General features: G+C 72.1%; 42 protein-coding genes. 15 read left to right on the top strand and 27 right to left on the bottom strand.

From position 1 onward, the window contains the following. Both K4G64_RS04285 and K4G64_RS04280 read right to left on the bottom strand, forming a co-directional pair. The coding region (locus K4G64_RS04285) for a maltotransferase domain-containing protein (RefSeq protein ID WP_221754656.1) at positions 1–670 on the bottom strand (670 nt) is incomplete at its 3' end. A 74-nt stretch (positions 671–744) separates the two neighbouring features. Beyond that, entirely contained in the window at positions 745–1113 is a 369-nt protein-coding gene (locus K4G64_RS04280) for a DUF5133 domain-containing protein (protein ID WP_221754655.1), read from the bottom strand. 361 nt (positions 1114–1474) lie between these two features. Between K4G64_RS04280 and K4G64_RS04275 the strand changes: the two genes are divergently transcribed. After that, positions 1475–1987 carry a pep a2 gene (locus K4G64_RS04275; protein WP_221754654.1) on the top strand — a complete coding sequence of 171 codons (513 nt, stop codon included), beginning with the start codon at positions 1475–1477 and terminating at the stop codon, positions 1985–1987. Next, complete coding sequence (glgX, locus tag K4G64_RS04270; protein ID WP_221754653.1) at positions 1984–4137, top strand: glycogen debranching protein GlgX; 2154 nt, start codon at positions 1984–1986, stop codon at positions 4135–4137. Before K4G64_RS04275 ends, glgX begins: the two co-directional genes overlap by 4 nt. 39 nt (positions 4138–4176) lie before the next feature. Here the strand turns inward: glgX and K4G64_RS04265 are convergent, their stop codons facing one another. Continuing rightward, positions 4177–4980 (bottom strand): VOC family protein, encoded by an 804-nt coding sequence (locus K4G64_RS04265; RefSeq protein WP_221754652.1) that lies wholly within the window; start codon positions 4978–4980, stop codon positions 4177–4179. Between the two features lie 246 nt (positions 4981–5226). Here K4G64_RS04265 and K4G64_RS04260 point away from each other — a divergent pair, with 246 nt between their 5' ends. Then, complete coding sequence (locus K4G64_RS04260; protein WP_221754651.1) at positions 5227–5547, top strand: ANTAR domain-containing protein; 321 nt, start codon at positions 5227–5229, stop codon at positions 5545–5547. Positions 5548–5565: 18 nt separating this feature from the next. On the opposite strand, the gene K4G64_RS04255 is transcribed toward K4G64_RS04260, so the two are convergent. Beyond that, positions 5566–6357 carry an RNA polymerase sigma factor SigF gene (locus tag K4G64_RS04255; protein WP_221754650.1) on the bottom strand — a complete coding sequence of 264 codons (792 nt, stop codon included), beginning with the start codon at positions 6355–6357 and terminating at the stop codon, positions 5566–5568. A 441-nt stretch (positions 6358–6798) separates the two neighbouring features. Between K4G64_RS04255 and K4G64_RS04250 the strand changes: the two genes are divergently transcribed. Then, the gene (locus K4G64_RS04250; protein ID WP_221754649.1) at positions 6799–7320 is read left to right on the top strand and encodes a hypothetical protein; all 522 of its coding nucleotides are present in this window, start codon (positions 6799–6801) and stop codon (positions 7318–7320) included. Between the two features lie 24 nt (positions 7321–7344). Here the strand turns inward: K4G64_RS04250 and hemC are convergent, their stop codons facing one another. The 3 genes from hemC to ligD all read right to left on the bottom strand — a co-directional run bounded on the left by hemC (position 7345) and on the right by ligD (position 10319). Further along, on the bottom strand, positions 7345–8280 hold the full coding sequence (hemC, locus tag K4G64_RS04245; protein WP_221754648.1) for a hydroxymethylbilane synthase: 936 nt from the start codon (positions 8278–8280) through the stop codon (positions 7345–7347). A 139-nt stretch (positions 8281–8419) separates the two neighbouring features. Then, positions 8420–9196 carry an NPP1 family protein gene (locus K4G64_RS04240; protein WP_221754647.1) on the bottom strand — a complete coding sequence of 259 codons (777 nt, stop codon included), beginning with the start codon at positions 9194–9196 and terminating at the stop codon, positions 8420–8422. A gap of 142 nt (positions 9197–9338) precedes the next feature. Further along, positions 9339–10319, bottom strand: a complete 981-nt coding sequence (gene ligD, locus K4G64_RS04235; protein WP_221754663.1) for a non-homologous end-joining DNA ligase — start codon at positions 10317–10319, stop codon at positions 9339–9341. Between the two features lie 116 nt (positions 10320–10435). Between ligD and K4G64_RS04230 the strand changes: the two genes are divergently transcribed. After that, positions 10436–10951, top strand: a complete 516-nt coding sequence (locus tag K4G64_RS04230; protein WP_221754646.1) for a MarR family winged helix-turn-helix transcriptional regulator — start codon at positions 10436–10438, stop codon at positions 10949–10951. Between the two features lie 39 nt (positions 10952–10990). On the opposite strand, the gene K4G64_RS04225 is transcribed toward K4G64_RS04230, so the two are convergent. Continuing rightward, the gene (locus K4G64_RS04225; RefSeq protein WP_221754662.1) at positions 10991–12148 is read right to left on the bottom strand and encodes an MFS transporter; all 1158 of its coding nucleotides are present in this window, start codon (positions 12146–12148) and stop codon (positions 10991–10993) included. A gap of 90 nt (positions 12149–12238) precedes the next feature. On the opposite strand from K4G64_RS04225, the gene K4G64_RS04220 reads away from it, so the two are divergent. The 3 genes from K4G64_RS04220 to K4G64_RS04210 are packed head-to-tail and all read left to right on the top strand — an operon-like array spanning position 12239 to position 13895. Further along, complete coding sequence (locus tag K4G64_RS04220; protein ID WP_221754645.1) at positions 12239–13000, top strand: helix-turn-helix transcriptional regulator; 762 nt, start codon at positions 12239–12241, stop codon at positions 12998–13000. A 50-nt stretch (positions 13001–13050) separates the two neighbouring features. After that, positions 13051–13431, top strand: coding sequence for a DoxX family protein (locus K4G64_RS04215; RefSeq protein WP_221754644.1), 381 nt, complete (start codon positions 13051–13053; stop codon positions 13429–13431). Next, entirely contained in the window at positions 13428–13895 is a 468-nt protein-coding gene (locus K4G64_RS04210) for a peroxiredoxin (RefSeq protein WP_308122218.1), read from the top strand. The genes K4G64_RS04215 and K4G64_RS04210 overlap by 4 nt, the downstream gene beginning before the upstream one ends. A gap of 7 nt (positions 13896–13902) precedes the next feature. Here K4G64_RS04210 and K4G64_RS04205 read toward each other — a convergent pair whose 3' ends face one another. Together K4G64_RS04205 and K4G64_RS04200 are read right to left on the bottom strand one after the other, a co-directional pair. Then, on the bottom strand, positions 13903–14517 hold the full coding sequence (locus tag K4G64_RS04205; protein ID WP_221754643.1) for a DNA polymerase ligase N-terminal domain-containing protein: 615 nt from the start codon (positions 14515–14517) through the stop codon (positions 13903–13905). Positions 14518–14556: 39 nt separating this feature from the next. After that, a complete protein-coding gene (locus K4G64_RS04200; protein ID WP_221754660.1) occupies positions 14557–15387 on the bottom strand; it encodes an aldo/keto reductase in 831 nt (276 codons plus the stop codon). 97 nt (positions 15388–15484) lie between these two features. On the opposite strand from K4G64_RS04200, the gene K4G64_RS04195 reads away from it, so the two are divergent. Continuing rightward, positions 15485–16549 (top strand): LacI family DNA-binding transcriptional regulator, encoded by a 1065-nt coding sequence (locus tag K4G64_RS04195; protein WP_221754659.1) that lies wholly within the window; start codon positions 15485–15487, stop codon positions 16547–16549. Here the strand turns inward: K4G64_RS04195 and K4G64_RS04190 are convergent. The 4 genes from K4G64_RS04190 to K4G64_RS04175 are packed head-to-tail and all read right to left on the bottom strand — an operon-like array spanning position 16512 to position 21119. Further along, positions 16512–17888: a glycoside hydrolase family 32 protein gene (locus K4G64_RS04190; RefSeq protein WP_221754642.1), complete on the bottom strand. Its 1377-nt coding sequence runs from the start codon at positions 17886–17888 to the stop codon at positions 16512–16514. The two genes, K4G64_RS04195 and K4G64_RS04190, sit on opposite strands and share 38 nt — an antisense overlap. Next, positions 17885–18739: a carbohydrate ABC transporter permease gene (locus tag K4G64_RS04185; RefSeq protein WP_221754641.1), complete on the bottom strand. Its 855-nt coding sequence runs from the start codon at positions 18737–18739 to the stop codon at positions 17885–17887. Before K4G64_RS04185 ends, K4G64_RS04190 begins: the two co-directional genes overlap by 4 nt. A 17-nt stretch (positions 18740–18756) precedes the next feature. Next, positions 18757–19713 carry a carbohydrate ABC transporter permease gene (locus K4G64_RS04180; protein WP_221754640.1) on the bottom strand — a complete coding sequence of 319 codons (957 nt, stop codon included), beginning with the start codon at positions 19711–19713 and terminating at the stop codon, positions 18757–18759. After that, positions 19710–21119, bottom strand: coding sequence for an extracellular solute-binding protein (locus K4G64_RS04175; RefSeq protein ID WP_221754639.1), 1410 nt, complete (start codon positions 21117–21119; stop codon positions 19710–19712). The genes K4G64_RS04180 and K4G64_RS04175 overlap by 4 nt, the downstream gene beginning before the upstream one ends. 164 nt (positions 21120–21283) lie before the next feature. On the opposite strand from K4G64_RS04175, the gene K4G64_RS04170 reads away from it, so the two are divergent. Both K4G64_RS04170 and K4G64_RS04165 read left to right on the top strand, forming a co-directional pair. Continuing rightward, the gene (locus K4G64_RS04170; protein WP_221754638.1) at positions 21284–22825 is read left to right on the top strand and encodes a glycoside hydrolase family 32 protein; all 1542 of its coding nucleotides are present in this window, start codon (positions 21284–21286) and stop codon (positions 22823–22825) included. 270 nt (positions 22826–23095) lie between these two features. After that, on the top strand, positions 23096–24070 hold the full coding sequence (locus K4G64_RS04165; protein ID WP_221754658.1) for a TauD/TfdA family dioxygenase: 975 nt from the start codon (positions 23096–23098) through the stop codon (positions 24068–24070). A gap of 18 nt (positions 24071–24088) precedes the next feature. On the opposite strand, the gene K4G64_RS04160 is transcribed toward K4G64_RS04165, so the two are convergent. The 5 genes from K4G64_RS04160 to K4G64_RS04140 all read right to left on the bottom strand — a co-directional run bounded on the left by K4G64_RS04160 (position 24089) and on the right by K4G64_RS04140 (position 29240). After that, positions 24089–25117: an LLM class flavin-dependent oxidoreductase gene (locus K4G64_RS04160; protein ID WP_221754637.1), complete on the bottom strand. Its 1029-nt coding sequence runs from the start codon at positions 25115–25117 to the stop codon at positions 24089–24091. Positions 25118–25197: 80 nt separating this feature from the next. Further along, the gene (locus K4G64_RS04155; RefSeq protein WP_221754636.1) at positions 25198–26703 is read right to left on the bottom strand and encodes a metallophosphoesterase; all 1506 of its coding nucleotides are present in this window, start codon (positions 26701–26703) and stop codon (positions 25198–25200) included. A gap of 71 nt (positions 26704–26774) precedes the next feature. Next, entirely contained in the window at positions 26775–27584 is an 810-nt protein-coding gene (locus K4G64_RS04150; protein WP_221754635.1) for an MHYT domain-containing protein, read from the bottom strand. Between the two features lie 103 nt (positions 27585–27687). After that, positions 27688–28461, bottom strand: a complete 774-nt coding sequence (locus K4G64_RS04145; RefSeq protein WP_221754634.1) for a dienelactone hydrolase family protein — start codon at positions 28459–28461, stop codon at positions 27688–27690. Between the two features lie 158 nt (positions 28462–28619). Further along, the gene (locus K4G64_RS04140) at positions 28620–29240 is read right to left on the bottom strand and encodes an L-threonylcarbamoyladenylate synthase (protein WP_189593455.1); all 621 of its coding nucleotides are present in this window, start codon (positions 29238–29240) and stop codon (positions 28620–28622) included. Between the two features lie 171 nt (positions 29241–29411). Here K4G64_RS04140 and K4G64_RS04135 point away from each other — a divergent pair, with 171 nt between their 5' ends. Continuing rightward, the gene (locus tag K4G64_RS04135; RefSeq protein ID WP_221754633.1) at positions 29412–30905 is read left to right on the top strand and encodes a helix-turn-helix domain-containing protein; all 1494 of its coding nucleotides are present in this window, start codon (positions 29412–29414) and stop codon (positions 30903–30905) included. A 230-nt stretch (positions 30906–31135) separates the two neighbouring features. Here the strand turns inward: K4G64_RS04135 and K4G64_RS04130 are convergent, their stop codons facing one another. The 6 genes from K4G64_RS04130 to K4G64_RS04105 are packed head-to-tail and all read right to left on the bottom strand — an operon-like array spanning position 31136 to position 36658. After that, positions 31136–32362, bottom strand: coding sequence for a cytochrome P450 (locus K4G64_RS04130; RefSeq protein WP_221754632.1), 1227 nt, complete (start codon positions 32360–32362; stop codon positions 31136–31138). Continuing rightward, complete coding sequence (locus K4G64_RS04125) at positions 32359–33597, bottom strand: cytochrome P450 (RefSeq protein WP_221754631.1); 1239 nt, start codon at positions 33595–33597, stop codon at positions 32359–32361. Before K4G64_RS04125 ends, K4G64_RS04130 begins: the two co-directional genes overlap by 4 nt. Beyond that, on the bottom strand, positions 33594–34220 hold the full coding sequence (locus tag K4G64_RS04120) for an ATP/GTP-binding protein (RefSeq protein WP_221754630.1): 627 nt from the start codon (positions 34218–34220) through the stop codon (positions 33594–33596). The genes K4G64_RS04125 and K4G64_RS04120 overlap by 4 nt, the downstream gene beginning before the upstream one ends. After that, on the bottom strand, positions 34192–34554 hold the full coding sequence (locus K4G64_RS04115; RefSeq protein ID WP_221754629.1) for a DUF742 domain-containing protein: 363 nt from the start codon (positions 34552–34554) through the stop codon (positions 34192–34194). Before K4G64_RS04115 ends, K4G64_RS04120 begins: the two co-directional genes overlap by 29 nt. Next, positions 34551–34973, bottom strand: a complete 423-nt coding sequence (locus K4G64_RS04110; protein ID WP_142166142.1) for a roadblock/LC7 domain-containing protein — start codon at positions 34971–34973, stop codon at positions 34551–34553. Before K4G64_RS04110 ends, K4G64_RS04115 begins: the two co-directional genes overlap by 4 nt. Further along, positions 34970–36658 (bottom strand): ATP-binding protein, encoded by a 1689-nt coding sequence (locus K4G64_RS04105; protein ID WP_221754628.1) that lies wholly within the window; start codon positions 36656–36658, stop codon positions 34970–34972. The genes K4G64_RS04110 and K4G64_RS04105 overlap by 4 nt, the downstream gene beginning before the upstream one ends. Positions 36659–36987: 329 nt before the next feature. Between K4G64_RS04105 and K4G64_RS04100 the strand changes: the two genes are divergently transcribed. Then, entirely contained in the window at positions 36988–37224 is a 237-nt protein-coding gene (locus tag K4G64_RS04100; RefSeq protein WP_221754627.1) for a hypothetical protein, read from the top strand. 104 nt (positions 37225–37328) lie between these two features. On the opposite strand, the gene K4G64_RS04095 is transcribed toward K4G64_RS04100, so the two are convergent. Further along, a complete protein-coding gene (locus tag K4G64_RS04095) occupies positions 37329–37955 on the bottom strand; it encodes a hypothetical protein (RefSeq protein WP_221754626.1) in 627 nt (208 codons plus the stop codon). Positions 37956–38050: 95 nt separating this feature from the next. Here K4G64_RS04095 and K4G64_RS04090 point away from each other — a divergent pair, with 95 nt between their 5' ends. Both K4G64_RS04090 and K4G64_RS04085 read left to right on the top strand, forming a co-directional pair. Further along, positions 38051–39418 carry a hypothetical protein gene (locus tag K4G64_RS04090; protein WP_221754625.1) on the top strand — a complete coding sequence of 456 codons (1368 nt, stop codon included), beginning with the start codon at positions 38051–38053 and terminating at the stop codon, positions 39416–39418. Between the two features lie 286 nt (positions 39419–39704). Next, complete coding sequence (locus tag K4G64_RS04085; RefSeq protein ID WP_221754624.1) at positions 39705–41363, top strand: catalase; 1659 nt, start codon at positions 39705–39707, stop codon at positions 41361–41363. Positions 41364–41367: 4 nt separating this feature from the next. Here K4G64_RS04085 and K4G64_RS04080 read toward each other — a convergent pair whose 3' ends face one another. Further along, complete coding sequence (locus K4G64_RS04080; protein ID WP_221754623.1) at positions 41368–42222, bottom strand: fructosamine kinase family protein; 855 nt, start codon at positions 42220–42222, stop codon at positions 41368–41370. Between the last annotated feature and the right edge of the window lie 15 nt (positions 42223–42237).

The raw sequence follows: 42237 nt of genomic DNA, 5'->3' as shown, positions 1-42237 counted from the left end.
CGGTGCGGAACGTGCCGTGGGGCTGCTCGGGGGTGCCCTCCGAACGCGGGAAGAACTCGTACCACGAGCCGTACAGGGCCCGCTCCCGCTCCACCAGCAGCGGCAGCGGCTCACTGCTGGTGACCAGGTCCCGCAGCGGGTGCCGCTCCAGGACCGCGTCCACCTCCGGCGTCAGCGCCGCCGCGAACCTGTCGGCCGTGGGCAGCGAGTCGTCACGCAAGGCCTCCGCGGCGGCGAGCAGCACCTCGCGGCCGGCTTCCTTCGGCACGCCGGCCGCCGCCCGCTCGTGGAGTTCCGCGCCCTCCTCCAGCACCAGGCCCGGGTCGATGCCCGCCGGGATCTTTATCCCCGCCGTGTGACGCCAGGTGGCGACCGGGTCGCTCCAGGCCTCCACCCGGTACGACCAGCGGCCGACGGCGTTCGCGCTGACCTCGGCGCCCCACCGGTCGCTGCCGGGGGCGAGCTCGCGCATCGGCGTCCACGGGCCGGGACGGCCCTCGGGATCCTTCAGCACGACATTGGCGGCCACCGCGTCGTGCCCCTCCCGGAACACGGTGGCGGTGACCTCGAACGTCTCACCCACGACCGCCTTCGCCGGCCGGTTGCCGCTCTCCACGGCCGGGCGGACGTCCCGTACCGGGATGCGGCCGATGGCCCGGGTCCTACTCATGGTCCTCACCTCCACCGTGCTCGAAAGCCGGGCCGCGGGGCCCGGTTCAGGGGACAAGACGTGCGGGAAGGGTGCTACCTCCCCGCGGTGGATCTCCGCTCGGCGGCCGGGGATCTCCGCTCCGCCGCCGGCGGTCTGCGCCGGACCGCCGCGGCCGGACGTGGCCGTTCGACGGGTTCCTGAAGACAGGTGACGTGTTGCTCCTGCAGGCAGGTGATCTGCTGCTCCTCCAGGTACGCGACCTGGTTGGTGCGCAGGTACCGCTCGGCCGCGTCCGCCGCCTCCCGTGCGCAGCGCTTGCCCATCAGCACGCAGAGCGTGTAGCCGGAGTCCTCGAACGTGGTCCGCACCGTGCGGTCGTTCGGTGCCGCGAGCATCACGCGTTCCCAGGCCCGGTATCGCCGCAACTGCCGGGCGACCTCGGCTTTGGCGGGTAGCAGCATGGCGCCGATCACCTTTCGGGGCTCGAGGGGCACGGTCTCCCGACGGTCGGACGGCGACCGTGCGCACAGCGGCACGGATCCGTAACGGCGATCGAGTTCTTCACACATGGTGCATGCGTGGCGACGCAGCGTCTTGTTGGAACTTCAACCAGTGGCCCCTGCCCTGAGCCGTTCGGGCCACATCGGCCCGCTCACTTGTGCGCCGCACCGCCTCAACCGTGCGCTCGTGTTGCACGAACGGGCTAGCACCCTCAGGCTGATGGTGACTCAGAAGCGATAGGCGCTCACGTTCCGTGAATCGGGGAACGCCCGCAGACCGCGGGAGTGAGGAACTGAGCTTCGCGGTGAGGAGAGCCGACCGATGAAGACCGCAGTGCCCTGCTACTACCACCTCGACGTGGAAGTCAGCCCGGAACGGGTGGGACAGGTCAGCCGCATTCTGGCCGCTCACCTGAAGTTCTGGGACCTGGACAACCTGGTCCAGCCCGTCTGCGGCGGTGCCGAGATGCTGCTCAATGCCATCGACGAGCACGCCACGGACAAGCACACGTCGATCGAGATGTGGTGGAACCGGCAGCACCTGATCACCGCCATCGGGGACAACGACCGGGCCCTGCGCCCCGACCAGGAGCTGCGAGGCTGCCTGGAGCACCTCGCCGCGATGAGCGACGGTTGGGGCTGCTGCGCGACCGAGACCGGCAGCAAGGTCATCTGGTTCTCGCAGCGCGCCCGCGCCGGTGAACGCGTCCCGCTGGTGCCGACCGCCCCCGCGCCGCGGGAGAGCGAGGGTCTCGACGTGCCCCGCGAGGAGCGCGTCGCGCAGCTGGCCGGACCTGCCAGCACGCCGGGCGAGGTCCTGGAGGACGCCCGGTGACGCGCCGGCAGACTCGGAAAGGGGTGTCCGCCTGGAGCGGGCGCCCCTACCCGCTGGGTGCGGCCTACGACGGGGAGGGCACCAACTTCGCGCTCTTCAGCGAGGTCGCCGAACGCGTCGAGCTGGTCCTCGTGGACGACGACGGCACCCACACCCAGGTGCCGCTGAACGAGGTCGACGGCTTCGTGTGGCACGGCTACCTCCCCGGCGTCGGACCCGGCCAGCGCTACGGCTACCGCGTGCACGGGCCGTGGGCCCCGGCCGCGGGCCACCGCTGCAACCCGGCGAAACTGCTGCTCGACCCGTACGCCCGTGCGGTGGACGGGCAGATCGACAACCACCCCTCGCTCTACGAACGCAACCCCGACGGCCCCGATCCGGCCGACAGCGCCGGGCACACGATGCTCGGGGTCGTGACCGACCCGGCATTCGACTGGGGCGACGACACCCGGCCCTGCCGCCCCTATGCCGACACCGTGATCTACGAGGCGCACGTCAAGGGCATGAGCCGCACCCACCCCGAGGTGCCCGAAGAACTGCGGGGCACCTACGCGGGGCTGGCACACCCCGCGGTCGTCGACCACCTGACCTCCCTGGGCGTCACGGCCGTCGAACTCATGCCGGTCCACCAGTTCGTGCACGACGGGGTGCTGCACGACCGCGGCCTGGCGAACTACTGGGGCTACAACACCATCGGCTTCTTCGCCCCCCACAACGGCTACGCCGCCCACGGCACCCGCGGGGAACAGGTCGCCGAGTTCAAGCAGATGGTGAAGACCCTGCACGCGGCCGGGCTCGAAGTGATCCTCGACGTGGTCTACAACCACACCGCCGAGGGCAACCAGAGAGGCCCCACGCTGTCCTTCCGCGGCATCGACAACTCCTCGTACTACCGGCTGGTCGACGGCGACTGGGAGCACTACTACGACACCACCGGCACCGGCAACAGCCTGCTGATGCGGCACCCCTACGTCCTTCAGCTGATCATGGACTCGCTGCGGTACTGGGTGACCGAGATGCATGTCGACGGCTTCCGCTTCGACCTCGCGGCGACACTCGCCCGGCAGTTCCACGAGGTGGACCGGCTGTCGGCGTTCTTCGACCTCATCCAGCAGGACCCGGTGATCAGCCGCGTCAAACTGATCGCCGAGCCGTGGGACGTCGGCGAGGGCGGCTACCAGGTGGGCAACTTCCCGCCGCTGTGGTCGGAGTGGAACGGCATGTACCGCGACGCGGTCCGCGACTTCTGGCGCGGCGAGGACCACACCCTCGGCGAGCTCGCCTCCCGGCTCACGGGCTCCTCCGACCTGTACCAGCACAGCAGGCGCCGGCCCCGCGCCAGCGTCAACTTCGTCACCGCCCACGACGGCTTCACCCTGCGCGACCTCGTCTCGTACAACGACAAGCACAACGAGGACAACGGCGAGGGCAACCAGGACGGCGAGAGCACCAACCGCTCCTGGAACTGCGGCGTCGAGGGCATGACCCGCGACCCGGCCGTGCGGGAGCTGCGCACGCGCCAGCAGCGCAACTTCCTCGCCACGCTGCTGCTGTCCCAGGGCATCCCGATGCTCTCCCACGGCGACGAACTCGGGCGCACCCAGGGCGGCAACAACAACGCCTACTGCCAGGACAACGACATCTCCTGGATCGACTGGCGGCTCACCGAGGAGCAGCGCGACCTGCTGGAGTTCACCCGGTACCTCATCCGGCTGCGCAGGGGACACCCCGTACTGCGCCGGCGCCGCTTCTTCCTCGGCGAGACCCTGACCCGTGCGGACCAGCCGCTTCCCGACCTGGTGTGGCTGGCGCCGGACGCCCGCGAGATGACCGACGACGACTGGCAGCGCGGCGACGCGCACTCCGTCGGCGTCTTCCTCAACGGCGACGCCATCGCCGAACCCGACCCGTGGGGCCGCCCGGTCGTCGACGACTCGTTCCTGCTGCTGCTCAACAGCCACTGGGAGCCGGTCGACTTCCGCCTCCCGAAGGCCTCCTACGGCGAACGGTGGACGGCGCTCATCGACACGGCCGACCCGGAGGGCACACCCGACGAGGCGGAGCACAAGGCGGGGACGGGCCTCACCGTCGGCGCCCGCAGCCTGGTCCTGCTGTCCCGGCCGTCACGGGTGGGGCGCGAGACGGAGTGAGGGGAGCGAGCCGGGTCGGTGCTCGTGGAGCGGCCCGGGTCAGTGCTCGCGGCGCGCGGTCACCGTGAACTGCGCGCCGTCGTGGTCCCGCAGCACCGCCTCGTCGCCGCCCTTGGACAGGACGCTGCCGCCGTGGAGCTCTGCCGCGCGGGCGCAGGCCTCCACGTCGTCGACGGCGAAGTGGACCTGCCAGTGCGGCCGGATCGCGGGGTCGGGGGCCGCTTCCAGGGCGCCGGACTCAATCCGGGCCACCACGTCCCCGCGGCTGCGCAGCACGACCTCGCCGCCCTCGTAGTGGACCTCGCAGCAGCCGGGCCGCTGTGTCGCCCATTCGAGGATCTCCCCGTAGAAGATCGCCGCGTCGAACGCGTCACGGGTGTGGAGCGTGATGAAGGCCGGCTGGGCGTTGCGCCAGGTCTCCCAGTCGGTGAAGAGGTCGCCTTCCCAGATGCCGAACGTCGCCCCGTCCCGGTCGGCCAGCAGCGCCGCCCGTCCCGGCGGCAGGGAGATCGGCCCGACCGCGACCGTGCCCATGCGCTCCTGCACCCGCGCGACCGCCTCGTCCGCGCTGCGCACCGCGAAGTACGGCGTCCATGCCACGGCCATCTGCCACATGTCCGCCACCCCCGCGATCCCAGCCACCGGCGAGCCGTCGACCAGCGCGATCCGGAACCGGTCGCCGAGCTTGGCCGGACGCCACTGCCAGCCCAGCACGGCGCCGTAGAACTCCTCGGTCGCCTTGACGTCCCGGCTTGTCAGGCTCACCCAGCAGGGCGCGCCGAACACGGATTGTGATGAGACGACGTCCTTCGTGCCGGAGGAAGTGGGCGTGTCGTGGTTCATGGCAGTCGCGTCCTGATCTCGTCGGCCTGGCAGCCACCGGAGGGTTGACACCAGTGTCCAACCGGAACCGCTGTGGGCGCCTGCCGAGTACCCCGGCGGGGGCGCCGAAACGGCGTCCGGCCTGGCCCGCCCCGGTGGCACCGGGCGGGCCGAGTGAGGACGATGGAGGGGTCGGACACTGCGTCAAGGTACTCAAGCACCCGCTGGGATCTCGGGCGCAGCGGCGCACCGGATTCGGAGGTGACCATGCCCACGGACGGCGGCTCGAATCGGATCCTCGCGCTGCGGGAGGAGGTCCAGCAGCTGAAGGAGGCGGTCGCCTCCCATGCCGTCGTGGACCAGGCGATCGGCATGGTCGTCGCGTTCGGCCGGATCTCCCCCGACCAGGGGTGGGCCGTGCTGAAGGAGGTCTCCCAGCACACCAACATCAAGCTGCGCAACGTCGCGGAATTGATCCTCGTCTGGGGGCGCACAGGCGTGATGCCCGAGGAGATCCGGGCCGCCCTGGAAGACGCCCTCGACCGCGCCGGACCGACACAGATCCCGGGCTCGCCGCCGGAGGTGTGATCCCCGGCGGCGCCCGCGTCACCGGGCCTCGGCCAGCAGTTCCTCACGCAGATGGGCGAAGCAGCTGCTCAGCAACCGGGAGACGTGCATCTGCGAGATGCCGAGCTGCTCCGCGATGCGGCTCTGTGTCATGCCCTTGAAGAACCGCAGATACAGAATGATCCGCTCACGCTCGGGCAGTGCCTCGAGACACGGCCTGACGGCGACACGGTTGACGACGGTGTCGAAGGCCGGGTCGGGCCCGCCGATCGCGTCCCCGAGGGCGTACCCGTCGGTCCCGGGCATCTCCGCCTCCAGCGACAGCGCGGAGAAGCATTCCAGGGCCTCCATGCCGGAGCGCACCTCGCCCTCGGTGAGCTGGGCGTACTCGGCGATCTCGGCGACGGTGGGGGAGCGCCCCGGGGTGGTCTGCGACAGCTCCTTGGAGGCGTGCCGGACCCGGTTGCGCAGGTCCTGGACCCGGCGGGGCACGTGCAGTGTCCACATGTGGTCGCGGAAGTGCCGCTTGATCTCGCCGGTGACCGTCGGTACCGCGTACGCCTCGAAGGCGTTGCCGCGGGCCGGGTCGTAGTGGTCGACCGCCTTCACCAGGCCGAGAGCCGCCACCTGGTACAGGTCCTCGAGGGCCTCGCCACGGCCCCGGAAGCGGACGGCGATCCGCTCGGCCATGGGGAGCCAGGCCTCGACCAGCTCGTCCCGCAGAGCCTTGCGTTCGGGCCCGTCGGACAGCCGCGCGAGGCGCGCGAACGCCGCGGCGGTGTCGGGGGCGTCGTCGTGGGGATGCGTTCGGGTGCTGCCGGCGATACGCATGGTGCGTACCTCCCTGAGCAGGTGCTGAGTATGGACAGACACCGTGGGAAACGCGGCCTCGGACCTCTCGGAACAGCACCAGGGGTCCGGGCGGCCGGTTCCCCACGCACGTGCCTCCTGTCCGAAGCACTAGTAATTCAGACAATACGGCATTTAGGGGATGTGGGCGCTCTCGCGGTCGCGTCGATTTCGAGGGCGTGCCTCGACCTCGCCCGACCTCACCTTGGGCCGAATGGCTCTGTCGTTTGATCTTCACTCGTGGAAGTGATGTGCGGCACGCCGGTGCAAGCGCTTTCTCCGACGGTTTCCGGATAACTGCTGGGCACGGCTTGATCACCGATCAAAAAGGATGAACTGCCTGGCCACAGCGCATTCTGCTCATTTGACAGTGCGCTGAGACCACAGATAGGAAGCAGCTTCCAGAGGTCGAGAGGGTGCAGCGTGTACGAGCCGAACGTGGTCGGGGACTGGCAGGAGTACGACGAGCATGCCGGTCTGCGCGTCCGCGTCCACCGTCTGGAACTGGCCGAGCCGCCCCGCGGCCGGGACGACGCCGCCGGCGGACTGACGTACTTCTGCCTCCGGGTGACGGTCGAGAACCGCGGCAACCGCCATCTCGGCGTCCACCTCGAGGACGGCCAGATCGACATCCGGCTCGGCCCGGACGGGGAGAGCGCCTTCATCGACTGGCGCAACTCGCAGTTCATCGAGGGCTTCGACGTCTATCCGCTGCGCCGGGCCACCGCCGTGCTGTACGCGGCGGGTGCCGAGGCCTCGTTGAGCCTCGTGGACGTCCAGGTGCAGCTGCGCGTCGAGGAGGAGTGGACCGAGCGCCGGCTGTGGGCGGGCGGCATCGGGGCGCACGAGGGAGCCGCCGGCGGCCAGCAGGGCGCGGTGCGCGACAGCCTGGCGCACCAGGTGAGCGTCTTCCTGCGGGATCAGGCGGAGGAAGGCACCGCCTGATCCGGCGTCAGGGCGTCGTGGAGGTCAGTGCGGGATGCCGTCGATGATCTCGCGGGCGCCCTGACGCAGCAGGGCCACGGCGACCGAGGTGCCGAGCGTGGCCGGGTCGAGGCGGCCCGCCCACTCGTGGGCGTTGAGGCGCGTCTTGCCGTCCGGCGTGAACACACAGGCCCGCAGGGACAGTTCGCCGCTGCGGTCCACCTGCGCGAACCCGGCGATGGGGCTGTTGCAGTGCCCCTGGAGCACATGCAGGAACATGCGCTCGGCGGTGGTCTCCCGGTAGGTGTCCGGGTCGCCGAGACCGCTGACCGCGTCGATCAGCGCGGTGTCGTCCTCGCGGCACTGCAGCGCCAGCACGCCCGCGCCGATGGGCGGCATCATCGTCTCGGTGGAGAGGATCTCGCTGATCACGTCCTCGCGGCCGATGCGCTCCAATCCGGACACCGCGAGCAGCAGGGCGTCCGCCTCTCCGGCGGCCAGCTTCGCCAGACGCCGGTTGGCGTTGCCGCGGAACGGCACGCACTCCAGGTGCGGATGCGTGGCGGCCAGCTGGGCGACGCGGCGCACCGAGGAGGTGCCGATGCGCGTCCCGGCCGGCAGCTCGTCCAGGGTGAGCCCGGCCGGGTGGATCAGGGCGTCACGGATGTCGTCCCGCTTGAGGAACGCGGCGAACACCGTCCCCGCCGGGAGCGGCCGGTCGGCGGGCACGTCCTTCACGCAGTGCACGGCGAGGTCGGCCTCGCCGGCCAGCAGCGCCGCGTCGACCTCCTTGGTGAACGCGCCCTTGCCCTCGACCTGGGAGAGATCGCCCATCCACTTGTCGCCGGTGGTCTTCACCGGTACGACCTCGGTGCGCACTCCGGGGTGGGCGGCGGCCAATTCGGCCCGGACGCGCTCCACCTGGGCGAGGGCCATGGGGGAGTCGCGGGAGACGATACGAATCAGTTCGGGGACGGACATGCGGCCACGATAGACCCTTCTGCGGGGCCGTTCGTGCCGTACCTCCTCCGACTGCCGGGTATCGGGCGTCAGTTCGGAGCGAGTGGATCACGCGGCGCGCACCCGGTCCGGCCGGAGGCGCGGACCGGGTCCACAGGCGTCAGGCGTACGGATCGAAGGGAATGCCGGAGGGCTTCGCCGACGCCAGGTGGTTGGCGAAGTTGGCGTCCTTCAGGCCGAAGTTGGCGCTGCCGAAGTTGTGGGACGAGAGCTTGTCACGCACCCCGGCCGGGTAGCCGTTCCAGCCGACCAGCGCCGGGTACTGCCAGGTGCGCTTGTGATTCTCCGGCGGCTCGTCATTGGAATTGGCCGCGCGGAAGCAGTGCGTGCTGATGCCGTCCTTGTGATATACGATCTTCGCGTGCGTGCCGTCGAAGCGGATCGCGGACGCCGCGTGCACGGTGAACGAGCCGTGGTTGGACGTCGACACGTACTTGACCTGGTCGTCCTGCACGAACACCGCGACGTGCTCGAAGTCGTGCCGGTGGCCGCCGATGCTGCTCCCGGCCAGGGCCTGGTCCTTCTCGAAGTAGAGCGCGTACAGGATGGCGCACCAGCCGTTGTTGCACTTGGAGCGGGCGTAGCCGTTGGTGTTGTCGAGGTCCGAGGCGTCCCGGCAGTTGCCGTTCAGGGCGCCGGTCGGCTTGAGCCCGCCGTTCACGGTGCCGTCCGGGCCGATCGCGGGCGTGGAGTAGCAGCCGTCGGTGTCGTAGTCGTAGGCGGGCTGGTATGTCTGCTCCAGCGTGTCCGCGTTGGCGGGCAGCGCCGAGGGCGGTGCCGCGTAGGCCGTGGCGGGGACCGCGAGGACCAGGGCGGCGGCGCCGGCCGCTCCGGTGAGCCATCTCCTGCGGTGGTGGGCGAACGTGCGTGACGACACTGCGTCCTCCTTGGTCCGGGCGCAGCCCAACGGCTGTGGGGGAAAGGGAGGTTCAGCTTCCAGGCTGAACGCGTCCATGCCAAGAGGGGCGGAAGGTCTCAACGGTGAATCGCAGCCCAACAGTTGGCCGTCGGCCGCCGTTTCAAACCAGGTCGTCCGGGATGTCCGCCGCCGCCTCCTCGGGTGCGAGGTCGGGCCGGAGCCGCAGCCAGGACGGCTGCCTGAGCAGTCCCTCCCGGGTGCGGGTGCTGTAGCGGACCTCGCCGACCAGGCGGGGCAGGACCCAGTGCGCCCCAGGGGCGCGCGGGGCGGGGTCGAAGGGGCAGACGTCGGTCGCGGCGGCCCGCAGCAGCCCGGCGAGTTCCGTGCGTTCGGCCTCGCTCCAGCCGGTGCCCACGCTGCCGACGTAGCGCAGTCGTCCGGCGGCGCGCTGGCCGACCAGTACCGCGCCGGGCAGGCCGGTGAGCCGCCCCTTGCCGGGCTGCCAGCCGCCGACCAGGACGTCCTCGGTGCGCATGTTGCGGATCTTGATCCAGGCCCGGGAGCGGACGCCCGGTTCGTACACCGAGTCCAGCCGCTTGCAGACCAGACCCTCCAGGCCGTGCTCCCGGGTGGCGCGCAGGGCTTCGGCGCCGTGTCCGACGAGGGCGCGTGGCGTCGACCAGGACGGGCCGGCGAGCCCGAGGTCCTCCAGTGCCGCGCGGCGTCGTACGTAGGGGAGCCCGAGGAGGGAGTGGCCCTCCAGGTGCATGAGGTCGAACAGCACCAGATGGACCGGGACCGCCGCGGCCCGCCGGGCGGCCTTCGCTGGTGCGTGCGCCAGGCCCATCCGGGACTGGAGCAGCTGGAAGCTGGCGCGGCCCTGGTCGTCGAGGGCCATGATCTCGCCGTCCAGTACGGCGGGTGCGGTGCCGAGCGCGGTGCCCAGCGGGCGGAGTTCGGGGTAGGCGGCCGTGATGTCGTCCCCGGAGCGGGCGCGCAGCAGGACGCTGCCGTCCCCGGGCAGATAGACCACCACGCGCTGGCCGTCCTGCTTGGTCTCGTAGGCCCAGCGCGTGTCCTGCGCGGCGGGCGGCAGGGTGCCGGACGTGGCGAGCATGGGCGGGATCAGCGGCAGGTCCACGGGTGAGGTGTCGACGAGCCGGCCGGCGCTCACGCGTGTTTGCGGCCTGTTTCCCCTGAACGGCGCCCCGCATCCAACTTGGTTGAGTTACGCAACGAGAGGGTAGTCTGGTGCTCATGTCCACACCACCGGTTCCCGACGGCCCGTCCCCGGAAGTGGTCGAGATCGAGCGCGCGCTCACCCGCATCACCTACCTGAGCACGCGCGCCCGTCAGCACGAGCGGCTGATGGCCCTGGCGGGGGTGCCGCTCGACCGGGCCGCCGTCGCGCTGCTCCGTCAGATCGCCGACTCCGAGCCGCTGCGGCCCGGGGAGCTCGCCGTCCGGCTGGGCGTGGAGGCCTCGCACGTCACGCGCACGGTGCAGCAGTTGCAGAAGTCCGGGTACGTCACCCGCGTCCCCGACCCGGACGACCGCCGTGCCCAGCGCATCGAGCTCACCGACGCCGGGGGCGAGGCCATCGCCAAGGTCCGCGACGCCGGGGTCCGCGGTATGCAGATGGCCCTCTCGGACTGGTCGCCCGAGGAACTGCGCCACCTCGCGACACTCTTCCACCGCATGGTCGACGACTTCCTCGCCCACTCCGTCGACGAGGAGGGCGAACCCCGGTCGGCCCGGGCCGAGACGGTGTGAACCACGCCGACAGGCCGTTCCTGAGCCCCCGTCACCCCTTCACCGCGCCACCGGCTCCTGCGGACCCGCCCGCTCGGCCACCGCCGCCACCGGTGGCACCGGCTCGCGCAGGCCGCACAGCAGCAGTCGGCCCAGCGCGGGCAGTGCGACGAGGGGCAGCAGGGCCGTGCGGAGGGACGTCGCGTCGGCCAGGGCGCCGAGCGCGGGGGCCGCGAGGCCGCCGACGCTCACCGTCAGGCCCAGCGTGACCCCGCTCGCGGTGCCCACGCGCCGGGGCAGGAAGTCCTGGCCCAGCGTGATGTGCAGCGAGAACGGCACATACAGGCCCGCCGACGTCAGAGCCACGAACACGTACACCGGCGGCCCCGGCACCAGGACCAGCCCGGCCACGGCCAGGACCGTCAGGGCGTACGACCGGCGCACCACCGTCGTCCGCCCGTACCGCTCCGCCAGCCGGCCCCCCGCCAGCGTGCCGGCCGCGCCACCGGCGTAGAGCACGAACAGGGCCGCCGTACCGGCCCCCTCCCCGCCACCGGTGCGCTCCCGCACGTAGAGGGAGACGAACGTGCTCAGGCCGACGAACACCACCGAGCGGCAGACCACGGCCCCGGACAGCCGCAGGAAGGACGGCCAGTCGTCCTCGCCGACGGCGGTGCATGCACCGGCATTCCCGGCGCCGGGCCCCGCCGAGCGCCCCGCCGCCGCGCAGAGGGCCGCCCCCGCAAGGGCGAGGACGACCAGCAGGGGAGAGGCGCGTAGTCCGCCCGTGCCCACGACGGCGAAGACCAGCAGGGGTGCCAGGGCGAAGCCGGCGTTGCCGCCGAAGGAGAACCAGCCCATGGCCGTGTGCCGGCCCCGGGCGACGGCCCGCGCCACCCTGGCGGCCTCCGGATGGTAGGCGGCCACGCCCACCCCCGACACGGCCACCACCGCCAGGGTCAGCGCGTAGGAGCCGGTCACCCCGCTCAGGGCGACACCCGCCCCGGCCGTCAGCGCGCTCAGCGGCAGCAGCCACGGCATCGCCCGCCGGTCGGTGAGCCACCCGAACAGCGGCTGCACCAGCGACGACAGCAGGGACGCCGCCAGGACGACGCCCGAGGCGGCGGCATAGGAGTAGGCGCGCTCGGCGACGAAGTACGGCACCAGGGCGGCCACGGCCCCCTGGTACACATCCACACAGGCGTGCCCCAGGGACATCAGGGCGACGGGGCGATCGCGTCTCGAAGTGGTCACCCGGCGATCGTCGTCCGCCGGGCGCCTGGCCCGCTTCCGATAATCTGCCGGATTGTGCCGAACGTCCGCCACACCCCCACGGCCCCGACCCGCGCCCAGCGGCTCACCTCCGGCGACCGCATCGACGCCCACCGGCACGACGACCACCAGATCGTCTACGCGGGTGCCGGCGTCGTCGCCGTCACCACCGACGCCGGCACCTGGTTCGCCCCCGGCACCCGCGCCATCTGGGTCCCGGCCGGCACCGTCCATGCCCATCGCGCCCACGGCCGGCTCGACCTGCACCTGGTCGGTCTGCCCGCCACCGACAACCCCCTCGGTCTGGACCACCCCGCCGTCCTCGCCGTCAGCCCCCTGCTGCGGGAGCTGATCCTCGCCTACACCCGCGACCCCGGCGACGACAGCCCCGAGCGCCGCCGGCTGCGCGCCGTCCTGCGCGACCAACTGCGCCACTCGCCCCAGCAGCCGCTGCGCCTGCCCACCCCCGCCGACCCGCGCCTGGCAGCCGTCTGCGCCCTCGTGCACGCCGACCCGGCCGACGTACGCACCCTCGCCGAACTCGGGGCCGCGACCGGGGTGGGGGAGCGGACCCTGAGCCGGCTCTTCCGCGGCGAGTTCGGCATGACGTATCCCCAGTGGCGCACCCAGTCGCGGCTCTACCACGCCCTGCGGATGCTGGCCGACGGCCTGCCCGTCACGACCGTGGCCCACCGCTGCGGCTGGTCCTCCGCGAGCGCGTTCATCGACGTCTTCCGCCGCTCCTTCGGCTACACCCCGGGCAGCCACCACCGGCACACCCGGGACCCGGTGAACTGACCTGCATACCGACCGGTAATAATGCGCGGCAGGCCTTCAGAGGAGGAACCGTGTCCCGGTCCGAACGCTCGCCCCTGCTGCTCGCCGGCCTCCTGGCCACCGCGGGCGTCGCCCACTTCGCCCGACCGCGCCCGTTCGACGCGACCATCCCGCGCGGCCTGCCCGGCACACCCAGGGCCTGGACCTACGCCAGCGGCGCCGCCGAGCTCGCCCTGGCCGCCGGCCTGGCCCTGCCGCGCACCCGCAAGGCCGCCGCGCTGGCCACGGCCGCCTTCTTCGTCGGGGTGTTCCCCGCCAACGTCAAGATGGCCGCCGACTTCCGCCACCGCCCGACCCCGCAGAAGGCCGCCGCCTTCGGCCGCCTGCCCCTGCAGGTGCCCCTCGTGCTCTGGGCCCGCGGCGTCGCCCGGAACGCGCAGGGCAGGTCGTGACCGCGCGCGTGGAGACCGGGGACAAGGTCGAGGACTTCGCCCTGCCTGACGAGACCGGCACCCTCCGCAGCCTGACCGAGCTGCTCGCCGAGGGCCCCGTCGTGCTCTTCTTCTACCCGGCCGCCCTGACCCCCGGCTGCACCGCTCAGGCCTGTCACTTCCGCGACCTCGCCGCCGAGTTCGCCGCCGTCGGAGCACGCCCCGTCGGTATCAGCGGCGACGACGTCGAGCGCCAGCAGGAGTTCGCCGGACGGCACGGCCTCGGCATGCCGCTGCTGTCCGACGCCGACGGCGCGGTCCGCGAACGGTTCGGGGTGAAGCGCGGGTTCTCCCTGGCGCCCACCAAGCGCACCACGTTCGTCATCGCCCAGGACCGCACCGTCCTCGACGTCGTCCGCAGCGAACTGCGCATGAACGCACACGCCGACCGGGCGCTCACCGCACTGCGCGCCTACCGGGCCTGACACCGGCTCAGTTCCCGGCGGCCTCCGAGGCGACCTGGCCGAGCGTGCGGCCGGACTTGGCCGAGCGGGCCCGTCGGGGATCGGGAGCCCCGTGCGTACGGGCCGAGTCGCCGGCGCGCTTCACCAGCAGCCAGGCCTGCTCGCCCTCGCCGTCCCGCCCGCCGCGGAACCGGGTCAGGGCGTACTCGCCGCGCAGCTTGGAACCGTTCAGCCGGAACGTGGCGTGCCCGCGCTCCAGGGACTGAGCGAAGTCGACGGGCCGGCCCGCGCGGTCGTGGCTCAGCGGCTCGTACGTGCCGTGGTCCCAGACGATCACCGTGCCGCCGCCGTACTCACCGCCGGGGATCACGCCCTCGAACTCCTCGTACTCCAGCGGATGGTCCTCCGTGGGTATGGCCAGCCGCTTGTCCTTCGGGTCGGCCGAGGGGCCCTTGGGAACCGACCAGGACTTCAGCACGTCGTCCACCTGCAACCGGAAGTCGAAGTGCATGGTGCTCGCGTCGTGGATCTGCACCACGAACCGGGGCCGCTCACCCGCGGACGTACCGCGTCCCCGGGGCTCGCCGGTCCGCTCGAAGTCGCGCTTGCCGCGGTAGTCCCGCAGCCGGTCCCGCTCGGCCACCTGCGGCTCCTTCCTGCGTCACGGGCGCCCGGGTACCCGTCAGAACTCCTCGTGCACCTCGGGGTCCCCGCCGAGCCTCCGCCGCGGCCTGTCCGCTACGGCCCGCAGCTCTTCCTCGCTCAGCTCGAAGCCGAAGACGTCGAGGTTGGCGCGCTGCCGCTCCGGGTTCGCCGACTTCGGGATCGGTACCGCGCCCAGCTGGATGTGCCAGCGCAGCACGACCTGCCCCGGCGACACCCCGTGCGCCTCGGCGATCCGCGTCACCGCGGGGTCCTCCAGCAGGTCGGTGCCCCGCCCCAGCGGGCTCCAGCTCTCGGTGACGATGCCCTTGCCCGCGTGGAAGGCGCGCAGCTCCTCCTGGGGCAGCAGCGGGTGCAGCTCGATCTGGTTGACCGAGGGCAGCACCCCGGTCTCCTTCTCCAGCCGCTCGATGTGCCCGGCCGTGAAATTGGAGACGCCGATCGACCGGACGAGTCCCTCCTCGCGCAGCTTGATCATGGCCTTCCAGGAATCGACGTACCGGTCCACCCGCGGCAGCGGCCAGTGGATCAGGTACAGGTCGACGTACTCCAGGCCCAGGCGGGCCCGCGACTGCTCGAAGGAGGCGAGGGTCTCCTCGTAGCCGTGGTGGCGGCCCGGGAGCTTCGTCGTCACGACGACCTCCTCGCGCGGCACCACGCCGGAGGCCACCGCGCGGCCGACCCCCGTCTCGTTGCGGTAGTTCGTCGCCGTGTCGATCAGGCGGTAGCCCGCCTCCAGGGCCGAGAGCACCGCCTGCTGCGCCTCGTCGTCGCCGAGCGGCCAGGTCCCCAGCCCCAGGGTGGGGAGCGTCGTACCGTCGTTGAGCGTGTGTGCCGGGATGCTGATCACCATGGGACCTTCCCGTTGACTGTGTCGTCCCTCCAGCGTCACGGATAGGGTGAGCAATGATCAACCGGACGGGTGGGGGATGAAGGCGGCGGACGGCATGGGCAGCGCCGAGGAGAAGCCGGCGACGGGATCGGGACGACCCACCTCGCGGGACGTCGCACGACTCGCCGGCGTGTCCCACACCGCCGTGTCCTTCGTGTTCAACGGCCGGGCCGCCGGCAACCTCTCGCCCGCGACCCAGGAACGCATCCGGCAGGCCGCCACCCAGCTGGGCTACCGGCCCGACCCCCTCGCCCGCGGCCTGCGCCGCAGCCGTACGGCCGTGATCGGCCTGGTCACCGACGAGATCGCCTCCTCCCCGTTCGCCGGACGGCTGCTGCGCGGCGCCATGGACACCGCCTGGGCGGGCGAGCACCTGGTACTCACCATCGACTCCGGGGGCGACCCGGACAAGGAGGACGCCGCGGTCGCCGAGCTCCTCGACCGGCGCGTCGACGGCATCATCTACGCCGCCATGTCGCTGCGCAGCGTCCGTGTCCCCGAGGGCCTGCACCGCACCCTCTCCGTCCTCGCCAACTGCCTGCCGGAGGACGACTCGCTGCCCGCCGTCATCCCCGCCGAGCGCGCCGGCGGCCGTACGGCGGCCCGGCTGCTGCTGGAGCAGGGCCACCGTCGGGTCGCGCTCGTCGGCGGGCAGGACGACATCGCCTCTGCGGAGCGGCTGCGCGGCTTCCGCGACGCGCTGCGCGCCGAGGGCATCACCGTGCCGCGCGACTGGGTGGTGCGCACCGGAGGAGAGATCTCCGCCGGCTACGAGGGCGCCGCGCGCCTCCTCGACAACGCACCGCCCGAGCTCAGGCCCACCGGGATCTTCGCCTACAACGACCGGGTCGCGGCGGGCGTCCTGCACGCCGCCACCCGGCTCGGCATCACCGTCCCCGGCGACCTGTCGGTGGTGGGCTACGACGACCAGGAGCACATGGCCGCGCACCTCGCGCCGCCCCTCACCACGGTCGCACTGCCCCACCGGGCGATGGGGGAGGCCGCCGCGCGGCTGCTCCTCGACTCCCTCGCCACCGGCCGGACCCCGCCCGCCACGGTGCGGCGCCTGGCCTGCCCGGTGATCAGCCGCGCGTCGGTGGGACCAGCGCCCATCCGGTGACGGTCGCGCCGGGCGTCACGCTCAACTCCCTGACGTCGTCCGCGCGTTCGTAGACGCGCTCGGTGACCGTGGCCCGGTCGCCCACGAACAGTTCGTACAGCGACCCGTCGACGAGGACGCGCAGGGTGAGTTCCTCACCCGGCGGCACCGGGACGACGACCGGCGCCGCGGCCTCCTCGCGGGGCCACCCGCCCCGGTTCAGCGTCACCGTGCCCGCGTCCGGGTCCAGGCAGACCGTCAGCCCGTCGCCCGCGGCCGACTTCAGCAGACCGACCGTGGTGCGGGCGCGGGCGCCGACCGTCAGGTCGTAGGCCGCCGGCAGCGCGGTCCGGCCCGGGGCGGTGACGAACGGCTCGGCGGCGCGCAGCCGGTGCAGCTCCGGCGCCGGGGACACCCGCAGCGCCCCGTCCGGATGGACGTCGACGACACGGGGAGCGGTGAGGACACCGGCCCAGGCGGCATCACCCTGCCCACGTGCCTCCCACGACCAGCCCCACATCAGGGCCCGGTCCGGTTCCTGGAGCACGGCGGGGGCGTAGAAGTCACGGCCGTGGTCGAGCAGGCCGCCCGTGCGGGCGGTGAAGCGCAGGTCCGAGTCCAGGCGGCCCGTGAGGTAGGCCGTGGTCCACGGGTGGCCGTCCCACAGCGACACCACCAGCACCCACGAGCCGTCCCGCGCGGCGTACAGCTGCGGGCACTCCCAGCCGGTGGCCCGGCCGCCGAACGTGGCCCGGGCGGTCGGGTCGTGGCCGTCCAGGAGCACACCCGTGAACCGCCAGTCGGTGAGGTCGTCGCAGTCGTAGAGGAGGACCGACGGCGTGCCGTCGGCGTGCCCCGCACCGACCAGCGCCCAGCGCCGGCCCTCGTGCCGGAAGACGAACGGGTCGCGGAACATCACCACGTCCAGGCCTTCGGGCGGGCCCGTGACCACCGGGACGGGCAGCGGCGTCCACTCGGTCAGCGCGGGATCGTCCGGGTCCGCCGCCCGGGCCAGGCAGATCGTGCCGAGCCCGGTGTGGTCGCGGTCGACCCCGGTGTAGACGGCCGTCGGCACGCCCCCGTCGTCGACCACGCACCCCGACCAGCAGCCCGCCTCGTCCGGGCCGCCCGGGGAGGGGGTGAGTGCGATCGGATGGTGCTCCCAGTGCGCGAGGTCGGCGCTGGAGGCGTGGCCCCAGTGGACGTTGGCGTGCACCGGGGCGTCCGGGTTGTGCTGGTAGAAGAGGTGATGGCGGCCGCGCCAGCGGAAGGGCCCGTTGGGGTCGTTCATCCAGTTGGCGGGCGGGCGGACCCGGAAGCGCGGGGCGTGCGGGTCGTGCGGGGGAGCGGCGAGGCTCAACGGTTGACTCCAGCGGACGTGATGCCCTCGCGCAGAGGGCGCTGGCCGACGACGAACACGGCGACGGCGGGGATCATGGAGAGGACGACACCGGCGAGCACCACGGAGATGGAGCCGGTACCGAGGTTGCCCTGGAGAGAGACCAGCCCCAGCGGCAACGTGTAGTTCTGGCCCGACGTCTCGAGGATCAGCGGGCGGAAGAACTCGTTCCAGTGGTAGTTGAAGGCCAGGACGCCGACGATCGCGAGGCCGGGCGCGGCCAGCGGGGCGTACACCGACCGGAAGGTCCGCCAGGGCCCGGCCCCGTCCAGCATCGCCGCCTCACCCAGGTCCTTGGGCATGCCGAGGAAGTACTGGCGCATCAGGAACGTGCCGAACGCGGTCGGGAAGGCCGGGATGATCAGCCCGAGCAGGGTGTCGGTCAGGCTCATCGACTTCAGCACCAGGAACACCGGCACGATGGTGACCTGCAACGGCACCATCATCGTCGCCAGCACCAGGCCGAACAGCGGCTTCTTGAAGCGGAACTCCAGCCGGGCGAAGGCGTATCCGGCCAGGCCCGCCGTGATCATCTGGCCGACGGCGATCAGGGCCGTGACCAGTGTGGAGTTGAGCGCCAGCAGCCAGACGTCGATCTGGTCGAAGACCGAGCGGTAGGCCTCGGTGGAGGGGTTCGACGGGATGAGCTGTGGCGGGAGGTCGAAGGCCTCGGCGGGGGTGCGCAGCGAGGTGGACACCGTCCACACCACCGGTCCGAGGGTGAGCAGCGCGCACACGGCCAGGGCGGCGATCCGCGCCCACGGCGCCAGCCCGTGCCGCACACGGCCGGAGGAGAGGGTTGCTTGGCTCATGGGAGGACTCACCCGGCTCACTGGTAGTGGACGAAACGCCGGCTGAGCCGGAACTGGAGGGCGGTGACCGCCATGATCAGCACGAACAGCAGCACACCCACCGCGGACGCCTCACCGAAGCGCAGCTGCTCGAACGCCGTCTCGTAGATGACCATGACGACCGTGCGGGTGGAGTCGCCGGGGCCGCCGTTGGTGAGGACGTACGGCTGCTCGAAGACCTGGAGGGCGTTGATGATGCCGACGACCGAGGCGACCAGCAGCGTCGGCGACAGCAGCGGCAGCGTGACGGTCAGGTGCTTGCGCAGGCCCGTCGCGCCGTCGAGGGCGGCGGCCTCGTGGATCTCCTTCGGGATGTTGTTCAGCCCGCCGACGAACAGCAGGAAGGAGAAGCCGAACTGCTGCCAGACGTAGACCAGGATGACCGTGGCCATCGCCGCGTTCTCCGACGTCAGCCACGGCACCGGTGCGATCCCGACGAAACCGAGCAGCCAGTTGATCACCCCGAAGTCCTGGTTGAACAGGTACTTCATCACCACCGAGATCGACGCGGCGGACAGCACCAGTGGGAAGAAGAACGCCGAGCGGAACACCGACCGCAGCCACACCGGCATCCGCCCGTTGATCGCCAGCGCTAGGGCCAGCGCGACGAGCAGTTGCAGCGCCACCGCGAACACCATGAACACCAGCGTGTTGCGGAAGGAGACCAGCACGGTCTCGTCGCCGAACACCTCGCCGTAGGCGGAGAGTCCGGCGTAGGACGGCGCGTCGATCACGTTCCAGTGGAAGAGGCTGAGGATCACCGAGCCGACGATGGGCACGACCGTGAAGACCACGATGCCGACGATCGTCGGGGCCAGGAACAGTGTGGCCAGCAGCCGGGTGCCGCGGTCACGGGCCGAGCCGCCCTTCGGCGCCGGGGCGGGCGGTGCCGCGGGGCGTTCGGCGCGCGCGGGCGGTGTCCGGGTGGTCGTCATACGTCACGCTCCATGGCCTTCTCCAGATCGCCCTGCATCCGGCGCAGCGCGGGACGCACCGAACGCGCGGAGGCCAGGGCCGTGCCGGTGTGCTTCAGCAGCACCTGCTCGACCTCCGCGACCTGCGGCGGCGCCGGGATCGGTCCGGTGTCGGGGAACCGGTCGAGGGTGTCGTAGAAGACCGGCCAGCGGGCCGGGCCGGTCTTCGCATAGCGGTCGGCGGTGAGCAGGGACCGGCGGGCCGGGGTCGTCTGGTTCGTGGCGAACAGCTGCTCCAGGGTGTCCTTGCGGGCCGCGTACTTGATGAACTCCCACGCCTCGTCCTGCATCTTCGAGGTGCGCAGCAGCGCGTAGCCCGCCGCGCCGTACTGCATGCGCTGGGTGCGCCAGCGCGGGAAGTACTGCACGTCGAACCCGTCCCGCTCCATGCCGGCCAGGTGCAGTCCGCCCGCCCAGAAGCCGCCCGCCGGGGTGACGCCGACCCGGCCGGTGGAGAACACCCCGATGAGGTTCTGGCCGTTGCCGCCCTCGGGGCGGGTGCACAGGCCGTCCCGGATCAGGGAGGCGAGGTAGTCGTAGACCTCCTCCACCCGGTCGTGCGTGGCCTGCGGTGTCGTCCAGCGGAAACCCCCGCCGCGACCCTCGCGCTGTGCGGCGGGGTAGAAACCGTTCCACAGCCAGTCGCCGCCGGGTGCCTTGGACTCGGTGAGCAGATTGGTGTCGTTCGCGAACAGCCAGGGCACCACGCCGCCCCAGAGCCGGTTGGTCCAGAAGTACGGCGTGAAGCGGGCGCCGCTCGACCTCTTCATGTCCCGCAGCAGCGCCGTGAAGTCGTCCCGGCTCCAGTCGGCCGGCGGGAAGTCCGCCCCCGCCCGGCGCAGCACCTGGCGGTTGACGTACATGTCGGCCGCGTTGAACTCCACCGGCAGCTGGTAGAGGCTGCCCTCGTACATCATCGACTCCACCAGCGAGGGATGGACGTCGGTGAAGTACTCCTTCAACTCGGCCGCGTCCCTCTTGACCCACTTGTCCAGGGCAACCCCGAGCCGTTGCGCGAACAGCTGCACGCCCTCGGTGGCCACGTAGACGAGGTCGGGGGCGGTGCCCGCGGCGACCTGGGTGAGGATCTTCGCGAAGAAGTCCGACCAGTCGACGGCCTGGACCGCGTTGATCCGGAGCTTGATGTCGGGATGCAGCTCGGCGAAGCCCTCCCGCAGCGTGCGGATGGCCTCCGGCCCGTAGGCGGGGCCCAGCGTGGCGACGACGAGGGAGCCGTCGTCCCGGCCGGGGATGTCGGCTCCGGTGAGCCGGTCCCAGCTCGCGGCGGTGCCGGCCAGGGCGGCGGCGCCCGCGCCATAGGCGCCGTACCGCAGCAGAGAGCGGCGGGTGAGGTGCGAGTCGGTCATCGTGTGTGGGGGCCTAACTCGTGTTAGCCGTGGGTTGATGCCCCAGATGATGTGAGTGCGGAACGAGCCTGTCAAGGCGTGCGGGCCCTTGACCTTTAACGAGTTAGGTCCGAAAGTCCTGATCCCATGAGCCGCGGTTTCCGAGGAGAGGGACGAGGTGCGTGATGCGCGGGATCACCAGGAGAGCTCTGTTCGCAGGTTCGGCCGTGGGCGCGGCCGGCGCGCTGCTGCCGGCGGCGGGCCCGGCGGTGGCCGGGCCCCGGGCGGCCCGCACGAGCTACCGCGCCGGGTACCACTTCACCGTCCCCGAGCAGTGGAAGAACGACCCGCAGCGACCGGTCTGGATCGACGGCAGCTATCACTACTACTACCTGCACAACGCCGACTATCTCGCTGGTGAGATCGGCACCGCCTGGCGCCTGGCCACCAGCACCGACCTGGTCTCCTTCACGGACCGCGGGATCGCCGTGCCGAAGGACACCACGCCAAACGGCGACGTCTGGTCGGGGTCGGCGGTGGTCGACACGCACGACACGGCCGGCTTCGGGGCGGGCGCGGTCGTCGTGCTGGCCACGATGTCACCGCACGACGGCCCGGCCGACCAGGCGCAGTACCTGTACTACTCCACCGACGGCGGCCGCACCTTCACCCCGCACGGCACCGACCCGGTGCTGCCCAACCCCGGCGTGCGCGACTTCCGCGACCCGAAGGTGATCCGCGACGAGGAGCGCGACCGGTGGGTGATGACCCTCGCCGAGAACGACAAGGTGGGCTTCTACCACTCCGCCGACCTCAAGACCTGGACGTACGTGAGCGGGTTCGTCAGAGGCGGCATCGGTGTGCTGGAGTGCCCCGACCTGTTCCGGATCCGCGCCGGGGACGGCACGGCGAAGTGGGTGCTCGGGGTCAGCGCCAACGGCAAGGGCGCCGGGCTGCCCCACACGTACGCGTACTGGACGGGCTCCTTCGACGGCAGCGCCTTCACCGCCGACGCGACCGATCCCCAGTGGCTCGACCACGGCTGGGACTGGTACGGCGCGGTCACCTTCGACAAGCGCGGCACCGGCGGTGCCCTCGACGAGGGGACCCGCTACGCGATCGGCTGGCTGAACAACTGGGACTACGCCCACATCACGCCCACGATCGACAGCGACGGCTTCAACGGCACCGACTCGATCGTCCGCGAGATCACGCTGAAGCGCGGGGGCGACGGCACGTACTTCCTGGCGTCCCGGCCGGTCGCGGCACTCGACCGGTACGTCTCGCGCACGGTGACGCTCGGCGACCTGGAGGTCGAGGGCACCCGCCTGCTCGACTACCGGGGCACCGCCTACGAGCTGACCAGCGAGATCACCTGGGACCGGCTGACGGGTGCGGGGATGCAGCTGCGGCGCTCCCCGGACGGCGTCCGGCACATCGACGCGGGTGTCCACCGCGACTACGCCTACCTCAACCGCCGCCCCACCGTGTCGCCCGACATGACGGGCAGGTGGCAGGAGAGCCGCAGTCCGTTCGACCCGGCCCGGCGTTCGGTGCGGTTGCGCATCCTGGTCGACCGCACCTCCGTGGAGATGTTCGTGGACGACGGCCGGTACGTGCACTCGTCGGCGGCCTTCCCGTACCTGGTCGACACGGGGCTCGCGCTCTTCACGGTCGAGGGGAAGGCGGTGTTCCGGAACACCGTGATCCGCGAGTTCAGGGTGTAGGGCGGGCGTTCCGCACAGCAGCAGTGCCCCGGTCTGCTTGAAACCGCGGAGCTGGTCGAGCGTCACCTCCCGGTAGTAAATGCCCAGTTGCCACCACAAGCGCATGAGGTAGCGGCACTCCTGCTGGTCGCGGTCGTCGGCGAGCCGGTCGTGGATCACACGGTTTTCCGCCTGCCCCGGCCGGCCGGTCGAGGCATGGTCGCCCTCGGCGGCGATCGCTGTCACGATCTTCGTGAAGGCCGGACCATGCCCACGACCAGCGGAGCGCTCATGACGACGGACAGCGGGATGACGGACGAGGCGGCGCGGATGGCCGGGTTGGAGGTGAAGCCGGTCGCCGGGCACATCGGGGCCGAGATCAGCGGGGTCGATCTGGCCGGGGATCTCGACGACTCCGTGATCGCCGCGATCCGGGCGGCAGTGCTGCGGTGGAAGGTGGTCTTCTTCCGGGGGCAGCGGCTGGACCACACCGGGCACGTGGCGTTCGCGCGCCGTTTCGGCGAGATCGTGGAACTGCCGCGCCGGGGCAAGGCCTCGCCCCCGGACTTCCCCGGGATCGAGACGACCGCAGACCGGCTGGAGCTGGGCGGGCGGTTCGGCATGGAGCACGACGAGTGGCTAAGGCGCCGCCGTCACACCCTGCTGCGCGGCTGGCACTGCGACCACGGCGCCCGCGTCGACCCGCCCGCCGCGACGATCCTGCGCGCCGAGACCGTACCGCCCTACGGCGGCGACACCACCTGGGCGAACCTGGCGGCGGCCTACGCCGGACTCTCCGCGCCGCTGCGGCAGTTCGTCGACGGACTGCGGGCCGAGCACCGACTGGGCGTCGGCTACCAGCCCCGTCCCGGCGACGACGCGTACGTCCGGCACCTGCTGGAGCGTCAGGTCGCCTCTTTTCACCCGCTGGTGCGTGTCCACCCCGAGACCGGCGAGCGGATCCTCTACGTCAACGGCTATTACGTCGAGCAGATCGCCGGCCTCTCCCGGCCCGAGAGCGCCGCGATCCTGGAGATGCTGCTGGAGCAGGCGGTCCGGCCCGAGTACACGGTCCGCTTCCGCTGGGAGCCGGGCAGTGTGGCGTTCTGGGACAACCGCGCCACCATGCACCTGGCCCCCGGCGACACCGCCCACCTCCAGCATCCGAGGATCATGCACCGCGTGATGCTCGCCGGGGACGTACCCGTCGGGGTGGACGGCACACCGTCGGAGCCGATCACGGGGACCGAGCCGGGCCGCTGGTGACCGGGCCCTCCGGGAGGCCTACGTGCCCGGTTTCCACCCCAGGGCCGGCGCCAGCTCGGTCGCCATGTCGGTGAGGATCTGCTCGTAGTCCTCGTGCTCGAAGTCGAAGGGCAGGGCGAACGCGACCTCGTCCACCTCCCGGAACGCGGCGTGGGCGTGCAGTCGTTCGGCGATCTCCGCCGAGGTGCCCACGAGGTCCGGGGCGAAGAGCAGCCGTCCCGGGCCCTGGGGCGAGGCCGTCCTGGGGGTGCGCCGGTCGGCGTAGGCCTCGTAGCGGGCGCGCTGCTCGGGCGAGGCGGAGTCCGTGGGGATGACGACCAGGCCCTGCGAGACCCGGGCGGCCTCGCCGTCGGGGTGGGCGGCGCGGAACGCGCGGATCTGGGCGAGCTGGATCTCCGCGAAGTCGTAAGGTCCCTCGGGCTCTTCGGCTTTGACGACACTGCTGGTGAGGAGGTTCATGCCGTGCTCGCCGGCCCACCGGGCCGACCGCAGGCTGCCGCCGCCGTACCAGAGGCGGCGGCCCAGGCCGGGGGAGTGCGGCTGCACCCGGTCGGAGAAGACCTCGAAGCCCTCGACCCCGCTGAAGTCCGTCGCCGGTTTGCCCCGCACGAAGTCGAGCAGCCGCTCCACCCGCCCGTAGCCGAAGTCCTCGGCGTCGGCCGTGTCCGGGTAGAGCGCCCCCTTGACCTGGTCGAAGTGCATCGGCGGGCCCACGCTCACGCCCGGGTTGAGCCGGCCCCCGGACAGCAGGTCCACCGTCGCCAGGTCCTCCGCCAGCCGCAGCGGGTTCTCCCAGCCGAGCGGGATGACCGCCGTGCCGAGTTCGATGTGCCGGGTGCGCTGGGAGGCCGCGGACAGGACGGCGACGGGGGAGGAGATGCCGTACTGGAGGTGCCGGTGACGCACCCACGCGCTGTCGAAGCCGAGCCGCTCCCCGAACTCGATGATCTCCAGTGTGGACTCGTGGCCCCGGCGCGGATCCGTCTCGTCGAACAGCCCGATGGTCAGGAAACCCAGCTTGCGCAGCGGTCGGGGGGTCGGCGGCACGGGACCTCCAACATTGAACCTTCAATGGCCTACTTTGGTGCCAACCCGGCGGCGGCCCGTGCTGTTCCCGTGCCGCCCGGTCAGCGCAGCGGGATCGTCACCTCGTCCTCGATCGGCGGGGCGACCTCCTGGGCGCGATTGCCCGTGGCGGCATGGCAGCGCAGCCGGACCGACTCCGGGGAGACGTCCAGACGCAGGAAGCACTTGAAGAACGGCGGGCTGTACGTCGCCGAGCTCGGCGAGAACAACGACGTGTAGATCTTGCGCACCGGCAGCCGGAAGCGCCTGGCCTTGTCGGGGCGGCGGCCGGTGCCGAGCAGTCCGGCGACCAGGCGGACGCGCCGGGTGACACGGGCCGGGGCGCCCGGGGCGCGGGTGGGCTTGATGCCGAGGCGCTCGGCGATCACGGCCGTCGCCTCGGCCTCCGTCAGCGTGAAGAAGCGGGGCATGCGCAGCCGACGGCCGTAGAGGCGGCTGTAGAAGGCCAGCGAGTCGCCGCGCAGCGGGTAGCAGCGGAAGTCCTGCTCGGTGACGCCCGCGACGTTCACGCGGGGAATCGTGTGAGTGGCGTGCATGAACGCGCCGCCCCCGCCCGCGACGACGTACTGGAGCGTGCGCCCGTCGTCCAGCTGGACCGGATAGCGCTGGTAGTTGTGGATGTCGCCGCCGATCGCCGCCACATAGTGGTGGTCCGGGTCGCGGACGATGTCGTCGACGGTGCCGCCCCCTTCGATGGCGCAGGGCTCGCGCCGGCCGTCCACATACAGGGGAGAACCGGTCACCAGGATCTTCGGGCGGGTTCCCCGGGAGACCTCGCGCAGCCAGGCGCCCTGCTCGGCGTCGAGGGTGCCGAGCAGGCCCGTGTCGATGCCGATGATGCGCACCGGGCCGGCATCGATCGCCCAGTACGGGCCCGGCTGGACGGCCCGTTGCTCGGGGGCGGAGCGCAACGTGCGTGCCTCGGGCAGGTGGTGCCCGGCGTCCGGACGCGGCCGGTGCCACAGCAGCGAGCGCAGCCAGGCCCGGGTGAACGGGCGCGGCCGGGGCTCGGGCGGCAGGGGCGGGGCGTCGTCGCAGAAGACGCGCATGAAGCCGCCGAGGTCCTCGTACCAGTCGTGGTTGCCGGGTATCGCGTAGATCGGTGCCCGGTAGTCCTGGTACGGGCGGAAGAACTTGTGGTCGTAGTCGTCCGCGCTGCCCACCGGGTAGATCACGTCGCTGGCCAGCACGGCGAACCGCGTGTCCTGACCGGTCTTCAGAAGGCCCGGCACGACGGCGTACTGCGGGTCGTCGCCCTCACCGGTGTCGCCGATCACCAGGAACGAGAACCGGTCGGGGTCGTCGCGCCGGATCACCTTGTCGGCCGGTGCTCCGGAGGCCGCCCGCTGCGCCACCCACCGGCTGCGCGTCCGGCCCGTCGGATCCCCGAACCACGAGGCCAGCACGCCGTTGCGCGCGACCCACAGCATCTTCGGGTCCAGCCAGGAGATCTTCTCGGCCTTCGGCGGCATCAACCGCCGGTACGCGCCGCGTTCGCTGGTACCCCAGCCGGCGCCTTCGGCGGTATCGCGTGAGGAGTCAGACACCGGTGCACCGTAACAATCGATCTACGCCCCGTCCGCAGGCGGGCCGCTCACCGCTTGCGCGCGGAAGAGGCCTACGCACGCCATGAAGGGCGCTTCGGGGCCGCCGAGTTGGCGGCAGGGGTGTCCGGCCGGGGTGCCGGCGACCGCTCGCCCAGCACCAGCAGGGGATCGAACATCACCACGACCCCGGCCAGCAGCAGGAAGACCACCGGCCCCAGCAGCATCGGCAGCAGCAGGGACGTGGGTGAGTCGCCCGCCCATGTCCCGCCGGTCGAGTCGTGCACATGGACGCTGACGGCGGCCATGCCCGTGTAGTGCATCCCGGACACCGCCACGCCCATCACCAGGCTCGCCCCGAGGCTCGTCAGGAAGCCGCGGACGGTGACGGCCGACCACAGCGCGGCGGTCGCGGCGCCGATGGCGATCAGCACGGACAGCGCGACCCCGACCGGGTCGTAGCCCACCTCGCCGTTCAGCCGCATCGCCGCCATGCCGAGGTAGTGCATGCCCGCCACGCCCAGCCCGGTGATCGCACCGGCGACCGCCAGCGTGCCGGCGCCCGTGCCGCGGTGGCCGACGATGAACACGCCGACGCCCACCACGACGACGGCCACGACGAGACTGAGCACCGTCGTGGCCGCGTCGTACCGGACCCGGGTCTCCTCCACATGGAAGCCGATCATGGCGATGAAGTGCATCGTCCAGATGCCGCATCCGATGGAGGCGGCGCCTAACGCCAGCCAGCCCGCCTTCCACGACTGCGCGTCGAGCAGCGAGCGCACGATGCACCGCAGCCCCAGCGCCCCTCCCAGACAGGCCATCAGATAGGCCGCCACCGGGGTCACCGCACCGTATCGGAACCCGTCGACCGTGCCGTCCATGAGCCAACTCCCCCCAGAGTCATGGCTGGTTTTCAGCAAGGTCTACGCGCAGGGATCACGGGAAGACAAGCCCTTACCGCCGGTAGGCCGTCAACTCGGGTACTCAGGCGGTCGATTGGGGTCGGAATGTGCGCTTCAACAGGTCGAGCAGCGCCGACCAGTGCCGCTCGTCGCCCTCCCGGTGGTACGCCGCGGTGTCGGCCTGCGTGAAACCGTGGGGCGCGCCCGTGTACACCTCGCACCGGTGCCGGACGCCGGCGGCCGTCAGGGCCTCCTCCAGGCGCTCGATCTGCTCCTCGGGCAGGGAGGGGTCCTGGTCGGCGTGGCCGAAGTACAGCTCGGCGGTGACCTTGCCGGCCACCAGGTGGGGGCTGTCCGGCGTGTCCGTGGCCAGCCGCCCGCCGTGGAATCCGGCCGCGGCGGCGACCCGCTCCGGGTAGGTGCCGGCAGTGAGCAGGGAGAGGCGGGCGCCCATGCAGTAGCCGGTCAGCGCGACCGGACCGTCTGCCGCGGCCGGGTGCCCGTCCAGCCAGCTCAGGTAGGCGCCCGCGTCCCGCATCGCCAGGTCGGACGTCAGGGCCTGCATGACCGGGACGATGCGCTCGAACACTTCCGGGCGCGCCCCCGGGTCGATGAACTCGGGCAGGTCGAACAGCGGGGCGCGGCCGTGCCGGTGGAACACGTTGGGCACCAGCACCGTGTAACCCTCGGCGGCCAGCCGGTCGGCCATGGACCGCAGTTGCGGGCGCAGTCCGAAAGCGTCCATGAAGACCAGGACCGCCGGGTGGGCGGCCCCGTCGTCGGGGTGGGCCAGATAGGCGTCGGCGGTGCCGTCCGCGGTGGGGATGTCGACGGCGGTTCCCTGTACGGCGGTCATGGCTGGGCTGCCTCTCTTCGGGGGCCGGGGGCCAGGAACCCGTCCGCGTGCGTGACCGGGCGGATCATGCTCATCGTGACACGCCCGTTCCGGGGGTATTTCGCCCACCCCCGGCACGTGATTGAACCGTGAACCACCCTTGGCGGCGGCTTTACCGTCTACTCGAACCGTGAGGCGTCTCCGGCGCCGTACCGCACGATCTCGGCCTCCCCGCCGGAGAAGTCGACGACCGTCGTCGGCTCGGTACCGCAGTCACCGGAGTCGACCACCCCGTCCAGCACATGGTCGAGCAGGTCCTTGATCTCCCAGCCCTGCGTCATCGGCTCCTCCTCGCCGGGCAGCAGCAGGGTGCTGGACAGCAGTGGCTCACCGAGTTCCGCGAGCAGGGCCTGGGTGACGACATGGTCGGGGATGCGCACGCCGACCGTCTTCTTCTTCGGGTGCTGCAGCATGCGCGGCACCTCCTTCGTCGCGGGCAGGATGAACGTGTAGCTGCCGGGCGTCGACGCCTTGATCGCGCGGAACACGTCGTTGTCGATCCGCACGAACTGGCCGAGCTGCGCGAAGTCCTGGCACACCAGGGTGAAGTGGTGCCGGTCGTCCAGCTTGCGGATCGTACGGATCCGGTCGATGCCGTCCCGGCTGCCGAGGCGGCAGCCCAGTGCGTAGCACGAGTCCGTGGGGTAGGCGACAAGAGCGTCGGCACGGATGCTGTCGGCGATCTGGCCGATGGTGCGGGGCTGGGGATTGTCGGGGTGCACGTCGTAGTACTTCGCCATCCGCCGAGCTTATGCCGCCGGTGCGGGTCGCCGGCGCAGGAGGGGGCCGGACCCGGGGACGCGGACCCCCGGCCCGCCCCGTGATCGGCCGGGGTGAGAGCCCCCGGGACGTGAGGTAACGTCCCCGACCGGTGCGCCGGAGGCGGTGCGAGAAGCGAGGGGAAGGCCGAGGTGACAGGCCGAGAGGACGACAACCGGCAGCGGGAGACGCGGGCCGGCACGGATCCGGCATGGGCGGAGGAGCTGCTCGAGCACCTGCGCCCGGCAGGGCGCGACGTCCGCAGGGTCGTCGCCTGGCTCGCCGGCACCGTGGGCGCGACCGTGGCCCTGCAGGACGCCGCCGGGAACCTCGTCGCCGGAAACCGGCTCCCCCTGGACGAGGATCTGGTCACGGACATCACCGCCGGCCGGCTCGCCTCCGCCGCCTGGCAGAGCCGGGAACGCCACCTGCGTCTGGTCGGGGTGGAACACCCGTCCCACACCTGCGTGCTGGCCGTCTCCCGGCAGGACCCCTTCGACCGGCGGGCCTCCGAGGTCGTCACGCACACCGCCCAGGTGATCGAGCTGCTGCTGACGGCGGGCGAGTCCACCGCGGCCGGACACCGGCTGCGCCGGGCCACCGCCGACCTGCGCCTGGCGATCCTGCAGCTGCTGATGGTCGAGGACACCATCGCGGCCCGGCGCGTCGCCGCCGGACTCTGGCCCGGCCTGCTCGACGCCGAGACGGCGTGCGTGTACGTCGTCGAGTCCGCTCCCTCCGTACGCGACCGCATCGCCGAGGAGTGCCTGGACAGCACCCGGGAGGACGCCCTGGTCGTGCGCTGCCCCGCCATGGACGGGCACGTGATCGTCGTCAGCCCCCGGGAGGCCACGGGGAACGCCCTGCGGTCCCTGGTGGGACGGCACCCGGACCTCTTCCTCGGCGGCAGCGTCCGGCAGAGCCTCGCCCGGACCGCCACCGCCTACGGTCAGGCCGTCAGCGCCCTGGCCGTCGCTCACTTCCGGCCCGACAAGACGGCCGTCTACGCCGAGCGCACCCACCCCGAGCGCCTCATGGACCCGGTGGCGCTGCGCGGCTGGACGTCCCGGGTGCTGCGCCCGCTCGACACCCTGCCGCACCACACCCGCGCCGAACTCCTCGCCACCAACCGGCTCGGACTGGAGTTCACCGCCGTCAACGCCGCCAAGGTCCTCGGAGTCAGCCGCAACACCGTCCGCGCCCGCATGGAACGCGTCGAGACGCTGCTCGGCACCGACTTCACCGACCTCACGGTCCGGGCCGTTGTCCACCTGGCGCTCAACACCCAGATCGCCCTGACCGACGCCCGGTTCGACGACGGCACCGAGGACCCGGGGCTGCGGCTCGCCGACCTGCTGTCCGGCCCCGGCGTCCGCGCCTGGGCGCAGGACCTGCTGAGCCGGCTGGACTCCGACACCAGGAACCCGCGCCGGACGCTGCGCACCTGGATCGCCGCCGGCGGAAACGCCGAGCGGGCCGCGCAGGCCATGGGTGTGCACGCCCAGACCGTGCGCGAACACGTCCGCAGCGCCGAACCCGTCCTGGAGCGTCAGCTGCTCGCCGGGGGCACCGACCTCTACGAGGTCGTGCTGGCCCACCTTGCCCTGGGTGACCTCGACGTGCCGGATTTCCGGCGTTCCGCGTGAGCGGTTTTGCCTCCCGGGCAACCGGTTGGCCCGGTCGGGGCGGGACGAAACCGGGCCATCCGGACTCAGCTGTGCACGGGTGAGTCCTTTTGAGCGTGTAGCGGGCACCGACACGGTTCACAAGGGCTCGGCCATGGACGTAAGTTCAACTACCGCGGGGGCACGACCGGAACGGGGGACCGGTCGCGCTCCCGCGAGCCGCCCCGCGAGGCGGCTTGCCCCCGGTGGCGTCAGCCCCGCAGCCGCACCGGGATCTCCTGCCAGCCGAACGCGATGAACGACGGCACCTGCCGCAGGCCCCCGTCACCCTCGGCCAGCCGCAGGTCGGGAAACGTGTCGAACAGCGCGGGCAGCGCGGTGAGGGCCTCCAGGCGGGCCAGCGGTGCCCCGATGCAGCGGTGGACGCCGATCCCGAACGACAGATGGTCGTCGGCGGAGCGCGCGGCGTCGAACCTGTCGGCGTCCGGCCCGTAGTGGTCGGGATCGAGTCCGGCGGCGGCGTACGTCGTGATGATGGCGTCGCCCGCCGGGATCGTGACGTCCCCGACGGTTAGGTCGGTGACGGCGAACCGCAGCGGCAGCGACGCGATGGACGGGTGGGCGCGCAGCGTCTCGTCCACGACGGCGTCCCAGCCGATCTCCCCGGCGCGCACGGCCGCCAGCTGCTCAGGATGGCGCAGCAGGGCCACGACCGCGTTGCCGATGAGGTTCACGGTGGTCTCGAACCCGGCGCCGATCACCAGCAGCAGCGTGTACAGCAGCTCCTCGTCGCTCAGCCGGTCGCCGTCCTCGTCGCGGACCCGGATCAGCTCGGTCGTGATGTCGTCCCCGGGGTGCTCGGCCCGGTGGGCGATCAGCGCGGGCAGCACCGTCCCGATCTGACGCTGCACGGACGCCGCGTGCTCCGGGCTCGGGTCGGTGGTGTCCATGATGTCCGCGATGAGCCGGGCGGTGTCCGCCCACAACGTGTCCGGCACGCCCATCAGTTCGCAGATCATCCGCATCGGCAGCGGATGGGCGAGGGCCGCCTTCACGTCCACGACCTCGCCGTCGGCGGCCTCCAGCGCGGCCAGCAGCTCCGACGTGATGGCTTCCACCCGGGGCCGCATCGCCTCGGTGCGACGGTGCGTGAAGCTGGGCGCGACCAGCTTGCGCAGCCGGGTGTGGTCCGGGCCGTACGTGGAGAGCATGTTGACCACGCCGACCCAGCCGAGGATCCAGCCCCAGGAGGGGTGTTCGCCGATCTCGGGCCACAGCCGCCAGTGCAGCCGCGGGTCCCTGCTGACCCGGGGGTCGAGGATGAGCTCCTTCAGCGTGCCGTAGCGCGTGGGCGCCCATGCGGGGATGCCGCCGGGCAGCTCCACGGGCACGATGGGGCCTAGCGCGCGCAGCCGGGCGCTCTCGGCGACGATGTCGGCGCCGAACGGGTCCAGAGCGATGCGGTCGGTGACGGTCACGGTCGTCCTCCAGGCTGGTCGGGGGAGCGGGGGCTGAAACGGACGGGCAGCGCCGTCAGCGAGCGGTGGAACGGGCCGGGCCGCCACGTCAGGCGCTCGCGGGGCAGCACGGGCTCGAGGTCGGGCAGCCACTGGGTGAGCCGTTCGATGGCCTCGGTGGCGATGAGCAGGGTGTGCTGCTTGACCGGACAGGCGTGCGGGCCCGCCGACCAGGACAGGTGCGAGGCGTCGGAGGGGTGGCGGTCCGCGCCGCGCTCCCGCTCGGCGGCCTGGGCGAGCGCCCCGTAGGAGATCACCACCGGCACCGCGGCCCTGATCCACACACCGTGGAAGGTGACGGGCGTACGGGCGTAGTGAATGCCGTAGTTGGCGAGCGGCGTCTCGTGGTGCAGCACCTCCAGCACCGCGTCCGTCACCGGGCGGGCGCCGCTGGTCAGCGTCGAGTAGTAGGCCGGGTTGCCGAGGATCCGGGAGAGCGCGTTGGACACCAGGTTGGCCGTCGGCTCGTGCCCCGCGCCGAGGGTGAGGAACACCTGCCAGGTGACCTCCTCGGGGGTCAGCCCCGCCGGATGGTCCAGCAGCCAGCTCGGCAGGTCGTCGCCCCGCCGCTCGCTCTTGGCGGCGATCAGCTCCAGCACGTACCCGCCGAACTCGGCCTCACCCCGGGCGGCTTGGGCGCCACCCTCGATCAGCTTGCCCAGGGCGGCGTCGAGGCGGTCGCTCGCGCTGTCCGGCAGCCCGAACAGGCTGTTGAACACCAGCGCCATCAGCGGCCGGGTGAACTCGCCCACCAGGTCGGCCTCGCCGCGCGGCCCGATCCGGCTCACCAGCAGGTGCACCGCCCGGTGCACGCGGGCCCGCAGATCGTGCGGTTCCACCAGGTCGAAGGCGTCGATCAGCGAGGTGCGGTAGCGCAGGTGGGCGCCGCCGTCCGCGAACAGGGTGTTGGGCCGCCAGCGCATCATGCCGAGCACCGGCGAGTCGTCGGGGACGGTGGCCTCCCACGGCCGGGGATCGTGCGAGAACGTCTCCGTGTCGTGCAGGAGATCCAGCGCCGCCCGCCGGTCGGTGACGACGTACGCCGGGACGCCGGGGGCGAGTTCAGCCCAGCCGACCGGGCCGTGGGCGCGCAGGGCGGCGTAGTAGGGGTGGGGGTCGCGGGCGAAGCCGTCCTCCCACAGGCGCACGGGCGTCGCGAGGGAGAAGGCCTGCTCGGCGGGGGACGGGTGGGTCACCGGGGCTCCGGGGGGTGGTGGTCGATCAGGTGCTGCACCAGCGCGAGCAGGGCGTCGATCGAGGAGTCCGCCTCCCGCGCGTCGCAGGTCACCATCGGGGTCGTGGGCTCCAGGTCGAGGGCGGCGCGCAACTGCTCGGGCGTGTGGTGGCGGGGCGCGTCCGGGAAGGTGTTGAAGGCGACCGCGTACGGCAGCCCCGACTCCTCCACCAGCCCCAGCACGTCGAACGAGGCGTCGATCCGGCGGGCGTCCACCAGGACGAGCGCGCCGAGCGCCCCGTAGGCGATGTCGTCCCACAGCGACCGGAACCGCTCCTGGCCGGGCGTGCCGAACAGGTACAGCACGACGTCGCCCGGCAGGCTGATCCGGCCGAAGTCGATGGCGACCGTGGTGGTCGACTTGTCCCGCACGCCGGCGAGATCGTCGACCTGCGCGGACGCCTCGGTGAGCTGCTCCTCCGTGTGCAGCGGGCGGATCTCGGAGACCGAGCGGATCAGGGTGGTCTTGCCCACCCCGAACGGCCCCGTGACCAGGATCTTCACCAAGTCCTGGGCGGTGTCGGGAAGGTGGACGTCCGTGGCGCCGGGGAGGTCGTCAACGGTGCTTGAGGTCGCGGAGGCCATCGGCCACTCTCTTCAGCAGGTCGGGGTCGAAGCGCCGGGCGGGCGGGATCGGCGCGCGGGCCAGTACCAGGTCGCGGTCGAGGAGGTCGGCGGCCAGCACGAGCACCGCGGAGACCGGCAGCCGCAGCAGTGCCGCGGCCTCCTGCACCGTCAGCGACCCGTACTCCAGCTCCTCCAGCAGGGCCGCCTGGGCGGCGGGCAGTTCCGCGGGGGCCTGCGCACCGCTGCCGGTGAGGACCGACAGCCGCTCCAGATGGGCACGGCTGGGCCGCGCCACCCCGCCGGTCGACAGGTACGCGGGAACCAGGGGACGGCCGCCTCGGCGGCCTGTCATGCCGGCGTGTCGCCGTCGGCACCTCGGGGCCCGGCGGCCATGGCCTTCTCGCCCAGCCGCGCCACCTGCGAGTGCACCCGGTGGGCGAGCAGGTCCAGGCGCACCTCGGGGTCACCGTAGGCGGCGACGCAGGTGCCGTGGTCCGTCGGCACGATGAGTACATAGCCGTGGTCCGACTCGATGACGACCTGCCGGATGTCGGCACGGTCGGTGTCGGCGAACGCCGCCGCCGCGGTACGGCAGGCACCCTGCACCGTGCTGGTGATCGCCGCGACCCGCTCGGCCGACGGCCGCGACAGCGCGTCGGTGTAGCCGGTGACGAGTCCGTCCCGGGTGAGCAGGACGGCGGCCACGACGTGCGGCACCTCCAGGACCGGTTCGAGCACCCATGCCGTGTCCCCCGCCGCGCGGCTGGTCATCGAGCCGTTCCCCCTTCGTGGTCGTTGCTGTCGGTGTCCTCGGACGCCCCGTCGGCCGTGGTCGCGGCCGGGGCACCCTCGGATACGGCTGAAACGGCTGTGGTGTTCGGCCCGGCGCCGGACCGCGCCGCGGCGGTGCCGGACTGGAGGGCGCCGAGGGCGGCTGCGGACTCCTCGGGGCGGCGGGGGCGGCGCTGTGGTGCCGCTTCGGCCGCGGGCCGGCGAGGTGCCGCGGGTTCGGCCGCGGCGGTGCCTCCGGGGTCCGTGGCGCGGCCGCCGGTGTTCGTGGCGCGGCCGCGGCGACGCCGCTGGGGGAGGCCGGCGCTCTCGCGCGGGCCGTGGTGACCGGCCGCGGAGGTGTCGTCGGCGTCCTGCTCCGAACCGTAGCCGTGGTCGTGCTCGTGGCTCTCGGGGGTGGTGACGGTGGGGAGCGGTTCTGGATTCCCGGGCTCGACGGCCGGCCGGGCGCCGTCGAGCACGGCGGGCGGTGCGGATTCGGGTTCGTGCGGCGGGGCGGCGGGAACGGGCCGGGGCGCGGGGGGTGTCTCGGGCAGGCCGGCGCCCGACCCCTTCGGTGTGCCGGAACCGCTTCCCGAGCCCCGCACCGCCGCCTTCCGGGTCGGACGCGGGGCGCTGGCCGCCGGAGGCAGTTCCTCGGGGTCGATGCGCGTCAGCAGATGGCTGTCGACCCGCAGCACCGCCCGCACCCCGCCGTACGGCGACGGGGACGACACGTCCACGGACAGATCGAACTGCCGGGTCAGCTGACCGATGGCCGCGAGCCCCATCCGCGGCGGGTCACCGAGCTCGGTCAGCAGGATCGGATCCGAACCGGCGACCATCCGCTGGGCCCGGGCCCGCTCGTCCTGCGTCATGCCCAGGCCTGCGTCGTCCACGGTGACACAGACACCGTGGTGGACCGCTTCGAGATTGACCACGACGTCCGTGTCGGGCGCCGAGTGCCGCAGCGCGTTGTCGAGGAGCTCGGCGACGATGATGGCGACCGGCTCGACGGCGTGGGAGACCAGGGCCGTACCGGCGTCCAGATGGTTGCTGACCCGGACGCGCCGGTAGCCCGCGAGCCGGGCCTGGCCGCCCGTGACCGCGTCCACCAGGTGGGACTCCTCCCGGGCGAGTCCCACCCAGGCCCCGCACACCACGGCGGCGATCTGCGCGCGCCGCAGCGACTGCTCGTTCTCGTGGTCCAGCTCGAACAGCGTCTGCGCCAACTCGGGATCGTCGTAGCGCTGTTGCAGCCCGCGCAGGGCGTCCTGCAGCCGGTACAGGGCCGCCTGGATCTCCCGGGTGGCGCCGCGCATCCCGGCCTGCGCCGCCGCGTCGATCCGGGTGCGCTGCGCGGCCAGCTCGGCGTGCAGCCCGGTCAGGACCTGGTCCAGGGCGAAACCCAGGGGCGAACCGGCCAGTTGCGGGTTCAGCGGGCCCGGCACGGTGACGTGGGAATGGGCGGCCTGCCGGGCCGCGGCGGGCAGTCGCCGCGCTGCCAGATGCTCGACCTCGGAAGTGAACGTCCGCGAGGTGCCGTCGAGTTGCGCCCGCAGCGCGGCCGTCTTGGCGCGCTGCGCGGCCAGTTGCCGTCGTGAGCGCAGCAGCCCGCCGCCGAGGGCGAACGCGGACAGTGTGCCGAGGGCGAGGGCGCCGACGGCCAGGTCCGGTACTTCGATCATCGAGTCGATTCCAGGAGGGAGTCGGGCAGGGCTCGGTCCGAGGGGCTCTGGCGAGCCACCCGCAGCACAGTACACACCGTCATCGAGCGATCTCGCACGGTGGAGTGCCACTTCGTTCCGAAAGTGACCGGTGTCTGTGGGCTTCCGGGGCAACTGTCTGAATTGCCGTACAGAAGGCGGGAGTTGGTGGTGCGTGGGGGTCTGACCGGCCGGCCCGGTGTCGTGACAGGGCGGTCACCGCGCGTGACGGGCGCAGTCTGTGTGCCCTGCCGGAGGGCGGGTACTCGTCCGGCGCCTGAACAGGTCCGCTCCGCGAGAAGGAGGCCCGCATGAGCAGTACATCGGAGACCGGCGGTGTGACCGGTACGCAGGACAAGGACTACAACCTCATCTGGTATGTCGAGGCGTGCCTGAACAATGCCCTGCGCCTGGAGAGCTACATCCAGGACGCGGAGCGCGCCAAGGACACCGAGGTCGCGGACCTGTTCCGCAAGGCCCAGGCGGACAGCCGCAAGGGCGCCGAACTGGGCAAGGGGCTGCTGCGCGCACGCCTCGACGGAGGCTGAGGCTCACCGGCCCTGGAAGGCCCGGACCCCGGAAGGGGCCGGGCCTCCCTCTGTCTCAGGGCCGGGCTCAGGGTCGGTCTCTCAGGCCTGTCTCGGAGCCGGTTTCAGAGCCCGTCTCGGAGCCCGAAGACTTCGCCGACCCGCCGGGCGAGTTCGTCCGCCGTCATCGTGCCGTCCACGGTGAGGGCGGGCAGCCCCCGGCGTGCGGTCTCCTCGCGCAGCCGCTGAGTGAACAGGGCATCCCGTACGGCGAGGTTGCGATCGGCCCGCGCGGGATCGCGGGTCCGCCGCGTGAACCCGCCCTCCGGTGTGGCACGGCTCGTGAACGCGAACCGGCGGAATTCCGGGGTGGGAAGCAACCAGACGGCGTGTCCGGGGCCGGGGAGCAGTGGCGCCACCAGGTGCGGCAGCAGGCGGAACCCCTCGACGACGACAGGCGTCCCCGCCGGCATGCGCGCGAGGTCCTCGACGATCAGACCGAAGCCCTCGCCCCGGAACCAGTGGAACGTCTCGAGCATGGTCTCGGGCGACCGGTCGACCCACCGTTCGTCCATGTCCATGGCCATGAACGCGTGCAGGAAGGGCGCCTCATCGGCGGTGGTCCGGCTCGCGTGATCGGGCATCACGTCGTCGGTCGAGTAGAGCCGCCAGCCGTGCCGGTCGGCGAGCCGGCGGGCGACCGTGGACTTGCCCGCGCCGCTCCCGCCGCCGATCCAGTAGACGTGCCGCATGGCTCTCCTCCTCTGTGGTCGCCACCGGCTGTCAGTGCCGGATGCCACGATGCCGTCGGCTCACCATCCCATCCCCGTGCGAGGAGGAGCTGATCGTGCGCAGGCCCGTCGAGGGAGAGGTTCATGTGCACTACGGCCAGATCTACGTCGAGAGCGACCCGGACGAGCACGTGCCGGACCTCGCGGAGGCGTTCGCCGGGCAGAGGGCCGGGCTGTGCGGTGCGGCGACGCCGGGCTTTCTCTGGCTGAACACCGGCCTGCACACCGGCGATGTCGATTTCACGGTCGAGGTGCGTGATCAGGCCCCGCCGCTGGATCCCGAGTGGGAGGACGTGGTGGAGGTGTCCTTCCGCCCTGCCTCGGCGCGGAGCGCGCTCGTGCAGTGGGCTGGGGAGGACTCCTGGGGCCTGGACCTCGAGGAGACCGACCACCGGGTGCGCTACTGCGCCAGGGGCATGGACCTGGCGCGCGAGACGGACACCCGGTCGGCTGACGAGCCGCAACTGGACCGCTACCTCCTGCAGTTCTGGCCCGCCCCGCCCGAGCCGGACCGCGTCCTGAAGGAGACCTCGCGGACCGCCGCCCACTGGCACCGCTACGCCCGGGCTCTGCCACCCCCTCCCACCCCGGCCGAGCGGGCCGAAGCCGCACGCCGGGAGCGGCTCGCGCGGGAGACGGCGGAACGCGAGCAACAACTCGCCCACGAACGCCGGCAGTGGGGCGGACGCCTGCCGAGCGACGCGCTGCGCGCGGTCGGCGGCAATGTCAGCGGGCTGCGCGACTTCGACCCCGCCCTGCTCCACGCCCTCGACGCCGCGGGCCCCGCAACCCAGCGCGCGGTGGCCCGGTTCGCCGCCCGCCGGGCCTGTGAGACGGCCGGACTCACCGCCCTCGACTGGGTCGCCCACGCGCTCACGGCCCTGGCCCAAGACCGCCCGCTGCCTCCACCGTTCGACGACGACGCCCGCATGTGGCGCGCCCTCGCCTCCGACCCGGACGTCCCGGACCGGACCGTCGGCCGGGCCGTTCCGCCCGAAAGGCCGCCCTATGAGTCGGCCGGCTCCGCGCTCATGGCGGGGCCGTTCCAGAGCGGGGCGCCGTTCGTGGTGGGCCCAGCGGCGGCCTTCGAGGAGCCGCAGGTCCCGCCGCCGTCGGACGAGGATCCGCAGAAGTCGCCGCCTTCGGGGGATGAACCGCAGAGCCAGCCGCCGGACTTCGGTACCGCCTCGCTCGTCGTGATGAGCACCATCGGCCGCCCGGATCCGTCCCTCCGCTTCTCTCAGCCGCACATGGCCCTCCCCGCCGTGACCGCCGCCGCCGACCCCGACCCGCTCCGGGCTGCTCTCGACGCCGTCCACGCGGCCGTCGTCACCTACGGCGAGGACCATCCCGCCCTCCTCGCGGAGGTCTGGTCCTTCTGCGAGGAGCGGCCACCCTCACCGGGGCCCCGGGGAAGATGGTGAGGAAGGCCCGGCAGGAGGGTCGCGACCCTGCCCAAGCCGACCCTGCCGGGGGCCGACCAGCGCTTCCCGCGGCAGCAGCCGGGGGCGCAGGCCTCATGTGTGACGGAGCGTAGCGATGGTGCCGATCCCAGTCCGGGGGAGGGGGGACCGCCGTCGGACTAGGTCCGTGGCACGTGAGTGACTTCGTCCGTCCGGGTACCCGGCACGTCCCGCTAAGGACCGGCCGGGCGCCGCTCGAGGCACCGACCCGGCAGGCCGCGGCCATGAGCCGAAGGAGCCCACACATATGACGGACGTATCCGGCACCGGCCCCGCACCGGGCGGCGACCGCGAGATCCTCACCAACCGACAGGGCCATCCGGTCTACGACAACCAGAACCAGCGCACCGTCGGCGCCCGCGGCCCGGCCACGCTGGAGAACTACCAGTTCCTCGAGAAGATCAGCCACTTCGACCGGGAACGCATCCCCGAGCGTGTCGTGCACGCCCGAGGCGTCCTCGCCTACGGCCACTTCGAGGCCTACGGCACCTGGGGTGACGAGCCGATCGGCCGCTACACCCGGGCCAAGCTGTTCCAGGAGCCGGGCAAGCGTACGGATGTCGCCGTCCGCTTCTCCACCGTGATCGGCGGCCGCGACTCCTCGGAGGCCGCCCGCGACCCGCGTGGTTTCGCCGTGAAGTTCTACACCGAGGACGGCAACTGGGACCTGGTCGGCAACAACCTGGGTGTCTTCTTCATCCGCGACGCCATCAAGTTCCCGGACGTCATCCACGCCCTCAAGCCGGACCCGGTGACCTTCGAACAGCAGCCGGGCCGCATCTTCGACTTCATGTCGCAGACCCCCGAGGCCATGCACATGCTGGTCAACCTGTTCAGCCCGCGCGGCATCCCGGCCGACTACCGCCACATGCAGGGCTTCGGCGTCAACACGTACAAGTGGGTGAACGCCGAGGGCCAGACCAAACTGGTCAAGTATCACTGGATGCCCAAGCAGGGCGTGCGCAGCATGACCGAGGAGGACGCGGCCAACGTCCAGGCCGACACCCTCGGCCACGCCACCAAGGACCTGTACGAGGCCGTCGCCCGCGGTGACCACCCGGAGTGGGAGCTGCTCGTCCAGATGATGGACGACCACGACCACCCCGAACTCGACTTCGACCCGCTGGACGACACCAAGACCTGGCCCGAGCAGGACTTCCCGCCGCGGCCGGTGGGCCGGATGGTGCTCGACCGGATGCCGAAGGACTTCTTCGCCGAGAACGAGCAGATCTCCTTCGGTACCGGCGTCCTCGTCGACGGCCTGGACTTCTCCGACGACAAGATGCTCGTCGGCCGGACGTTCTCCTACAGCGACACCCAGCGCTACCGGGTCGGCCCGAACTACCTTCAGCTCCCCGTCAACCAGGCCAAGAACGCGAAGGTGCACACCAACCAGCGCGACGGCCAGATGGCCTACCACGTGGACGGCGGAGGCGAGAACCCACAGGTCAACTACGAGCCGTCCATCACCGGTGGCCTGCGCGAGGCCCGCTACCCGACCCATGACGAGCAGGGCCCCGAGATCCACGGCCGGCTGACCCGCAAGCGCATCCCCCGCACCAACGACTACCTCCAGGCCGGTCAGCGCTATCAGCTGCTGGAGGACTGGGAGCGCGACGACCTGGTGAAGAACTTCATCGGTCAACTGTCCGCGTGCGACCGGGCGATCCAGGAACGCATGGTCTGGCACTTCCTCCTGGTCGACAACGACCTCGGACTGCGGGTCGGGGAAGGGCTGGGCATCGGACCGGAGGACGTGACCTCGCTGGAGCCGCTGGCGAGCCAGGACCTCACGGACGAGGACCGCGAACGCCTGGCCGACCTGGGCAGGAACAAGCCGCGCGACGTCGAGGGCCTCACCATGACCCACTGCGTCCCCGACACACGGCACGTCGTGACCCGCTGACCGCTCACCCCGCCAGAGCCGTACGGGCCACCGCGAGGGCCCGCTCCGCGTAACCGCGGCCGAACAGCACGGCGTGCACCAGCAGCGGAAACAGCTGGTGCACGCCGACGCGTTCCGTCCAGCCACCGGCGAGCGGCATCTCCTCCTGGTAGCCGTCCAGCACCTGCTCCAGATGCGGACAGCCGAAGAGGCGCAGCATCGCCAGATCGGTCTCGCGATGCCCGCCGTGCGCGGCCGGGTCGATCAACCACACCTGCCCGTCGGCCGCCCACAGCACATTGCCGCTCCACAGATCGCCGTGCAGCCGCGCGGGCGGCTCGGCGGGTCCCGCCAGCTCCGGCAGTCGCTCGCACACCTGCTCCACGACGATCGCTTCGCCGGCCCGGACGCTGCCCTGGTCGACGGCACACCGCAGATAGGGCAGTACGCGCTGCTCGGCGTACCAGTGCGGCCAGTCGGCAGCGGGCTCGTTGCGCATCGGCGCGAGCCCGATGAACGCGTCCGCCGGCCCGTCCGGCGGCGGCGCGCCGAACGCGGGAGCCCCGGCGGCGTGCAGCGCGGCGAGGTCCCGGCCGAACCGCACCGCCGCCTTCGCACCGGGCCGCCCCTGCGGAACCCGGTCGATGACGAGCCAGCCCTCCTCGTGGCCGTGCACCGCCGGGACCCGCACGCTGCCCGCGGCGGCCAGCCAGCGCAGCCCTGCCGCCTCGGCCCGCGCCGCCCCCGGCTCGTCGGACCGCTTGACGACCACGACCCGGCCGTCGTCGAGGGTGACTTCGGCGAGAGCCCCCGACAGCGGCCTCTCATCCCTGACGGCCCGGCCGGTGTGCCGGGCCACGACCTCCGCAGGGGCGGCCATACGTACTCCCTTGTC

It is taken from the genome of Streptomyces sp. WAC04114, assembly GCF_019733245.1.
Classification (GTDB): Bacteria; Actinomycetota; Actinomycetes; order Streptomycetales; family Streptomycetaceae; genus Streptomyces; species Streptomyces massasporeus_A.
Note: the sequence above shows the minus strand (reverse complement) of the source record. Positions and strands in the feature narration are given on the sequence as shown.

What these genes read in the sequence shown, in the direction of transcription:
- K4G64_RS04225 (WP_221754662.1), bottom strand. Translation starts at nt 12,148, where the DNA reads ATGTCCCTGGGGCACGCCTGTGTGGATGTGTACCAGGGGGCCGTGGCC.
- K4G64_RS04165 (WP_221754658.1), top strand. Translation starts at nt 23,096, where the DNA reads ATGACGACGGACAGCGGGATGACGGACGAGGCGGCGCGGATGGCCGGG.
- K4G64_RS04230 (WP_221754646.1), top strand. Translation starts at nt 10,436, where the DNA reads ATGTCCACACCACCGGTTCCCGACGGCCCGTCCCCGGAAGTGGTCGAG.
- K4G64_RS04280 (WP_221754655.1), bottom strand. Translation starts at nt 1,113, where the DNA reads ATGCTGCTACCCGCCAAAGCCGAGGTCGCCCGGCAGTTGCGGCGATAC.
- K4G64_RS04265 (WP_221754652.1), bottom strand. Translation starts at nt 4,980, where the DNA reads ATGAACCACGACACGCCCACTTCCTCCGGCACGAAGGACGTCGTCTCA.
- K4G64_RS04150 (WP_221754635.1), bottom strand. Translation starts at nt 27,584, where the DNA reads ATGGACGGCACGGTCGACGGGTTCCGATACGGTGCGGTGACCCCGGTG.
- K4G64_RS04195 (WP_221754659.1), top strand. Translation starts at nt 15,485, where the DNA reads ATGGGCAGCGCCGAGGAGAAGCCGGCGACGGGATCGGGACGACCCACC.
- K4G64_RS04180 (WP_221754640.1), bottom strand. Translation starts at nt 19,713, where the DNA reads ATGACGACCACCCGGACACCGCCCGCGCGCGCCGAACGCCCCGCGGCA.
- K4G64_RS04110 (WP_142166142.1), bottom strand. Translation starts at nt 34,973, where the DNA reads ATGACCAGCCGCGCGGCGGGGGACACGGCATGGGTGCTCGAACCGGTC.
- K4G64_RS04115 (WP_221754629.1), bottom strand. Translation starts at nt 34,554, where the DNA reads ATGACAGGCCGCCGAGGCGGCCGTCCCCTGGTTCCCGCGTACCTGTCG.
- K4G64_RS04100 (WP_221754627.1), top strand. Translation starts at nt 36,988, where the DNA reads ATGAGCAGTACATCGGAGACCGGCGGTGTGACCGGTACGCAGGACAAG.
- K4G64_RS04260 (WP_221754651.1), top strand. Translation starts at nt 5,227, where the DNA reads ATGCCCACGGACGGCGGCTCGAATCGGATCCTCGCGCTGCGGGAGGAG.
- K4G64_RS04255 (WP_221754650.1), bottom strand. Translation starts at nt 6,357, where the DNA reads ATGCGTATCGCCGGCAGCACCCGAACGCATCCCCACGACGACGCCCCC.
- K4G64_RS04095 (WP_221754626.1), bottom strand. Translation starts at nt 37,955, where the DNA reads ATGCGGCACGTCTACTGGATCGGCGGCGGGAGCGGCGCGGGCAAGTCC.
- K4G64_RS04275 (WP_221754654.1), top strand. Translation starts at nt 1,475, where the DNA reads ATGAAGACCGCAGTGCCCTGCTACTACCACCTCGACGTGGAAGTCAGC.
- K4G64_RS04145 (WP_221754634.1), bottom strand. Translation starts at nt 28,461, where the DNA reads ATGACCGCCGTACAGGGAACCGCCGTCGACATCCCCACCGCGGACGGC.
- K4G64_RS04175 (WP_221754639.1), bottom strand. Translation starts at nt 21,119, where the DNA reads ATGACCGACTCGCACCTCACCCGCCGCTCTCTGCTGCGGTACGGCGCC.
- K4G64_RS04085 (WP_221754624.1), top strand. Translation starts at nt 39,705, where the DNA reads ATGACGGACGTATCCGGCACCGGCCCCGCACCGGGCGGCGACCGCGAG.
- K4G64_RS04140 (WP_189593455.1), bottom strand. Translation starts at nt 29,240, where the DNA reads ATGGCGAAGTACTACGACGTGCACCCCGACAATCCCCAGCCCCGCACC.
- hemC (WP_221754648.1), bottom strand. Translation starts at nt 8,280, where the DNA reads ATGTCCGTCCCCGAACTGATTCGTATCGTCTCCCGCGACTCCCCCATG.
- K4G64_RS04185 (WP_221754641.1), bottom strand. Translation starts at nt 18,739, where the DNA reads ATGAGCCAAGCAACCCTCTCCTCCGGCCGTGTGCGGCACGGGCTGGCG.
- K4G64_RS04170 (WP_221754638.1), top strand. Translation starts at nt 21,284, where the DNA reads ATGCGCGGGATCACCAGGAGAGCTCTGTTCGCAGGTTCGGCCGTGGGC.
- K4G64_RS04105 (WP_221754628.1), bottom strand. Translation starts at nt 36,658, where the DNA reads ATGATCGAAGTACCGGACCTGGCCGTCGGCGCCCTCGCCCTCGGCACA.
- K4G64_RS04120 (WP_221754630.1), bottom strand. Translation starts at nt 34,220, where the DNA reads ATGGCCTCCGCGACCTCAAGCACCGTTGACGACCTCCCCGGCGCCACG.
- K4G64_RS04080 (WP_221754623.1), bottom strand. Translation starts at nt 42,222, where the DNA reads ATGGCCGCCCCTGCGGAGGTCGTGGCCCGGCACACCGGCCGGGCCGTC.